This is a genomic window from Pseudoalteromonas sp. BSi20311 (genome assembly GCF_000239875.1).
Lineage (GTDB): Bacteria > Pseudomonadota > Gammaproteobacteria > Enterobacterales > Alteromonadaceae > Pseudoalteromonas.
Genome location: NZ_BADU01000079.1, coordinates 1 through 41,562 on the forward strand (window position 1 = coordinate 1; position 41,562 = coordinate 41,562).

A 41,562-nucleotide genomic window follows, 5' to 3' on the forward strand; every position below is an offset into this window, starting at 1 on the left:
TAGGTACTCTTTTGAAAAGAAAAATATTCATTGAACATGACAGCATTATTAAAAGTATCGGATATTTTTCATAGGTATGTATATCAGCTATATGAAAAATTAGATTAATACTCTCTTAAATAAACTCATTTAATACATTTTGGTAGTGCTTTTAAGTTTGCGGCATTTTCTACAGCGAGCCATTCAGTTGAGTGTTAAAAATTCATCAGACAAAAAACACCGCGCTTGCTACAAGCGCGGTGTTTAATTTTACTAACCTGATACCTGATACCTGATACCTGATACCTGATACCTGATACCTGATACCTGATACCTGATACCTGATACCTGATACTAGCTGTGAATCATAATGCTTTTAACATTCACAAATTCGCGAATCCCAAAGCCACCATGCTCTCGGCCATAACCACTGTCTTTAACACCGCCAAATGGTAGGTTTGGTTGTGCCAAACCATAGCCATTAATATTAATCATGCCGGTATCAAAATACTTTTTGGCCAGTTCAATGGCTTTCTTCTCATCTTTTGAAAATATACCACCGCCTAGTCCATAGCGTGAATCATTAGCAATACGCATAGCGTCGTCGTTATCTTTGGCTTTCATCAAAGATGCGACAGGGCCAAATAGCTCGTCGTCATAAGCAGGCATACCCGGTGTAAGGTTTTCGAGCACAGTTGGTGGATAGTAATAACCCGTTTGTTGCGGTATTTCGCCGCCTACAATTACTTTTGCACCCGCATTGACAGAGTCTTGCACTTGCTGGTGAATTTTGTCGCGTAAACCTTCGCGTGCCATAGGGCCCAGTTCTGTATCTTCATCCATTGGGTTGCCCATTTTTATGGCCTTAAACTGCTGACTTAGTGCTTCCTTAAAGTCATTGTAGAGTGAATCGACCACCACAAAGCGCTTGGCTGCAACACAGGTTTGGCCGTTGTTGATAATGCGTCCTTGTAAACATGCTTTGACTGCAAGGGCTAAGTCCGCGTCATCAAGTACAACAAAAGCATCGTTGCTACCCAGCTCTAGCACGGTTTTTTTAACATGCTTGGCAGCTTGCTCTGCCACTTTTTTACCAGTGCCATCACTTCCAGTAAAGGTTACGCCACTAATAGCTGAGTGTGAAATAAGGGCGCTGGCAGTTTTACCATCAACTAGTAAGTTGCTAAAGCAGTGTTCAGGAAAGCCTGCTTGTAGAAATAGTGTTTCAATTTTCTCAGCCATACCAAATACATTACCAGCATGTTTTAATACCGTGGTATTACCTGCCATAATGTTTGCGGCACTGTATCTAATAACTTGATAAAGTGGGAAGTTCCACGGCTGAATACCCAACAGCACGCCGATAGGGCGATAGCTTATTATTGCACGACCGCCTTGCATGTCGCGCTCCTCGTCACTAAGCATGTCTGCGCCATGTTCCGCGGTATAACGACAAATGTCAGCACAAAGCTGTACTTCTTGGAAACCCTGCTCATAGACTTTACCCATTTCTTCGGTCATCAGTTTTGCTAAGGCTTCTTTTTGACTTTCAAACAAAGAGGCTAATTTATTTAGATATTGTGCGCGCTCGGTAAACGAGGTTAATCGCCATGTTAAGTATGTTTCATGAGATTTTTCGATCACTTGTTCTGCTTGAGCTTGAGAAAGCAGCGTATAGCTATTAATGACTTGCTCGGTTGCGGGATTGATCGTATCAACTGTGTTACTCATTTTACCTCCTAACAAATTATGTAATAGGGTAGCTGCAAAACCAAAGCCAGTTAGTTTTTTGATATTAAAAAAGTTATAACTATTTGTTAGTAATAGTTTTTACATTAAATATGACTAAAATCTAGATGTTGTTTGCTTGCTGTTTTTGCTATGGTTCTGTAAATACTGCAAGTTGTTGAAAAAGTTACAGGGAGAGTTCAGATGAAGCCATCATTGTTTAATACCGCTTTACCGATAATTCAGGCACCTATGGCCGGTGTTCAAAACGAGCAGCTTGCTCTTGCTGTAAGTGAGGCTGGAGGGTTAGGCTCTTTGCCTTGCGCTATGTTATCGCCAGCACAATTAGTTGAGCAGCTAGAAATACTTAGCCACAAAACAACGAAGCCGTTTAATCTTAACTTTTTTTGTCATACAGTTGCTGACTACACATCCGCGCAACAACAGTGCTGGCATGCATTACTTGCCGCTTACTTTACAGAGTATAAAATTGACCCGCAAAGCTTAACTGCAGGGGCTTCTCGTCAACCTATAAATCAATCGATTGTTGATATAATTGCACCTTATAAGCCAGCAGTTGTGAGTTTTCATTTTGGTTTACCTGAGCAAGCTATTGTGGCGCAAATAAAAAGCTGGGGTACTAAAGTAATTTCAACGGCCACTACCTTAGATGAAGCTATTTGGCTTAGTAAAAATGGTGCTGATGCCATAATTGCACAGGGTTTAGAAGCTGGGGGGCACCGAGGCCATTTTTTATCTATGGATTTAAGCTTGCAACAAAATACTGAGCAGTTAGTTAAACATTGTGTTGAGCATATATCACTGCCTATTATTGCTGCTGGTGGCATTGCTTCGGCCGGTGATGTACAGCGATTTAAAGCGTTAGGAGCCAGTGCAGTCCAAGTAGGGAGTGCTTATTTACTATGCAAGGAGGCAACAACATCGGCTTTGCATCAACAGGCTATTTTAGATCAGCAACAAGATGAGACCACACTGACCACATTGTTCTCTGGTAGGGCCGCTCGGGGTATTCAAAATCGAGTAATGCAAGAATTAGGTGCTATGCCAAATGGGGTTCCTGCGTTTCCACACGCCAGCAGTGCAATAACGGCATTAAGAAGTCGCGCTGAAAAAAGTGCTAAAAGTGATTTTTCGCCTTTGTGGTGTGGCCAAAAATATATTCCTAGGGTGGGTGTGTCAGCGGCTGATATTACGCATGCTTTAATGAAAAAATGGTAATTTTTAATGTCTGATAATCCACTTTTATCGCTTGGCGATAGTTATGAAGCGCTAGTAAACAAGTTTAAAGTGCAATTAGCTGGGAAGTATCCTCAGCAACGAATAGCGCCCAATACCGTATTAGTGCAACAAGGCGATGTACAAGGTTATGGGTATTTAATTGTTCAGGGGGTTTTAGGCGCTATTCATGACGATATAGACGGCGTACAAAAGTGTAAAGAGTTTTATTTTAAAGATGAATTTGCATTGCTGTTTGCCAATTGGATGACCTCAACGCCTGCGTTTTATCAATTAAAAGTGATTAACGAAGCAAGTGTAATTAAAGTACCACTAACACTATTTGAGCAAGCACAGTATCAACTGATTAAGCAGCAGCTTATTGCACAGCAACTTATTTTTAAAGAAGCTAAAGAGGCATTTTTATTACTAAATAGCCCCGAGCAGCGTTACTGTTATTTACTCAAACATAAACCCCATTGGTTGGCGCAGCTAAGCTTGAGCCAAGTGGCAATGTATATAGGTATTTCAGCTATTTCGTTATCACGAATTCGTAAGCGACTTAACTTAAGTTAAGTGCTGTTTTTATAAAGCACTATACACTCCCCATTTTTAAGCCTTAATGCCTTGGAGTGTTATGTTTATAATTGCCCAATCGTTGGTTGCAGTTGCCACTTTACTCGACTTAGCTTCATTTCAGTTTAAGTCCCGACGAATTATTTTAAGCTGTTTATTTACCTCAGTGTTATTAACCTCTGTACACTTTTTTATATTGGGTTTTAACAGTGCCGGCTGCTTAATGTTTATTGCCGCGGTGCGTTATTTTTACTGTATTTACTTTAAGCATACTTGGGCTATGTTTGGGTTTATGACAGTAAGCTGCTTAGCCGTTTATTTTACTTGGCAAGATTGGTTTAGCGCCTTTGCATTGGTGGCGACATTAATACAAACCATTGCTTCATTTCAAAATCGAGACTTGCACTTAAGGTTATGTATGGTGGTGGGAACCTCTTTTTGGATAACACATAATATTTTTGCCGGCTCACCAGTGGCAATACTCATGGAAAGCCTGTTTTTAAGTAGTAATTTGCTAGGACTATACCGCTTTTATGTGGTTAAAAAAACGCTGAGCGAACCGCAAACGCAGCCCTAAACACTTAGGTAAAAAATTGTGCCGCAATGGCTTTTAGTAGGTAAGTTTCGCGAATTATCGAAAGCCCTTGCTTGTCACTGTTTGCAAGTGTGCGTTCGTTATGGGCTATCGCCTGGAAAATATCAACCCATTTGGCCTGCATGCCATTTTGTTGTTCATAGTGTTCTAGCTGCGCTTGACCGAGTTGCTCATCAATTTGGCAGAGGTAGCAATATGATTGTATATGAATAATATCAAAGTCATCTTTATACCAAGGACGGTATTCCTCATAAAGCCCAAACTCACTGCAGATTTTTATATTTTGTGCGCCAGTTTCTTCACTCAGTTCTCTGATCAATCCCTGCTCTATGCTTTCATGTGGGTCAATCCCACCGCCAGGTAAACTAAAGTCGTCGTAGCGCTGAGTATACATAAGTAAAATGTGTTGTTGCTTAAATGCAATTGCGCGAGCGGTTGGGCGAGAAAATTGACGACCTTGCTCAATATTGATTGAGGGATGAATGTAGGTTTTTAATAAGCGCATAACAACTCCTGTAATAAAAATAAATTATATCAGTTGGTTGTATTAATTTCTTTAATAGGGATTTAATAAGCCGCATAAAATAGCGCTATTTCAGCGTCTATACAGCTATTTTTAATTAAACTGGCGGATTAAAAAATAAAGTAGCCGCGCTTTGTACCCTAATTATGTATATCTTTCATTTATATAAAAGGGTAAGTAGAATGGTAAAAAAGCATAGGGATTATTCATGTTAAATATACTTTTAGTCGATGACGACGTCGAATTCAGTGATGTTATTTGCCATATTGTTGAGTTTCTTGGCCACAACATTAATACAGCAACTAGTTTAAAAGAAGCGCACCAGTGGTTTGAAAATAATACTTTCGATCATGTGCTGCTTGATTTTATGCTGCCAGATGGCAGTGGCTTGCATTTATTAGATCATTTAAAAATGATTGGCCAATCGCCTAAAGTCACTCTTATTTCGGGGCACCCTTCAGTTAAAGGAATTTTAGCTGACATGTGTGAGCCTAATGTGTCGCATTTATTAAAGCCGCTGCAACGTGAAGATTTAGAATTAGTATTAAACGGCCCGAAAAAAACAGTTAAAAAGGCAAAAAGTGCCGCCATTACTCATCATTTTGATACGCTTATTGGCGAGTCTGCACCCATGCAACAGCTTTATACTATGATAGAGCGCGTAGCTAAAACCAATGCTAATGTCATGCTTATGGGTGAAAGCGGGGTAGGTAAAGAGGTGGTAGCGCAAGCCATTCATAATGCTAGTAAATGCGAAGGTCCACTGGTGGCGAGTAACTGTGGGGCACTCTCTAAAGAACTAATTGGCAGTGAATTATTTGGCCATGAAAAAGGCGCATTTACTGGTGCCATTGCCCGTAAAGACGGCGTGTTTGAACAAGCCGACGGTGGCACGTTATTTCTTGATGAAGTCACCGAAATGCCGATTGATATGCAGCCTAATTTACTGCGTGTACTCGAAACTAAAAAAGTAACCCGAGTTGGTGGAAATCGTGAGTTACCAGTAAATTGCCGTGTTATTTCAGCCACTAACCGCTCACTCACCGATTTAGCGCAGAACAATATATTACGTGAAGATATTTACTTTAGGCTCGCTGTTTTTCCTATTGATATACCGCCACTACGAGATCGAAAAGAAGATATTGCGTTACTTGCTAAATCGTTTTTAGGGCAGTTAAACGATGAAAACGGTACAGCGTTTGCTTGGGCTAATGAGCAGCTTAAAGAGCTTGAAACCTACGACTGGCCGGGCAACGTACGTGAACTTCGCCATGCCATTCACCGCGCTTTTATTATGAGCGACCCGCAAACCAGCACAATTAGTTTACCTGATAACTTAGAGTCGCCTTTTTCAAGGGTTAATACTCAACCTGAGGACAAGCAGGTATCAGCAGGGCAAACTATTGAAGAAGTTGAAAAAGAACTTATTCATGCCACGCTCGATAAAGTACAAGGGAATAAAACATTAGCAGCACAAATGCTGGGTATTAGCACTAAAACCTTATATAACCGTTTAAATGCTTATGGTGGTATTGGCGAGTATAAATAACCAGCATGTAAATTTAATCACAACAAAACGAGGACTTTAATGGCATCACCACAACAGGCAAAACCTTTGAATGAGCTGGTACACGACGCGCGTGCGCCGCTAAATCGTATTTCGATGAATGCCGAGCTGATTAAGCTAGTACTTGAAAACGATATGCCAAAAGATAAAGCGCTCGCCGCACTGGATAAAATAATTGCTAATTGCCAAGCGTGCAGTGACAGTTTACAGCTTATTTCAGAGTCGAAGTAACCCTAAATAATTCAGGATGATAAATGATTAAACGCAAACAGCAAGGCAAAGCAAATGTAGTATGGGCGTTATTTATCTCTATAGTGTTGTGTATTATTGTTGGTAATGCTTTTTTAGCCATTAATACTATTCAAGGGTTATCGCGTACCCAGCAAAGTTTAGACAACACTAATATGTTAAGCACGGCGATAGAGCAGCTACACCTTTCGGTAGTGCAAGCCGAGTCGGGACAGCGAGGGTATCTATTAACCCAAGCCGATGACTATTTAGTGCCGTATTACGATGCCATCGCACAAATAGAGTCTCAAACTAATCATGTGAGCGACTTACACTCAGAAATTGATGGCCAAGCGCAGCGTATTGCACAGTTGTTACTATTGGTTGAAGCTAAAATAGTTGAGCTTAAAAAAACAGTTAAATTAGCATTAAATGATAAAGAGCAGCGCGCCTTACTAATACTTAATTCACATGAAGGACGCGACTTATATAGAGAAATTCGTGAGCGAGTTAATGATATTCAAGAGCGCGAACTACTGTTTAAAGTCAGTCACTTTTCGAAATTAGCGCAAATTAAAAAAGAAGCAAAGATCACTTTTGGTATTACTGCAGTTACCAGCGCATTATTGATTTTGGGTATGTTTTTATTGGCGAGGCTGAATTTAAAAAATGCGGCCGTGTATCGCGCCGAGCTGGAAATGCAAAATGAAACCTTAGCGAGTAAAGTAACTGAACGTACCCAAGAGCTTACCTTGTATTCTGATGAATTAAGTCGCAGTAACCGAGAGTTAGAAGAGTTTGCCTTTGTTGCCAGTCATGACTTGCAAGAGCCGCTAAGGAAAATTCAAGCATTTAGCGACCGGCTTGAGAGCATGTTTAAAGACGAGTTAGGCGAAAAAGGTACAGACTACATTGCCCGCATGAAAAATGCCGCGCAAAGAATGTCTAATTTAATTAATGATTTATTAGAGTTTTCTCGAGTAACCACCCGAGGTAAAGATTTTACCGATACCGATTTAAACAGCATTTTGAATGATATAAAAAGTGATTTAGAAATAGCGATTAATGAGTGTAATGCACAAATTGTCACGGCTAATATGCCCGTTATTCAGGCTGATCCGAGTCAAATGCATCAGCTGTTTTTAAACTTAATTTCAAATGCGGTGAAGTTTAGAGGGCCTAACGTAGACCCTGTTATTAATATTGACTTTGAACGAGTGAGCGAGTTTAGTGAAGATCATAACAGTGAAATAAGTTGGCATGTAATTACAGTCAGGGATAACGGTATCGGTTTCTCAGATGAGTATGCGGATAAAATATTTGTACCATTTCAGCGCTTACATGGTCGCTCACAATACAAAGGGACGGGTATAGGTTTGTCTGTTTGCCGTCGAATTGTAGAGCGTCACGGTGGCTCTATTGCCGCGATAAGTACCCTAGGTGAAGGGGCAACTTTCATCATTAAATTACCCGTGGATGCAGAGTTATTCACATTAAAAGGAGAGGCATAATATGCCATTAACAACCGTAAAACCGATTACCATTTTAATGGCAGATGATGATGAAGATGATCGTTTGTTAACCCAAGACGCGCTTGCAGAAAGTCGCGTTTTAAATGAATTACACTTTGTTGAAGACGGTGTAGAGCTTTTAGAGTACTTAGAGCGCAAAGGCAAGTTTGAAGATAAAAGCATCTCGCCAAGACCAGGCTTAATTTTACTTGATTTAAACATGCCGAGAATGGATGGCCGCGAAGCACTTCAAGCTATTAAAGCGCATCCTAATTTAAAAGGCATCCCAGTGGTAATTTTAACCACCTCTAAGCAAGAAGAAGACATGGTTAAAGGCTATAACCTAGGCGCTGCGTCTTACATAACTAAGCCTGTTACGTTTGATGGCTTAGTTGAGTTGATGAAAACACTGGGTAAATACTGGGTTGAGTTTGTAGAGCTACCAAGCACGTTTAACGATTAAGCATATTATTAAAACAGGAGAGGCTATGTTAGCAAAGGCAACGAAACTGCTATTGGTTGAAGACGATGAAGATGATTATATTTTAACTCGTGACTATTTAGAGCAGCTCAGTTCCCATGTGTTTGACATAGAGTGGATAACTTCTCCTGAGCAGGCGGTGGAAGTGTTGAGTAAAAATCAACATGATATTTGCTTGCTTGATTATCGCTTAGGGGCATCTGATGGCTTAAGTGTGCTAAAACAAGCGCTTAAAAATGGTTTCTGTGGGCCTATTATTATGCTTACTGGGCAATCTAACGATGCCCTCGATTCAGCTGCGCTTGATGCTGGAGCCGTTGATTACTTAGTTAAAAGTGAAATGAGTGGTAGCCGATTTGCCCGCTCTATTCGTTATGCATTAGCACGTCGAGATGTGGAAGATGAGCGAGTGGAGCGTTTAAAAGCGGAGGCTGAAAACCGCTCAAAAGATCGCTTTTTAGCACATTTAAGCCACGAATTGCGCACACCGCTATCTTCTATTTTAGGCTATACCGAGTTGTTGATGCTTAGTGACTTTAACAAGCAGGCTGAAAACGAGCTAGGTGTGATTTATCGTAATGGTAAACACTTATTAAGCTTACTAAATGACGTTTTGGACTTATCTAAAATTGCTGTTGATAAGCTTGAACTCAGTTTGTCAGAGGTTAATCTTGATAGCCTAATGGCCGACGTATTTACGTTAATGCGCGTATCAGCGCTGGATAAAGGTTTATCACTAAAATTTGAATCACTGGAGCCTTTGCCACTAGTCGTTCGTATCGATGCTACTCGGCTTAGACAAATTCTTATTAACCTGATTAATAATGCGATTAAATTTACCGAGCAAGGCGAAATTGTGGTTAACGCATGGACTGATATGGTCGCTGAGCGTGAAATGCTATTTTTTAGTATTAAAGACTCAGGCTTAGGTATTGCTCCAGAAAAACAAGCCCTCATCTTTAAGCCTTTCGAGCAGATAGCCGATGTAGAGTCACGCTCAGTAGGTGGTGCAGGTTTAGGTTTAGCTATTTGTTCTGAACTGCTTAGTCGTATGCAGGGGGATATTTCATTAGACTCTCATGTTGGTGAAGGCTCAACGTTTACCATTTCCTTATACCCTGGTGATATCAGACAGGTAGAGCGCAATTTATTAAAACTTGATTTAACCCCCAATATGCAGCAAAAAGTAGCGCCCTGCCAAGTGAGCGGCAAAGTATTGGTGGTTGATGATTTACGCGATTTACGCGTGCTAGTTGGTCACTTAATTGGTTCGGCAGGCGCTGAGGTAGATTATGCTGATAATGGTAAGCAAGCACTCGACAAAGTAAAGAAACAACTAGCAGACGGGCACACTACTTACGATATTATATTTTTAGATATCCATATGCCGGTAATGGGCGGAAAAGAAGCTGCTATTGAGCTTAGAAAGCTAGGATTTAAAGGTGCAATCATAGCCTTAACCGCAGCAACTATGAAAGGCATTCATAACGAACTCAATGCGTTAGGGTTTGACGATATGATTGCCAAACCTGTGGATTCCCACTTGCTCTATCAATGTTTAGAATTAAGGCTTGGACAAAAAGATCAACCGGTTTCGCCGGTTCAGCCAATACCCAAACCGAGTAACGACAAAAAGTGCTTTCTATTAGTAGAAGACGATGCCGATGCCGCGCAAATTACCCAGTTATTATTAGAAAGCTTGGATGTAGATACCGATATAGCAACAAGTGTCAAAGACTGTAAAGCAATGCTTGAACATAACAGTAATTACGATAAAGTATTGCTCGATATGCATTTGCCAGATGGAACTGGTTTAGAGCTAGCAGGGTTTATTAAACAGCATTACCCTGACATTGAACGCGTCATTATTAGTGGTATGGAGCCTGATGCTGTGCATATCAGGCAACTAGAAATAGAGCAGGTATTGTTAAAACCAATAAATTTAGCATTACTCAACCAGCTTGTTTAACACCCCTATTAGCTTGATGTTAAAGGTTTAACCACAGATTGGCGTATAACTAACTCGGGCTCAAATAACGTTTGAATGGGGTGTACGCTTTTTTGATAAACATGACTCAGTACCCACTGCGCTGCCACTTTACCCATCTCATCGATAGGATAGTTTATAGTGCTCAACGGAGGGTACACGTGACGGGTAAAAAACACGTTATCGTAGCCGATAATAGAAAGCTGCGAAGGCAGTTGTATACCATGCTCTCTAGCACTCACCATGGCACCGGTTGCCATTTCGTCATTGGCACATACTAGGGCGGTAAATGCGGGGTTATTTTTATAAAGTGTAGCGAAGCCTTCGTAGCCACTTTCTTCGACAAAGTCACCTTCAAATAAATTACTTTTATCAAATTCAATGGCGTATTCAGCAAGTGCTTGTTTATGTCCGTTTAAGCGCTCTTGAGCATCTTTTTTCCACAGTGGACCGCTAATATAGGCAATCTCTTTATGGCCCGACTCAAGAATGTATTTAGTGGCTAAATAGCCACCTTTAGTATTATCAAGAATAATACAGCGATCGGCGAGCTCTTCAATGTAGCGGTTAAGCAAAACAAACGGAGTTTTGCCTTTACTTAACTTTATTAAGTATTCATCACTAATAGCTTCAACATGTAAAATAAGTGCGTCGCAATTGCGGCTAATTAAAAATTCGATGCCTTGTTGCTCTCGCTCTGCGTCACTGTGTCCTGCAGTAATAATAACGTGTTTACCTTGGTTTCTTAAGGTGTTCTCTATACCGCTCATCATTGGCCCATAAAATGGACCTTTAAGCTCTGAAACTAACAAGCCCGCGCTATTAGAGCAATTAGAAGCCAGTGATTGCGCAATAGAATTAGGACGGTAGCCTAGCTCTTCCATGGCTAAGGTAACCTTTTTTCTGGTTGCATCACTTACGTTTGCATTGTTGTTCATTACTCTTGAAACAGTGGCAAGTGACACCCCTGCAAGCTTTGACACTTCATAAATGGTGGCCATACTATTCCTTGCTACAAATTGCTTTTTTGTGTTAAATCGGCAGTGATTTTTTTAATGGTTTTATTATCTAGGCTGTATTTACTCATTATTAAAGCCACAAGTACACTGCCAATCGCAGGGTAGAGTGTGAATGAGGTTAAAATACCGTTTTTAGTTGCCTCGCTTAATTCGACATTGGCTTGATATTGATAATAAGCAAGTAACCAACCGGCAATCGCTCCGCCTAATGCAAGCCCCAATTTAATAAAAAATACGATGCTTGCGTAAACTAAACCGGTGAGTCGACGGCCATTCTGCCAGACTCCGTAATCAATAGCATCAGCCATTTTTGCCCATAATAAAGGCGTTGCCATTTGAGTGAAAAAACACCATAAAAAATACACTAAAAAAGCCAGTAAAACGTGTTCATTAGGGACAAAAAAAGCAAGGCAGCTCAATATGGCGGAAATATATTGCAGATAAACATAAGCCGCTTTTTTATCAAAGCGTTTACTTAAAGGTTGTGCGCAAGCGCAGCCTAAAATATTACCAATCATACCTAAGGTTACAAATTCGGTGATTAAATCTTCTTTGCCAAGCACATACTTTACATAGTAAATAGCTAGTGTCGTGCGCAGCACCATACTTGTCAATAATACCAGTGCAGCCATACATAAGATTTTAAACGGCTGATTTTGCCATAAAACGTGGAGTTGTGTTTTTAAAGATAATTTATGCGGCGGATTGATCACCCGCTCTTTGGTGTAACGAAAACAAATTAGAAATAACACCACGCCTAGGCAGCTCATAACCAGCATGGTGAGTTGATAGCCCAATTCGTTATTACCATCGCCAAACCATTTTACTAAAGGCAAGGTACAGCTAGTAACCAATAAACCACCCAGCATGCCAAATACAAATCGGTATGACTGAATGGAAACGCGTTCGTTAGGATTTCGACTTAATACACCGCCAAGTGCCGAATAAGGAATATTAATTGCGGTATAAACCAACATTAGTAGGGTGTAGGTAACGAACGCGTAAATAATTTTGTTGCCGTCATCAAGCGCAGGAGTAGTAAAGGTGATCACGCTGATAACAGCAAAAGGGATAGCAAGCCAAAGTAGGTAGGGTCGGTAGCTGCCGTATTTAGTATGAGTGGCGTCAGTTAGGGCGCCCATTATTGGATCTGTTACTGCATCAATAACTCTGACTACTAAAAAAAGGGTACCAACAACCGCAGGCGAAATACCAAATATATCAGTGTAGAAAAAAGTTAAAAACAGCATCACGGTTTGAAAAATAATATTACTGGCCGTGTCACCTAGGCCATAAGCTATTTTTTCTTTTTTACTCAGCATAAAAGCCACTCGTTATTATTTTTGGCGCTGTTTAAGAAAATCACGATACGCAATTGCGCTTTGTTTTAATGTACGTTGTTGAGTTTGGTAATCAACATAGACTAGCCCAAAGCGCTTTTCATAACCATAGGCCCATTCAAAATTATCCATTAAGCTCCATGCAAAGTAGCCTTGCACATTCACGCCTTGCTCAACTGCATTATGAACGGCATTAATGTGGCTATGGTAGTAATCGATACGTTGTATGTCATCTATTTTACCGTCTATTAATACATCGGCCATCGCTGCGCCGTTCTCTGTTATATATACTTTAGGTAAAGTGTAACGATCATTTAATGAAAGTAGTAATTCACACAATCCCTGTGGGTAAACTTCCCAGCCCATATCGGTGGTGGCAACATTCTTTAGAGGAACTTCGCTAAACCAATGATCTGGCGTATTTTTGTAATGAATACGAGTATAGTAATTAACCCCTAAAAAATCGACTTTTTGACTAATAATTGCCATATCTTCGTCGCCAATATGGGGTTTTACATCACTGGTAAGCTGATTAATTATCTTAGGGTAGCAGCCCTTTAATATAGCCTTAATATACCACTGGTTATGGTAATCATCGGCAAGCTCAGCAGCGCGTTTATCATTTATGGTGAGTGGGTAGGCAGGGCTAAAATTAAGCACTATACCGGCTTCTATCGTAGGGCAATTTTTACGTATCACCTGCATCGCGAGTCCATGGGCAAGCAGAAGGTGGTGCGCCGCTTGGCGTCCTGCTTTTTGACTTTTTATGCCTGGTGCGTGTACTCCTATCTCATAGCCTAAGTAGGCACTACAAAAAGGTTCGTTTAAGGTCGCATAAGAATCAACTAAGCCCTCTAGTTGCTGAGTGACTATATGAGTGTAATGAGCAAATTGGTAAGCTGTATCGCGGTTGAGCCAGCCACCACTGTCTTCTAAATGTTGTGGCAAGTCCCAATGATATAAAGTGACATAGGTTTTAATATTGCGCGCTTTTAGAGCTTGCAGTAGCGATTTGTAAAACGCCATACCTTGAATATTCAAGCTGCCATCTTGGTGTAAAACGCGCGGCCAAGAAATTGAAAGTCGATAAGCGTCTACAGCTAAATCAGCAATCATTTTTACATCTTGTTGCCAATATTCTATGTGTTCACACGCTTGGTTGCCGTTACTATTATCAGCAATGGTATTTGGCTGGTTACAAAAAGTATCCCAAATACAAGGAAGACGCGTATCGTAACCTCCCTCTATTTGAAAGGAGGCCGTGGCAACCCCAAAAATAAAGGGTGATTTTAAAAGGGCTGACGTGCCTGGCAACGAAATGGTTTTAAACACAATGAGATACGTCCTTACATTTGCAGTAATAATAAACTTAAAGTAATTAGCTAAGCAAAAATAATTGCCTAACATTGCGTGTAAGCGCTTACAATAATTTTGTAAATAAATTGATAAATTTTATTTGTATGTTATAAATGTAAGCGCTTACATTTGGTGTTGCAACTATTATCTGCATTTTAAGTTTTACTAAACGCAATAAAATAGAGGTAACAATCTGATAGTTATAAATAATTAGAGATTATACTATGGCACATATCACACAGCCACTATCGGCAACGGAAAACAGCCAAAAACCAGGGTCCACACACACCTTTGCGTTAACATCGCTTACGACCTTGTTTTTTATGTGGGGTTTTCTTACTTGCTTGAACGATATTTTAATTCCGTATTTAAAGGGGATGTTCTCCCTTAACTACACCCAAGCAATGTTGGTGCAATTTTGTTTTTTTGGTGCCTACTTTGTTATGTCAATCCCTGCGGGGAAACTGGTCAGTAAAATAGGTTATCAATTTGGTATTGTTGTCGGTTTAGTTGTCGCAGCAATTGGTTGTGCATTATTTTACCCTGCTGCAGAAGCTCATGTATACGAGCTATTTTTATTAGCTTTGTTTGTTCTTGCTTCAGGGATCACCATTTTACAAGTTTCTGCTAACCCATATGTAAGTGTACTAGGGCCTGCAAAAACAGCCTCTTCGCGCTTAACCATGACCCAAGCCTTTAACTCTTTAGGCACAACGGTTGCGCCTTTATTTGGTAGTTGGTTGATTTTGTCTGAAATTAGCCAAGCAACAGCCGAACAAGTTAAATTTCCTTATTTAATGCTCAGTGCAAGCCTATTAGCATTGGCGATTATTTTTGCCTTTTTAAAGTTACCTAAACTAGGTAAAGCGATTGACAGTGAAGCTGAAAACCAAGGCGACACTGAGTTTGTTGATTTAGGCAGCGTATGGAAATATCGCCACCTTATTTTAGGCGCGATTGGTATTTTTGTTTATGTAGGGGCTGAAGTGGCCATAGGCAGCTTTTTAGTCGGCTTTTTAACCTTAGATCATATTGCAGGCTTACCAGAGCAGCAAGCAGCACATTACATTAGTTATTATTTTGCAGGTGCAATGATAGGGCGCTTTGCTGGCGCCGCGATTATGCAAAAATTAAATGCAGCCAAAGTATTAGCTTGTCACGGTATTTTAGCAGGCTTACTTGTGTTAATTGCTATGACGGGTCAAGGGTCACTGGCTATGTGGGCTATTTTATTAGTTGGATTATGTAACTCTATTATGTTTCCTACTATTTTTAGTTTAGCACTACAGGGGCTTGGTAAATACACGTCACAGGGTTCGGGTATTTTGTGTTTAGCGATTGTTGGCGGTGCGATTATTCCGTTATTACAAGGTATGCTGGCTGATAATATAGGTGTGCAATTAGCCCTTATTCTACCCATTGGCTGCTATTTATATATTACTTATTTCGCGCTGTTTGGTGCAAAAAAAACAACGTCAACTCCTCTTTGAGTTTTAGGTGAATGCTATGATTATTAAACGCACTTTTTCAATTACTGCGCTGATGCTAGCAGCAATAACCAGCAGCGGTTGCTCGCAACCCTCTGATAGTGTCAGTGATACAACAAACCAAAAAGAAATTTGGCCAACAATTACAACGGGGATTAAAAGCGATGCTCAAATGGAGCAAAAAATCGCTGATATGCTCAGTACTATGACGCTAGAGCAGAAAATAGCGCAAATGATCCAACCTGAAATTCGTAACATCACGGTTGAAGATATGCGTAAGTATGGCTTTGGCTCTTACTTAAATGGCGGCGGTTCGTTTCCAAACAATAACAAGCATGCTACGCCTGAAGATTGGGTTGATTTGGCAGAAAAAATGTACCAAGCATCTATTGATGACTCTCTAGATGGCAGTACCATTCCTACAATGTGGGGCACCGATGCGGTACATGGACACAACAATGTTATTGGCGCGACTTTATTCCCGCATAATATTGGTTTAGGTGCAGCAAATAATCCTGCACTTATTGAAAAAATAGCCGCTGCTACCGCACGAGAAGTAATGGTTACCGGTATAGATTGGGTATTTGCACCTACTGTTGCTGTGGTGCGTGATGACCGTTGGGGTCGCACTTACGAAGGGTACTCTGAGGACCCTGAAATTGTGAAAGCGTACTCTGCCTCTATTGTTAAAGGGTTACAAGGCGCTGTAGATGGCGATTTTTTGTCAGACACGCGAGTAGTGAGTACCGTTAAGCACTTTTTAGGTGATGGTGGTACTGTAAACGGCGACGATCAAGGTAATAACATCGCTTCTGAAGAAGAGTTATTTGCGCTTCATGCCCAAGGCTATGTAGGTGGTTTGAGTGCCGGTGCGCAAACGGTTATGGCTTCGTTTAACAGTTGGCATGGCGATAAAATTCACGGCAGTAAATATTTATTAACCGATGTATTGAAAGAAAAAATGGGCTTTGATGGCTTTGTTGTTGGCGATTGGAATGGTCATGGACAAGTTAAAGGCTGCTCAAATAGCAACTGTGCTCAAGCTGCAAACGCAGGTTTAGATGTATACATGGCACCAGATGAGTGGAAACCATTGTTTGGCAATTTAATTAGCCAAGTTAACAGCGGTGAGATCCCACTAAGCAGAATTAACGACGCGGTAACGCGTATCCTACGCGTTAAAATGCGCGCGGGTTTATTCGATAAACCAAGCCCTGCGAAACGTCCTCTTTCTGGTAAAACTGAAATTATTGGTAGTCACGATCACCGTGCTGTGGCCAAACAAGCAGTACGTGAATCTTTAGTGTTACTTAAAAATAAGCAGCAGTTATTACCATTATCGCCCAAGGCAAACGTATTAGTAGCAGGAATAGGTGCTGATAATATCGGCATGCAGTCAGGTGGCTGGAGTGTTACGTGGCAAGGTACAGGCAATACCAACAATGACTTCCCAGGCGGCACTTCAATTTATGCAGGTATTAAAAACACGCTCGAGCAAGCTGGTGGTAGTGTTGCACTAAGTGTTGATGGAGAGTATAAAGCGCGCCCAGATGTAGCCATTGTTGTATTTGGTGAGCAACCTTATGCAGAGGGCAATGGGGATGTTGATAACCTTGAGTACCAGCGCGGTAATAAAAGTGATTTAGCCTTACTGCGAAAGTTTAAAGATGCGGGAATTCCAGTTGTATCATTATTTATAAGCGGTCGCCCAATGTGGGTTAATGCTGAGCTAAATGCCAGTGATGCGTTTGTTGCTATTTGGCTTCCAGGCAGTGAAGGTGATGCAATTAGTGATGTATTGTTTAAAAATGCAGACGGTTCAATTAACCACGACTTTAAAGGAAAGTTATCGTTTTCATGGCCGAATAACCCAATCGACAATGAAAACCGCAACGATGAAGGTTATAGCCCATTACTCCCTTATGGTTTTGGCTTAACCTACGGTGATAGCAATGTAATTAAAGATGACTTGGTAGAGCAAACTCAACAGACTGAACAATTGGACGACTTAGTGTTGTTTGAACGTGCTATAAAAGCACCATGGTCGTTGGTATTAAAAAGTGGCGAGCAACAAAAAACGGTGGCAAGTAGCCGTGAGTCATTAGGTGCTGTGAGCATTCAAACATTTGACAAAGATGTGCAAGAAGATGCGCGAGCTATCCGTTTTAATGGTCAAGCGCTGGCTGGGGTTAATTTAGCCGCGGCATTCCCATCTGACTTACGCTCATACGTTGAGAGTAATGGCCAGCTGCAAATGCAAATTAAAGTAGACAAAGCGGCATCAAGCCCGCTGTGGGTTGCTATGGGTTGTGGTGAAAACTGCCAGGGTAAGTTTGATATTACCGATAACCTTGAGCAATCAGGTCAATGGCAAACATTAAACATCAACTTAAGTTGTTTTGCAGAGCAGGGTGTTGACTTGGCACAAGTATTTTCGCCTTGGCAGTTAAGCACGCAAGGTGATTGGCATGTATCTATAGCTAAACTAGCTATTACAACAAATGCTGCCGAGCAAGGTAGTGTTACTTGTAAGTAGTCAATAATCTATTGATAAGCAGGTACAGAGAGTACCTGCTTATTATTTTAAACATGTAGTACAAAAACCTGCCAAATTAGTCCCTCCTTACTTTTATTCCATTCTATGTGATTGATTATATTCAGCTCCGTAGTTGTCACAAAAATATGATAAAACTGCATTCGCTTTTACGTTAATAATTTGAGAGTATGCCAAAATATTAAATGCGTTATGTAATTAACAGGTGAAAGGATGAATCAAATAAAGCTCGCTTCTCAGCGTTTACAACCTTCAAAAATAGTTTGTGTGGGGCGCAATTACAGTGCACATATTGCTGAGCTAAACAATGAACACCCTGAGCAAATGGTGATTTTTAATAAGCCTAATAGCGCGATCACCGATACCTTACTTACTACTCATAACGGGGATACGTTACATTATGAAACTGAATTATGTTTTGTGATTAAAAATAAGCAGCTTGCAGGAGTAGGGATTGGGCTCGATTTGACTAAGCGAGCTTTGCAAAGCAGTTTAAAAGAAAAGGGCTTGCCGTGGGAGCGAGCTAAAGCATTTGATGGCTCAGTATTATTTAGTGATTTTATTGAGTTAACGCCAGAAATGTCATCATTTATATTTGAATTGCATATTGATGGTAAAGCAGTTCAGCATGGTGATACCCAGCTAATGTTGCACCAACCTGCGCAAATACTGGCTGAAGTAAGTGAGTTTATGGGTTTAGAAGAGGGCGATATTATTATGACCGGCACCCCTGCTGGCGTAGGGATGGTGGGCGCGGGTCGAGAGTTTAAAGTTGCTCTTTATTCTGACTCTGGTCAGCGGTGCTTATTGGAGCATCATTGGTCTGTGAGTCAACGTTAATTATGTATTGATAGTATTGTTTATCAAAATTATCGATATGTTCACTTAACCAATACCGCTGGCTTAGCTGATGCTCAGCTGATTCTAGTATGGTACTTTCTAATGCTGCATTAATCTTCTTAATTGCCTGATTAGCAAAATCATTGGGCGCATTAGTCGCACAGCCTATAGCGCCTTTAACTAACGAATTCGTATTTTGAGCTATAGGTATGCTAACGATTTTTATGGGGTGTTGTTGCTGGTTAAAGTAACTAGCCATAAAAGGGTAATCGAGCGAGTAATCTAAAAAACCATGTCTTAATCTATCGATCACAACGCCACTTTCATTGTCACTACTTAAGCTTAAAGAGACGTTATGGTGGCTCAAAGCGTTTTCAATAATTATATTTATGTGTGGCGAAAACCGTCGCGCTGCGGCTTGTCCATAGGTAAAGTTTTCATCGCTAAGCAAGCTAATTAAATTTATAGGATTACCATGTGTTTTGGTAAGTGTTCGTGCTTTTTGGTTAGTGGTAATAATACTAAACTCTGGGTAGATGGAGGTAGGGCGTGAGTAAGTATAGACTTGGTTGGCGTTTTTTTTGTGAATTACGCATGGGAAGCAGACATTTTTGCCTTCTCTGATATATTTATTAATTCGTTTTTGTGGCACAACTAACCGAGTATGTTTTACATCCTTAATACTGCTAATGAGTTGCTCAGTTAAATTGTCACACAAACCCGTTTGAGCACTTTCTGAGTTTAAGTGAAAAGGCGGAGTGTTGCTCTGTAGCCACAAAATTTCAGTGAGCTGATTTTTAGATTGGCTAATACTGTTATTCGAGAATATTAAAAAAAGCAGGCAGAAATAACGAGCTGTATGCATAAAAAAGGCTGATAATTCTTTATTAAATGGCTGTTTGTTATTATACCTGAATGTCCAAAAAATAAACATAAAGAACAGCAAAGAATCAATTTCATTGAAGCGTAGTTATGCCAATAAGCAATAATACTTAATCATTTTACGGGGCTAAACGTGTCACTACCTGCGTTAAAAATTCTCATTTAGAACAACTAAATAGCAATTTTTTGCCTAGCTATCAACACGTTTTTCCAGCCTCAAAATAGACCACTTAATTAAGCGAATTGGTATTATTCTTTGCTGTTTTTGATTACCTGCGAGGTTACAAACCTCGCGCCGTGATTAAATCGCCCTATGTAGAACAAGTTTCAATATGCAAAGGCCAACAGACCCTAGTAAGGCATTGGGTTATTTCTGAATATGGTATCAATCGCTAATAATACATCGTCGCTAAGGGTTAGCTCAAATGCATCAATGTCTTCTTTTAATTGCGCCATAGTAGTGGCACCAATAATAGATGATGTCACTCCATCTACTTGATTACACCACGCTAGCGCTAATTGTGCCGGTGTTATGTTGTGCTCATAGGCAAGTTCAACATACTCCTTAGTGGCTTGTTGTGATTGTGGTGTATCACGAAAAATACCGTTGCGCTGCATAAATGTCCAACGTGAGCCTTCAGGGCGCGCTCCATTGAGGTACTTACCAGTTAATAGCCCAGCCGCCAGAGGCGACCAAGGTAAGTAAGCAATATCTTCATGCACACATTGCTCTATTAAATAAGGCCAATCTTTCGCATGCGCTAAACTAAACTCATTTTGAATAGACACCATTTTTGGCAAGTTGTGCTCTTTAGCTAAATTTAAAAATTGGCTAATTCCCCATGGTGTATCATCAGAAAGCCCACAATGCTTAATTTTACCTGCTTTAACACACGCATCTAAACCCTCTAAAATATCCAGCATATCTGCGGTGTGTTGTTTTGCATCGACCTCGGTAAACTTGAGCATACCTGGCCATTGCCTTGCAAAATGTGGGGTGCGGCGGTTTGGCCAATGTAATTGGTATAAGTCAATATAGTCGGTTTGTAAGCGCTTTAGAGACTGATCAACGGCATCAATAACAGCTTGGCGAGTAATATCACCGCCATCACGGATCCATGAAAGTCCATTACCGGCAATTTTAGTTGCAATAACAATGTCTTTTCGTTTTTGTGGATTACGAGCGACCCAATCCCCTATAATTTCCTCTGTTTTACCATAGGTATCGGGCGTGGGCGGAACTGCGTACATTTCTGCTGTATCAATAAAGTTAACACCACGTTCAAGGGCATAGGCTATTTGCTCATCAGCATCGCGCTGGGTATTTTGTACTCCCCAGGTCATGCTACCTAAACAGACTCTCGAAACACTAACACCACTACTACCTAATTGACTATATTGCATTACTAATCCTAATTATTCGTTTTCAGAGTTTGCTTTTAAAGCCGATAACAAAGGTTCTGTGATCGTCGCTTTTTGCCCTGTTTTAAAGTCAAACATCACCACTTTCGACATGCCTGTGGTGGTTATCGCATTTTGCGCATGACTAAATACACTGTAATTCATTACAAACCGGTCAGATTTTATATCACTAATAGTAATACCTACGCTTAATGTGTCAGGAAACGTCACAGGGCGTTTGTAGCGAATGTTATTTTCACTGATCACAGGGCCTGTGGCTTTAGCATTGATAGTATCAAATAAATTTAATTTATTTAAAAAATCGATTCTGGCTATTTCAAAATAACGAAGGTAAACACAGTTATTAACATGCTGTAGGGCATCCATATCGCCCCACGCTACAGTAATATCGGTATGAATAGGATGTTGTTGTTTAAACGTTTCCATGTATTAATAGCTCTTAGTTTTAAAGTATTTAGATTAGCAACATGGTCGGATGAGCTCAAGGGAATTATAGCGGGCAAAAAATTCGAGAGTTAAAATTGTACCTCTTTGAATTCATGACTATAGTAACTATTAACACACAAGGAGAGAACTATGCAGAATATAATTAATTGGTTATTGGCATGCACTGTTTTTATAGCTTCGTTCACTTGTTACGCTATGGGTAATGAGGCAGGAGCAATTATTTTGATTTTATTAGGCTTCTGTTTAGAAGTACTATTTTGGATGTATTGTTTTAATAAGCCCAAAAAAAATAGGCGCTCTTTTTAGATAACAACATGCTTGCTAATTAATAGCGATTCCACAATAATGGCTGTATAAATAAACAGTTGTTATTGTGTGATGAAAAAGTTTATTCATATAGACATGGACTGCTTCTATGCAGCCGTTGAAATGCGCGACAACCCTAAGCTTGCAAGCGTACCGCTGGCCATTGGCGGTAATAGTCGCCGAGGAGTGCTCTCTACCGCTAATTATATTGCCAGAGAATATGGTGTGCGTTCTGCTATGTCTAACTATCATGCCAAACAGCTTTGCCCCGATTTAGTTATTGTGCCCGGAAGAATGGCGGTTTATAAACAAGTATCAACTCAAATCCGCGCTATATTTAACCGCTATACTGACCTTGTTGAACCTCTTTCACTTGATGAAGCATACCTAGATGTGACCGACAGTACTGCATTTAAAGGCAGTGCAACGTTAATTGCTGAGCAGATCCGCACCGATATTTTTAATACCACAGGGCTGACCGCCTCTGCGGGGATTGCGCCAATTAAATTTATAGCCAAAATTGCTAGTGATGAAAATAAGCCCAATGGCCAATTTGTGGTATTGCCTGAACAGGTTGACTTGTTTTTAGCCCAATTACCACTAGGTAAAATTCCAGGCGTGGGTAAAGTAACCTTGGAGAAGCTTAATTTAAAAGGATTATACACGGGCCAAGATGTCCGAGAAAAAGGCGCTAATTGGATGCAGCAACATGTGGGGAATTTTGGTGTATCGTTATATCAAAAATGTATGGGGGATCATATAGGGCGGGTTTCAACTGAGCGGGTTCGTAAGTCATTGAGCGTGGAGCATACTTATGAATACAACAAAAACAGCCTTGATGAGTGCCTTGAACAATTACCGCAACTGTTAGATGAGCTCACTGTTAGGCTAAATAAGCAGCAGTTGCAAAATAAAATTAATAAGTTAAGTGTTAAAGTTAAATTTGCTAATTTTGTTGTGACCTCAGCAGATCAAGCGAATCATCAATTAAACACCGCTATTTTTAAAGAGTTACTCGCCAAAGCTTATCAACGTGGATTACAGCAACCCGTGCGCTTATTAGGAATTGGCGTTGGTATTAAAAATCAACCAGAGCATAATTTACAGCTCAGTATTCTTGATGTGTAAAACTTGTAACACCAAGTTGCCAGTAAATATGCAGAATATCGCAGTTCACTGGTTATAAATTGCTAAATAAATAATAATAGGGACTACGTTTTCTAACAGGATCTTTTTTTTATGGCATATCCAAAAGCAGTGCTGGCTCAGCCAGTAAGTGCAAGCCTAGATTGTACATCACACGATGCACTTATTATTATCAGTGATGACTTTTCTCATTTACCAAATACGCCTCTGCGTGATGCAATTTTAAATCAAGCCCAAGTAGACTCACGTATAGGCAATCAAGTTACCTTATTAGTTATTGCCGGTAAACGTGTGGTATTAGCACCAACTGGCCCTTTAAATAGAGACTATGACGATGTACGTCGTTATTTTGATGCGGCTAAATTAGCCATCAATGAAGCAAAAGCGTCGGGCAGTGTAAGCCCCGCGATTTACTTACCCGCTTTAAATATCGATAGTCGTTATCAACACGCTCTAGAAGTGGCCTATTTAGGCGCATGCCAAGCATTATGGCAGCCTTTGGAAGCGCGTGAATTTCATGGTCAAGGTATTGAACCCATTACTCAAATCGGTTTAATTGATGCCAATGAACAAACGATTAAAGCAGTCAATGCGTTAGCCGCTGGTCAATATGCTGCACGTGATTTATGTGGTACCGAGCCTGAGCGTATGGCACCACCACGCTTTGCTGATTACTGTAGTGAGCTATTTAACAATAGCGCAGTGAGCGTTGATGTAATTGGCGATTTAGCTGCCATTGATAAACACTATCCGATGCTAAGCACTGTTGCTCGTGCGTCTTATGCGGTAGAGCGTCATCACCCTCGTGTAGTTAAACTTGAATATGTACCAGAGGGCGAAGTAACGCGCACACTGATGTTTGTTGGTAAAGGCTTAGTCTATGACACTGGCGGTGCAGATTTAAAAGTGGGCGGCTATATGGCGGGCATGAGCCGTGATAAAGGCGGTGCGGCTTCTGTTGCTGGATTTATGAAAGCAGTTGCTGATTACCAGCCTAAAGGCGTCAAAGTGATTGCCTTTTTAGCGGTGGTACGTAACTCAATTGGTTCAGATTGTTTTGTTCCTGATGAAATCATTACCAGCCGTGAAGGTGTACGAGTGCGCATTGGTAACACTGATGCCGAAGGGCGTCTAGCGATGGGGGATTTACTTAGCGAAATGAAAGATTTGGCTAAAAACGAAATAAACCCAACGCTGTTTACTGTGGCTACTTTAACAGGGCATGCTGCACGCGCGATGGGGCCATATGGTGCTTATGTAGAAAATGGGCCAGCATGTAGTGCTAATATTTCACGTCAATTAGCTGATTGTGGTGATTTATGGGCTGACGGTGCAGAAGTATCCCGTTCACGTCGTGAAGATTATGACTTTATAAAGCCACGTACTTTAGCCGATGACGTACTCTCTAGTAATAATGCAGCTTCTGCTGTTACAGCACGCGGACACCAATTTCCTATGGCATTTTTAGCTGTTGTAGGCGGGTTAGATAAGCATGGTAATGAGTCTACTTTACCACTTCCTTATGTGCATATGGATATTGCAGGTAGTGGCGTTGAAGGCGGTGACTGGCAACATGGCAAACCAACGGCAGCATCAGTAAGCAGTTTATTTGCCCACTACTGTTTATAATTCTCTATATAAATATGTCTAAAAAGCCCTGAAAATCAGGGCTTTTTAATTGAGTTAACTAAGCTTAAAGCGCGATACCACGCTTGATAACTCAACACTACTTTGTTTCAGTTTGTCGCTAGCACGGGTTAAATCATTGGTGTTACCCAGTGATTGCTCCGTTGATTGCGAGAGGTCGTTAATTCTTAAGTTCACCTCATCTGCGGCCGATGTTTGCTGCTCTGTTGCTCTTGCAATTTGGCCGTTCATATCGGTGATCACCGATACCAATCTGTCTATTTCATCAAGCGAGGTATTGGCAGCAGAAGCTTGCTCAACGGTTGAGATAGAAATTTCTTGGCTAGATTTTACCGCTTCAACCGCAGCTTTAGCGCCTTCTTGCAGTTTAGCTATCATGGCTTGAATTTCATCGGTACTTTTACCTGTTCGGCTGGCCAGCGTTCTCACTTCATCGGCTACAACGGCAAAGCCTCTACCATGCTCACCTGCTCGCGCTGCTTCAATTGCAGCATTTAACGCCAGTAGATTAGTTTGTTCTGCAATACTGCGAATTACATCAAGTACCGAGCCAATGTTATTACTTTCTTGAGCAAGATCAGCGGTAACTTTACTTACGGTTTCTATGTTAGTAGAAAGGGCTTCAATAGCTGTAATTGTTTTCGACACCACGTTTTTACCACTTGATGCATTACTTGCCGCTTCATTTGCGGCTTGTTCGGCGGCTTCGGCATTACGGCTTACATCATGAATTTGATGGGTCATTTGCTCCATAGCTGCAGCCACTTGAGTTGAGCTGTCGTTTTGTAACTCGATAAATGATTGGCTGGTTTTACTCGAGTCATCGACGGTATGAGCATGGTCGTTTACATCGTTTGCATTTTTGGCGACCAGTACTAAAGACTCTCTAATTTTAGAGACAAATAAGTTAAATGATTGCGAAAGTTGAGATATTTCATCATTACCATTTTCGTTCAGAGTACGGGTTAAATCTCCCTCACCTTGAGAGATGTCTTTCATCATCTGGGCGGCTAAACGGGTAGGGGTTAAAATACTACGACCAATAAAGTAACTAAATAACACCACCACAATAATCATAATAACTACATTAATAATGATAATAGTGCGCTGCTGCGAAAAGGCACTGTCTATAGTATCAAGGTACACGCCTGAGCCGATTATCCATTGCCATTGATCAAAACCTTTCACAAACGCAATTTTGTCTACGGGGTTGTCGTTACCTGGTTTTGGCCATTTATAAGGCACATAACCTTCGCCGGATTTTTTAACAACGCTAACCATCTCAACAAATAGCGGGGTTCCATCAGGGTCTTTGTTATTAGTTAAATCTTTTCCCTCAAGAGCTGGTTTAATTGGGTGCATTACCATGGCAGGCTGATAATCGTTTATCCAAAAATAGTTCGTATCATCGTAGCGCAATGAGCGGATTGAGGCGATTGCTTGAGATTGTGCCTGTTGGCGAGTGAGTGTTTGGTTTTGTTCAAGAGCTGCATAGTGCTTAATAGTGCTATATGCAGTTTCTACCACATTTTTAGTTTTAAGGTATTGCTCTTTTTTGAGCGCTTGGTATTGATTACTCAAACTCGAAATACTCAATACAATTAAACCCAATATTACAATCCCTACTAAAATGGCTAGACGTTGAAATATAGTAAAACGACGGAGGTTTGGCATAAATATGTTCCTGTATCAGAGCATTATTTTTCTTCAATAAGCATAGTTAAAATATAGGCTAAGAGAGCTTTATTTTCATAATATTGTATTTCTTATATTTCGTTTTAGCGGTTAGTTTAAATACAATAACAGTTGGACGCTGAAGCTTAGACTTTTAGTTACCCGTGCTTAAGATGGATTTAATTATTGTGTGTTGACGTTTTAATATATCTTATTAGCATAAAAAAAGGCTGATACTTGTATCAGCCTTTAGTCGAATGATTAACCTAACGTTAGTTAGTTAGTTTGTATTAAAGTTACGGTTAAAGAAGTTAGTAATAGTTTGATGTAAGTGAGTCTGCACTTGTTTACCGCGAAGGCTATGCTTTGAGCCTGGGTAAGTCATCATTTCAAACTGTTGATTGTTATCTTGCAGCTGTTTAAACAATTTAGTTGCATGAGTAAACAACACGTTGTCATCGGCCATACCATGGTAAATCATTAATGGGCCTTTCAGGCCTTCAGCATATGGGAAAACAGCACTGTCGGTATAACCTTGCGCATTCGTATCAGGGTGACCCAAATAGCGCTCGGTGTAGTGAGTGTCGTACAAGGCCCAGTCAGTTACTGGTGCGCCTGAAACACCAGCACTAAAGTAGTCGCCTGCTTTAAACATGGTCATTAGCGCCATATAACCACCATAGCTGTGGCCGTATATACCAATGCGTGCAGGGTCTACGTAGTCAAGGGTACGTAAAAACTCAACGCCTTTAATCTGATCAGCTACTTCAACAACACCTAACTTTTTATATATTGCATCTTCAAACTTTTTACCACGATTGTAAGAGCCACGGTTATCTAGTTGAAAAATAACATAACCTTGTTGCGCCATATATTGAAAATATAAGTTTTTACTACGCCAGCTATTAGTGACTCGTTGAGCATGAGGGCCGCCGTACACGTTAACAATAACCGGATGCTTTTTACCTTTAGCCATGTTTGCTGGTTTAAATAAACGGTAATGCATAACTTGGCCGTCTTCAGCGGTAATGGTGCCGTACTCAGGCTGTGCTAAATCAGTCAAAAAGGGAGTGAGTGGATGTGAGTCATCTAGTTTGTTTTCTTCAAGCCACGTAATAAATTCACCATTAATTTTGCGTAGTGCTGCTGAATTTGGTTTGTTGACCGATGAGCTGGTATCAATGAAGGTTTTATTATCTTTTGCCAGTACGACATTGTGATATTGGCCTTTTTCAGTAATACGTTTAATTGCTCCTTTTTTAAATAAAGGCGCGCTGTATAAATGGCTCTCTAGCGCAGTATCTTTGCGTGCTGCAAAGTAAACCATACCATTTTTTTCATCTACCCCTTTTAAGCTATCAACAACCCAGTCACCAGCGGTTATTTGACGAATAAGTTGGCCATTATTTCGATACAAATAAAGGTGCTTAAAGCCATCACGCTCTGAAGCCCACACAAAATGCTTTTTGTCTTTTAAGAACTCAAGGTCAAAATGTAGGTTTATCCAGGTATCGCTTTTTTCAGTTAATGCGACGGTTTGCTGTTTTGTTTTACTGTTGTAAAAGCGTAACTCTAAATTGTGCTGAGAGCGATTTTGCCACTGGTAAGACAGGGTGTTACTGTCGTTTAGCCATTTAGCACGTGCGATATAAATGTCTTTATCTTTACCTAAATCAATCCAGTCAACAGCTTGGTCATTAAGTTTCACAACACCAAGTTGAATTTCAACATTGTTGGTGCCAGTAAATGGGTAGCGCTGATTAAATAGCTTTACTTCATCTGCATAAATTTCGTTACGAATCGCTTCCTGAACAGGGCTTTCATCAACGCGAGTAAAGGCGATTTTAGATTCATCATTTGCCCACCAATAACCGGTCATGCGACTCATTTCTTCTTGCGCCACAAATTCGGCCATGCCATTTTTAATAACGCCACCGCCATCTTTACTTAACTGAATTTCTTTGCCAGATGCCAGTTCTAGTGCATAGAGGTTTTGCTCGCGAATAAACGATACAAAATTCCCTTTTGGAGAAAAGCGCGCATCGGTTTCAAATGCTTCAGTGTTAGTTAGTTTTTTACTATTTTTTGTGTTTAAGTCGAAATAATAAAGGTCGCCATTTAGAGGAAATAGCAGTGCTTTACCATCTTTTGACCATTTATATTCAAGAATACCTTTACCAAAAATACGTTGGCGTTCACGACGTGCTTTTTCTTCATCTGATAGGTTTTCTGGGCCTGAAAATAACTGCGCTGAATCAACAAGTAATCGATTGGTATTGTCTTTTAAATTATATTCCCATAAATCGTAGCGGTTATAGTCATCTGTTTTACCTTGTAAGTAGGTGACACGGCTGCCGTCGGGAGAAAATTTAAGTTGTACTGGAGACTTTCCCGCTAAGCTAGGATCATCAAATATACGCTCAAGCGTTAGCGGCTTTGCTTGGACGCTTAATGCGCCCGCCATCAGGGGGATTGCCAGTGAGAGGTGTTTTAGTTTTTTTAACACAGGATTGCCTTTACTTACATAAAATTATCCCCGATGGTAAAGCACAAGCGTGTGCAACTGCAACTAAATGCTATAAAGTGTGTAGTAAAATAACTAAGGATATCAACATGAGTGAAACCCCTTTTATCTTAGCCCCAGAGCTACAAAAAGATTGTATTGAGCTGGCTGATTGGCCATTGTGTAAAGTATTGTTATTGAATGACAGTCAATATCCATGGTTTGTATTAGTCCCAAGGGTTGCAGGCTTAAAAGAGATTGTTGATTTAACCGAGCAGCAACAAATTACTTATTTACAAGAGTCGGCTAAGCTCAGTCATCTATTAATTGAGGTGTTTAATCCTGATAAGTTAAATGTTGCCGCGCTAGGTAATATGGTGCCGCAATTACACATTCATCATATAGCGCGCTTCAAAACAGATATTGCATGGCCTGCGCCTGTATGGGGCAAGTTTCCGAGTATCCCTTATACTAATGAGCAGATAGAGCAATTAAAAACGTATTTTTAAAATTAGAATGAGTTACTTTGAGGGGATAGTATGAAATTAATAAAACAACTTTGTGCCAGTATATTTATGGCAGCTATTGCTGTTTCAACCGTAATAGCGAGTGAGCAGCCAGTCGCTATAGATGTGGTAAATAACGCCAACATTAAAAACTTTGCAGCGCATAACAACGTGGTTTTTTCAGCAGCGCAACCGACTGATGAGCAGTTTAAGCAACTATCGCAAGCTAAGGTGAAGCACGTTATTAATTTACGTGCAGCAGATGAGCAAGACTGGGATGAAGGGGCATTAGTAAACTCTTTAGGAATGAATTACCACGCAATTGAGATCGCAGGTGCACAAGATGTTAACATCGATAATGCAAAACGATTAGCTAGCCTTTTAGAAGAACTTAAAGGTGAATCAGTGGTTGTTCATTGTGCGAGCAGTAATCGTGTTGGTGCGCTAATGGCTATTTCAGCCCATCAACAAGGCGCTGATATTGAGTCTGCAATTGAAACAGGCAAGCAGTGGGGAATGGCAAGCCTAGAGCCGGTTGTTCGCAAAGTGATGAGTGATAAATAATCAGACAATAAAAAAGCGTTACAGTGTAACGCTTTTTTTATGTGAACTAATTTAGCTCATATTAATTAAGGCCAAGCACATCTTTGCCTTGTTTGAAGGTCACATCTACAGGGATGTTCGCTTTGCTTAACTTTTCTAAATCTTTAGCAAGCTCCGCTTTAATATCGCCATGAGTGGCAATAAGTTGATCTACTTTTTCGTAATCACCATCACCTTGCAGGGTTAAAATAAGGCGTGATAACTTTGCCATAGCATCGCCCATTTTATCCATGTTGATGCTGTAAAGTCCGTCTTCACTTTTAGAGAAAGCACCTTCTTGAGCAAAAAAGTTAAAGCGGATCATATTTGCTTTACCATGCGCACTTGAAGCACCAAAGCGCACTGAGCGGAAAATACCCGCCATAAAAGTGGTGTAGTAATCTTCTAATGTACCTTCGGTGATTTCACCTTTTTTAAGTAACTGTTCAACCATGTATAAACCAAGAATATCGGCTTTGCCTTCTTCTAAAGCGCTAGCGTGCTCTTGAAGTGATTGGCGAACAGTACCTTTACCCGTTAGGGTGTTTTTAATCCCTAAACCGTGAGCCACTTCATGGAACATGGTGTTAGCAAAGAATGCATCAAAGGTAATGTGTTTGCGTTGCTCAGGTACAATTAACTGCTCTGAGATAGGCACTAAAATTTTATCAAACTTCGCACGCATTGCGTTTTTAAGCTGTAAACGACGTGTGCCTTTTTCTAGTTGTACCTGTTCATCATTGGGTAAGTTAATCGCAATGGTTTTACTGCCTGCATTTGAATGCCCAGCATAGTACACAACATCGTAGGCATTTAGATCAGCATCTGAGCCAGGTACTTCTTGCTTATACTTGCTATCTACAGGTAAACCTTTTTGTAGTTCAGGTAAAAACGCTGCAAATTTAGCTAGGCGCTCGCTCCATTTTAAATCTTTAATAAGAACATATGATTCATAAGCTGCGCGGTAACCAAATAATTGATCTTCGTAGTTTTCAATCGGGCCAATAACCACATCGATAGGGTTATTTTTCATATCCATCCACGCAAAGTCAGAGGCTTGAAAATCATCATTTTGGATTGCGTCAGCTCGTAAGTTTAGGTAGTTGGCGAATTCTTTGTCGTCGGCTAGTTTGCTAGCCTCTCGAAGTAACTCAGCAGCTTGAGCAAGCTCTACTGCATACTCTTCTGAATAAGGTGTGCTGTATAAATTACCTAATTCATCACGCTTAATCAGTGAGTAAAGGCCTGTTTTATCTTTTACATCAGCGTTATTAAGCTCTTCTTTGGTGATGTCTGCTGGGTAAAAGCCTGCACCAAGCGGCTTTTCTTTATTGCCTGATAAGAATACTTCATCGCCGTTTAAGCGATCCCATGGGCCGTAGTTAATATCGGCAAACTGACGTACTTTTTCATCATCTAATTGTGCTAAAAAGTCTTGTTTATTTTTACCAAATGCTTGCTTCCAGAATAAATCATCCATAATTTTTGAAGCATCAATAAGCTTAGCAACCATGGCTTTTTGATTGTCAGATAAGTGCGATAAATCACTTTGTAAACTAAAGTCGGTGTAAATGTCTAAGCGTTGACGGTCAATATTAACAAGTGTTGGGCCTGAAGGCGCTGTTGAAGCCGCTGGCGTAGAGTTTTGTGCTGTGTTGCTTGAAGAAGGTGCTTGCTCTGAGCAGGCACTAAGAAAAACAGCGCCAGAGAGCAATATCGCTTGGCTAATTTTATTTAAGTTCATTATTTTGCCTATTTAAAAGTCAATTTTATAGCTGGTGTACTGTAAGTTAAGGTACTGAAAGCGTGTTAATCTGCCTTAGCATGTTCGCATTAAAGCAAAACACACTAGTAAATAGCAAGTATTAGACGTTAGAGCGCATAAATCAGGGGAGGAGGTGTAAATAATTGAATAATTATCTACACGTTTCTTTACTTTGGGTATATGTTTAGTACTACATTAGCATTGAAATAATTAATAATATAAGACCTGCCGTAAAGCGTAGTAGGTCATAAAGCAAAGGGATATTTTATGTCTACAGAAAATGCCTTACTCACTATTTTGGTTGACAGAATTAACAACGACACACTGGTGTTACCTACATTACCTGAAGTGGCGATTAAGGTTCGTCAAGCCGCTGACAACCCAGATGTAAACTTGATGCAAATGTCAGATGCAATAGCGCATGACCCTGCATTGTCTGCACGTATGATTAAAGTAGCAAATAGTGCCATTATGGGTCGTGCTGTAAAGGTGTCTAATTTACATCAAGCAGTGACACGTATAGGGCTCAGACAAATAAAAAATATAGCCACGGCAATGGCAATGGAGCAGCTGTTTGTATCCAACAATGAGCTAATAAAGGGCTATATGGGCAAAGCGTGGCATAAAACGCTGCATGTTGCTTCGCATTCTATTTCACTGATGGAATTTTACTTAAAAAGAAATACCCATACCTCGCTTAACCGTGATGCCATTACTTTAGCTTCATTGGTTTATAATATTGGGGTATTACCAATTTTGACTGAGGCTGAGCGACACCCTGAAGTATTTGCTAATCCGAGCTTTTTAGCCCATGCAATTCAACGCTTAAGCGGTAAAATTGGCGGCTCAATTATGAAAGCATGGGAATTCCCAGATGTGTTTGTAGAAGTTGCACAACATTGGGCCGATGTTAACTATCGCTCGACTGAGGTTAGCTATATCGATTTTATTCGTATCGGCGCAATCCTTGAAGGCACCTTACAGGTATCAGATAAATCTGCGGCGCTACAAACCTACATTGATAAAGGCATTATTCCTTCTTTAGAGATGTTAGAGAGTGAAGAGTATCTGCATTTGGTTGAAGACGTAAAAGAAATGTTCAGCTAAAATTTTGAATAATAAAAAGCACGATTAGTATCGTGCTTTTTATATGTGATGCTATTTAATAAAGCTTTTACGCTAAATCGTCGGCATCACCTAAGCCTTGAGTAAGCTCTTCAAGAAGCTGCTTTATTTCCTCAGATGCAAGAATGAAATCTGCGTCTAGCTTAACCGCCATATCTTCTTTTGGAATATCTGCATTTTCTTCTTTAAGTGTTTCACTGTAGCTTAAACGTTTAATTGAACCATCGTTTTGTAGCATAAACTTAACGCGCTCTTGCCAATCAAGGGCAAGCTTAGTCACGCGTTTACCACTTTCAAGGTGCGATTTCACTTCGTCACACGATAAGTCATGGCCTTTAAGCTTAACTTGGGCACCACTGTCATCCGCTTCTTCAAGTTCAGCATCTGAGCCAATCGCAAAGCCCTCAGGTGTACTAAAGTTAGTAAGCCAGTCAGTTAAAAATACATCTAAATCATAGTTAGCAAACGCAGGAACAACCGGTAACGTGCCTAACGATTTACGTAATAACGCCAAAAGTTCTTCAGCTTTATTAAAGCTTGCACTATTAACTACAACCCAACCATTTTCTTGGTCTATGAACGCAAACTGTAGGCTCGACTTTTTAAATGCTTGTGGCAGTAGCGTGTGTAAGATGTTTTCTTTTAATTCATCTTTTTCTTTTTTCTTTACAGGGCGATTTTCTTCGGCTTCAATCTGATCTACTTTTTCAGCGACAAGCTCATTTATTACAGACGCGGGTAACACTTTCTCTTCACGCTTGGCACACACTAAAATACTTTTTTGTGAAAAGTGAGACAGCGTTTCACCATGCTTACCAAATGCTTTTGTCCAGCCAAATGTTGCCAACTCTTGGCCAGTGCAGGGACGAAATAGATCTTGTTCTAACGCCTTATCAAAGTCTTCTTGAGTGTACGAAACGTCTTGTTTAAAGCGATAGCATATAAGGTTACTAAACCACATAGGGAAATGATCCATTTAAAAAATTTGTGCAATCATAGCAATAAAAGCCGCTTCTAGAAACGGCTGATTTTACTTAGTCGAGTTTAAAAAGTGGCAGGGGGGATGACATGTTTTTAGGGAACGAAATTCGGTAATGTAATCCTTGGTTAGGTTCGCTACTGACTTCAATTTTGCCATTGAGTGTTTGTTTTACAAGGTTAAAAATAATGTGAGCACCTAAGCCACTGCCACCTTCATCACGTTTTGTGGTAAAGAATGGGTCAAATAAACGCTTAAGTTGAGCTGGTTTCAAACCGATACCATTATCTTGGTAATTAATAACTAAGTCGTTTTCATCGGTGTTTACATCTATGGTAATTTGGCCGCTGTTTATATTTTCAAAGCCATGCACTAATGAATTCATAATTAAGTTAGTAAATATTTGGCTGATCACCCCTGCTGGTAAATTAATAATTAAATCATCCGGGCAATGTAGGCGAATGCTATGGGATGTTTTTTTAATCTGTGGATGTAAAGAACGTATAACTTCATTGATGTAATCCTTAAAGTTAATGGTTCTTAACGCCTCACTGGCTTGATCTACTGCAATTTGTTTAAAGCTGGTGATCAAGTCTGATGCACGCTCTAAATTGTGAGAGAGTAGTTGAGCGCTTTGTGCTGCATCATTAATAAACCCTTCCAATGCAGAGGAAGACAGTGATTTATTCTTAAATGCGGTTTCTATTTCAGTTAAGCGCTCTTGCAAAAATGAAGTAGCAGTTACGCCAATACCAATAGGGGTATTAATTTCATGAGTGATACCTGCTACTAAACCGCCTAATACCGCCATTTTTTCTGAGCCAACCAGTTGCTCTTGCGCAAAGCTTAGTTCATCGAGCGAGTTCTGTAGCTGAGTTTGCTTACTTAGCAGTTCTTGCTCAGTTTGTTTTCGTAAGTCAACTTCTTCAGTTAATACCGCTTTTTGGCGCTCGAGTTCATATTTTTGTTGCTGTAAATCGATCATTGCTTGGCTTAAGTTTGATGTTTTACGCGCAACATCTTGTTCAAGCTGCAAATTTTGTTGATCTAGTTTTTGATTACTTTCGATTAGGTCATGCTGAGTTTGTTTTAACTCTTTTTTATACTCAACAACTTTAGAAATCAGATTGTTAAAAGAGCGCTCCATTACCTTTAGCTCGTTATTTTCATCGGTAACGACTTTAACGTGCTGGCCATCGAGCTCTTCTAATTCAAGGTATTCAATTTGCTCAGTGAGTTGTGTGAGCGGCTCGGTTAGTAGCTTTCTAAATGCGATCAAAAATAAGATGATTAAAAAGGTGGTTTTAATCATGGCGTTGCCAATTAAAAAGTAAATAGAGAGCATAATGCGGCTGAAAATTACGTCCCGGCTAGAAAATAAAGTCACATCGCCCACTTGGGTGGCACGGCCTGAAAACTCAAAAATAAGCGGAAATGTATAGCCAAATAAACCAGCCTTGGTGTCTTCTACAATCACATCTTCTTGAACAAGCTGCTGGCTGTATAGGTTGTGAATGTTTAACGCTCGGCCTAGTTGCGAAATAATAGCGCCATTATCATCACGAATAATAACCCCTTCAACCATAGGAATATCAAGCAACCCCTCTGCAGTTGTGGTGGTTTGCTTTATATTTAGCTCCCAAATTGCTCGGGTTAGACTTCTACCAAATGTTTTTTGTAGTGTGCCGAGCTCATCGCGTATGTAATCTTTGGTATTAACATACTCTGCGAAGATTTGTCCGCAGGTCACCACAAAAGTCAGTATAAAATAAACTGATAAAACCCGTGTGAGTAACTTTGTTGAAAGACTTTTTTGCGGCATGAGGGACTTGTATTTCCTTTAATTATTCAGCTATTGGTGTACGCTTATAAACATTAGTTAATAAATCATTAAAAATAAACATATATTTTATTATATTGTTATTTTGCGCTCTTAAATAAGCATTACCCTGTAAACTTAACAATTGTACTCCTATCCAAGTGTAGTGTGTTTAGCTAGTTTGTTTGTAAATTAGGAGGGGGATTTTGCTAATTTGTATTGTGCACTCATGCATTTTATTGATAACGTTAATAAAAGCTATAGTAAATAACCTGCTCGCTACTTATATTGGTTATATTTTTGACTTTTTACTGACTGAGCAAGTAAATTAATTTTAAAGTGGGTTTAGGTGTTTTATATGAGTTTAATTAAATAGTCATTATGGTGCGTTTTTCTATTTTAGTCTGTGATGACTCAACCGTTGCCCGTAAGCAAGTGATCCGTTGTTTAAACGAGTGCATTGATGCCGATATTCAACAGGCTACAAACGGTAAAGAGGCCTTGGAGCAATTGCATCATGGGCAGTTTGATCTTGTGTGTCTTGATTTAACCATGCCTGAGGTTGATGGCATTGCAGTGCTTGAGCAAGTTAAAGCAAATAAAATAGAATCTTATGTATTGGTAATTTCTGCTGACATTCAACAAAAAATGCGAGAGCGAGTAGCGCAACTTGGCGCAATCGATTTTATTCATAAACCGATTAATAAAACACAACTTAACGAAGTTTTGCATAAGTTTGGCATTTATTAATAAAATTCATGATGAAAAAGACTGTTTTATCTTCTAATTTAGGGTTGACAGAATAGCCTTTGTTAAGGCAGTCTTAAGCTTATGAAAACATTTAGTCTTGTAACGACCATTATTATTACAACCACCATTCTTACTGGATAGTGGCATAGGTCGGTGCAACAAATTTAAAGGCCTGTGTTCACTTAGAACACAGGCCTTTTTTCGTTTTATGGAATGAGGAAACATAAAAAATGCGCGTTTTAAAATTTGGCGGCTCATCGCTCGCTGACTTTGCCTGCTTAGAGCAAGTCGCTGTTCTAGCTAAGGCACAATTAAAGGATGAAATGTTACTGGTGCTTTCAGCGCCTGGTGGCATGACAGATTCACTTGTTGCTCTAGCTAGTGCTGCAGAGCAGGGGCAGGATTTCAATCTGTTATGGGATGCACTTGTTACCCGCTGCAATGCCTTAAAAACGGCAGTAGAAGAAAAGCAAGGAGCAGTTCAAAACTGGCCTGACTTTGACGAATTGAAAAATAAGCTGGATGGAGTTGCACTAATTAAGTGTTGCCCAGATAAGATCAGGGCTTTTATTATTAGCTTTGGTGAGCGTGTTAGCGTATCGCTAATGCAAAGCCTATTAGCCGATCAGAACGCGCATTATCTACAAGCAACAGATTGTATTGTTTCAACCGGCGGATACATAGATGCTGAAGCGGATTTAGCCGCCAGTAAAGTACGCTTTCAAGCGGTACTAAAAGAATCGCCTGCGACGGTTTATATTATGCCAGGCTTTACTGCCAGTAATGATAAAGGGGAACTCACAACGCTTGGTCGCAATGGCTCTGACTATTCAGCGGCAATTGCTGCAGCGTGTTTAGAGGCGCAAGTGTGCCAAATATGGACTGACGTTGATGGGGTATACAGTGCCGATCCGCGTTATATCAAAAAAGCCACTAAGGTTGATTTTCTATCTTACAAAGAGGCAATGGAGCTTTCTTACTTTGGCGCTAAAGTGTTGCACCCTAAAACTATCCTACCGTGTGCAAAAGCTGGAGTGCCATGCGAAATTAAAAACACTCATAACCCAGATGCACAAGGCTCACTAATTAGTAACGATACGGTATCTGATGAACCAGTAAAAGCACTCTCAAGCCTACAAAACTTAGCTATGCTGACCGTTTCGGGCCCTGGTATGAAGGGCAAGGTGGGCATGGCATCGAAAGTATTTAATGCATTAGCGCATGATAACGTGTCAATCGTACTGATCACTCAATCATCATGTGAATTTAGCATTAGCTTTTGTGTGCATGAAAGCGATTTAAATCTAGCGTTAAGTGCGTTGCAAGTAGCCTTTGACTTAGAGTCAAAAGCTGGGCTCATTGAGCCTGTAAATGTGCAACGTAATTTAGCAATAGTAACGCTAGTGGGCGATAACATGCGCGCTCACAAAGGCTTAGCGGCTAAGTTTTTTGCATCGCTAGCTCAAGCACAAGTAAACATTGTTGCCATAGCGCAAGACTCAACTGAAAGCGCAATTTCTGCTGTTATTGACGGTGAGTTATGTAATGACGCGGTTAAAATTTGTCATGAAAACTTTTTCACTCATGTTCCTTCAATTGATGTGTTTTTATTGGGCTGTGGCTTAGTAGGTCAAGAGCTAATTAACCAACTTGAGCGTCAACAAGCATGGCTTGAAAAGCGTAATATTAAATTAAATCTATATGGTGTGGCTAACTCTCGCCAATTACACCTTGATGGTGAAGGCATTGCGTTTGATGATTGGCAGCAAAAGTTAGCGCAATCAGAGCAAGCATTCGATTTAAAATTAGTTGAACAGTTTGTTAAGCAAAATCACCTGGTTAACCCTGTGCTAGTTGATTGTACTTCATCAGATGCCTTGGCTGCCCAATACGTCGACTTTTTAAATGCTGGGTTCCATGTTGTGGCTGCTAATAAAAAAGCGACGACTAGTTCATATACTTATTACCAAGACTTAATTGCAGCAACGCATAAAAATAACCGTAAATTTTTATACGAAACTAACGTAGGTGCGGGTTTGCCTGTAATTGATAACTTGCAATCACTCTTTGGTGCTGGCGATGAATTACTTGAATTTAGTGGTATTTTATCTGGCTCACTTTCGTACATGTTTGGTGCCCTTGAAGATGGTTTATCACTCTCTGAAGCAACAATTAAAGCGAAAGAAAGTGGCTTTACTGAACCCGATCCTCGCGATGACTTATCGGGAACAGACGTAGCACGTAAACTACTTATCATTGCCCGCGAAGCAGGTATGAAATTGGAGCTTAGCGACATAGAAGTGGAGTCTGTACTACCACAAGGCTTCGCTCAAGGTGACAATGTTGATGAGTTTATGGCAAAGCTACCAAGTCTGGATGCTGACTTTAAGGACCGTATTCAAAGTGCAGCGAGTGAAGGTAAAGTACTTCGCTATGTAGGCACAATTAAAAATGGACACTGTAAAGTAGGTATTGAAGCGGTAGATTCATCACACGCATTAAGTGTAATTCGTGATGGTGAAAATGCGCTGGCTATTTTAAGCCAATACTATCAGCCACGTCCGTTTGTTATCCGTGGTTATGGCGCAGGCTCTGCAGTAACTGCTGCGGGTGTATTTGCCGATATTCTTAAAACACTATCACGCTAGGGGGCGGTTATGATTGAAGTTTATGCGCCAGCCTCCATTGGTAATTTTACGGTTGGTTTTGACTCCCTCGGTGCGGCGTTAGCCCCGATTGATGGCAGCTTACTGGGGGATGTGGTTACTATATGTGAAGCGCCTCGTGATGAGTTTATTTGTAGTGGCGAATACGCCCATAAACTCCCAAGCGATGCGAATGAAAACTTAGCGTATCAATGTTTAGTGCATTTTCGTACACATGTAGCACCGAATATGCCAGCCGTAAAATTAGAGTTGAAGAAAAACCTGCCTATAGGGTCTGGGTTAGGCTCAAGTGCTTGCTCTGTTGTTGCGGCATTTGCAGCGCTGGATAAGTTTGCTCAAACTAATTTAAGCCAAGTTGAGTTAATAGAGCTAATGGCCGATTTTGAAGGCTTGGTAAGCGGTGGACGTCATTATGACAATATCACTCCTTGTTATCTTGGTGGCTTACAATTAACGGGCGACTTAATTCCAAATAAATCAATAGCGTTACCTGTTGATGAAAACTGGTATTACGTTGCCGCATTTCCTGGCTTTTCGCTCAATACCGCAAAGGCACGCTCTGTTTTACCAAAAGAGCTAAGTATGCATGCGGGGGTTGAGTTTGCGCAGCGATTATCGGCTTTTAGCAGTTTATTACTGACTTCACGTTTTGATGAGGCGCTTTGTATTATGCAAGACAATATTGCTGAACCACATCGTGCGCCACTAATAAATGGTTTTGATCAAGCCAAACTTAGTTTGCCAGAACTCGGTGCTGAAGTGGTGAGTATTTCAGGCGCAGGGCCGACCTTGTTTAGTGTATGTAAAACGCTTGAAGCGGCAGAGCAATGCGCGCAGTGGCTAGAGGAAAATTACATCAACGAGCAAGGTTTTTGCCATATTTGTAAATTAGATAACGACGGCACGCGTCAATTAAATGTTTTATAGGATCAAGAGTCATGCAATTACATAATTTAAAAGAATATTCACAAAAAGTGTCGTTTGTTGAAGCTGTAAAAACAGGACTGGGGCGTAATCAAGGGGTGTTTTTTCCTGAGTCGTTAGCGCCATTAAGTGATGTTGATGCATTACTCGATATGGACTTTGTTACTCGCAGCGGCAAAATTTTATCGCACCTTATTGGTGATGAGCTACCAAGTGATACTGTTGCCCAGATGGTTAAGAATGCGTTTAACTTTCCGGTTAAGCTGGTGGAAGTTGAAGATAATACCTATTGCTTAGAGTTATTTCACGGGCCAACACTGGCATTTAAAGATTTTGGTGGCCGTTTTATGGCCGAGTGCTTGGCGCAATTTAATCAAGGTGAAAAAGTCACTATTTTAACTGCAACATCGGGTGATACCGGGGCTGCCGTAGCGCATGCTTTTTATAACAAACCAAATATTGATGTCGTTATTTTATACCCTAAAGGTAAAATTTCATTAGCGCAGCAAAAGTTATTTACAACGCTTGGTGACAACATTCACTGTTATGCGATTGAGGGTAGTTTTGATGATTGCCAAGAGTTGGTTAAAAAATCATTTTTAGATGAAGAGCTAAAATCGAAGTTAGGTTTAAACTCAGCAAATTCAATTAATATTAGCCGTTTAGTCGCGCAGGTGTGTTATTACTTTGAAGCCATTGCACAGCTGCCAAAAGAAAAGCGTGCTACAGCGCATATTTCAGTACCGAGTGGTAACTTTGGTAATGTGTGTGCGGCTATGATTGGCGCTGTTATTGGTATGCCAGTTGGTAAACTAAGTGCGACTACAAACCAAAACGACACAGTACCGCGCTTTATGCTTGATAAAAATTGGACGCCTAATGCGACAATTGAATCGCTTTCAAATGCAATGGATGTGAGTAAACCTAATAACTGGCCACGTGTGCAATCAATGTTAGATAATAACTGGTTTAGTTATGATAACTTTTATTCGGTGAGTGTTGATGAGCAGCAAACACAAGCAGTGATGAAAAAAATTCAACAGCTTGGCTATATTGCAGAGCCTCACACCGCAATTGCTTACCAAGGTCTTGTAGAAAATAAGGCAGCAGATGCTGTGGGGATTTTTTTAGCGACTGCGCATCCGGCCAAATTTAAAGACAGTGTTGAGGATATCCTTAATGTTGAATTAGATATGCCAAAGCCGTTAGCTGATGCATTAGCAAAACCGTGTTTAGCCACTGATATGCACAACGATTATGATATTTTGCGTACAGAGTTGTTTAAAAAGCTTGCCTAAAAAAGGCAGATAATAAAAGCGGCTTAGGCCGCTTTTTTGTTTATTTATGCATCGCTTTAAACATAGCGCATAAGCTATATAAATGTAGTAAATAAAATTCATTTAAAATTGTTA

The 41,562-nt window shown here is 40.3% G+C and carries 33 protein-coding genes; 20 read left to right on the forward strand and 13 right to left on the reverse strand.

Annotated features, from left to right (window positions below; genetic code table 11):
• Positions 1 to 333: 333 nt before the first annotated feature.
• Positions 334 to 1,710: an NAD-dependent succinate-semialdehyde dehydrogenase gene (locus tag P20311_RS08985; protein WP_008111956.1), complete on the reverse strand. Its 1,377-nt coding sequence runs from the start codon at positions 1,708 to 1,710 to the stop codon at positions 334 to 336.
• Between the two features lie 201 nt (positions 1,711 to 1,911).
• On the opposite strand from P20311_RS08985, the gene P20311_RS08990 reads away from it, so the two are divergent.
• The 3 genes from P20311_RS08990 (at position 1,912) to P20311_RS09000 (ending at position 4,096) form a co-directional block, all read left to right on the forward strand.
• Complete coding sequence (locus tag P20311_RS08990; protein WP_008111959.1) at positions 1,912 to 2,946, forward strand: nitronate monooxygenase family protein; 1,035 nt, start codon at positions 1,912 to 1,914, stop codon at positions 2,944 to 2,946.
• Between the two features lie 6 nt (positions 2,947 to 2,952).
• A complete protein-coding gene (locus tag P20311_RS08995; protein ID WP_008111961.1) occupies positions 2,953 to 3,519 on the forward strand; it encodes a Crp/Fnr family transcriptional regulator in 567 nt (188 codons plus the stop codon).
• 61 nt (positions 3,520 to 3,580) lie between these two features.
• Positions 3,581 to 4,096 (forward strand): YgjV family protein, encoded by a 516-nt coding sequence (locus P20311_RS09000; protein WP_008111963.1) that lies wholly within the window; start codon positions 3,581 to 3,583, stop codon positions 4,094 to 4,096.
• A 4-nt stretch (positions 4,097 to 4,100) separates the two neighbouring features.
• Here the strand turns inward: P20311_RS09000 and P20311_RS09005 are convergent, their stop codons facing one another.
• On the reverse strand, positions 4,101 to 4,619 hold the full coding sequence (locus P20311_RS09005; protein ID WP_008111964.1) for an NUDIX hydrolase: 519 nt from the start codon (positions 4,617 to 4,619) through the stop codon (positions 4,101 to 4,103).
• Positions 4,620 to 4,845: 226 nt separating this feature from the next.
• On the opposite strand from P20311_RS09005, the gene P20311_RS09010 reads away from it, so the two are divergent.
• The 5 genes from P20311_RS09010 to P20311_RS09030 are packed head-to-tail and all read left to right on the forward strand — an operon-like array spanning position 4,846 to position 10,393.
• Positions 4,846 to 6,186 carry a sigma-54 dependent transcriptional regulator gene (locus P20311_RS09010; RefSeq protein ID WP_008111967.1) on the forward strand — a complete coding sequence of 447 codons (1,341 nt, stop codon included), beginning with the start codon at positions 4,846 to 4,848 and terminating at the stop codon, positions 6,184 to 6,186.
• Between the two features lie 39 nt (positions 6,187 to 6,225).
• A complete protein-coding gene (locus tag P20311_RS09015) occupies positions 6,226 to 6,435 on the forward strand; it encodes a hypothetical protein (RefSeq protein WP_008111968.1) in 210 nt (69 codons plus the stop codon).
• A gap of 23 nt (positions 6,436 to 6,458) precedes the next feature.
• Positions 6,459 to 7,943 carry an ATP-binding protein gene (locus tag P20311_RS09020; protein WP_008111970.1) on the forward strand — a complete coding sequence of 495 codons (1,485 nt, stop codon included), beginning with the start codon at positions 6,459 to 6,461 and terminating at the stop codon, positions 7,941 to 7,943.
• Position 7,944: 1 nt separating this feature from the next.
• Positions 7,945 to 8,406: a response regulator gene (locus P20311_RS09025; protein WP_008111973.1), complete on the forward strand. Its 462-nt coding sequence runs from the start codon at positions 7,945 to 7,947 to the stop codon at positions 8,404 to 8,406.
• A gap of 25 nt (positions 8,407 to 8,431) precedes the next feature.
• Positions 8,432 to 10,393 (forward strand): response regulator, encoded by a 1,962-nt coding sequence (locus P20311_RS09030; protein WP_008111974.1) that lies wholly within the window; start codon positions 8,432 to 8,434, stop codon positions 10,391 to 10,393.
• An 8-nt stretch (positions 10,394 to 10,401) separates the two neighbouring features.
• Here P20311_RS09030 and P20311_RS09035 read toward each other — a convergent pair whose 3' ends face one another.
• The 3 genes from P20311_RS09035 to P20311_RS09045 are packed head-to-tail and all read right to left on the reverse strand — an operon-like array spanning position 10,402 to position 14,102.
• Complete coding sequence (locus P20311_RS09035) at positions 10,402 to 11,412, reverse strand: LacI family DNA-binding transcriptional regulator (protein WP_008111976.1); 1,011 nt, start codon at positions 11,410 to 11,412, stop codon at positions 10,402 to 10,404.
• 11 nt (positions 11,413 to 11,423) lie between these two features.
• Positions 11,424 to 12,752, reverse strand: a complete 1,329-nt coding sequence (locus P20311_RS09040) for a glycoside-pentoside-hexuronide (GPH):cation symporter (protein ID WP_008111977.1) — start codon at positions 12,750 to 12,752, stop codon at positions 11,424 to 11,426.
• Positions 12,753 to 12,767: 15 nt separating this feature from the next.
• Positions 12,768 to 14,102: a GH1 family beta-glucosidase gene (locus P20311_RS09045; protein ID WP_008111978.1), complete on the reverse strand. Its 1,335-nt coding sequence runs from the start codon at positions 14,100 to 14,102 to the stop codon at positions 12,768 to 12,770.
• Positions 14,103 to 14,350: 248 nt separating this feature from the next.
• Between P20311_RS09045 and P20311_RS09050 the strand changes: the two genes are divergently transcribed.
• From P20311_RS09050 to P20311_RS09060, 3 genes are all read left to right on the forward strand, one after another.
• Complete coding sequence (locus P20311_RS09050) at positions 14,351 to 15,616, forward strand: sugar MFS transporter (protein WP_008111979.1); 1,266 nt, start codon at positions 14,351 to 14,353, stop codon at positions 15,614 to 15,616.
• Positions 15,617 to 15,632: 16 nt separating this feature from the next.
• Positions 15,633 to 18,149, forward strand: a complete 2,517-nt coding sequence (locus tag P20311_RS09055) for an exo 1,3/1,4-beta-D-glucan glucohydrolase (RefSeq protein WP_008111980.1) — start codon at positions 15,633 to 15,635, stop codon at positions 18,147 to 18,149.
• Between the two features lie 231 nt (positions 18,150 to 18,380).
• Positions 18,381 to 19,007, forward strand: a complete 627-nt coding sequence (locus P20311_RS09060; protein ID WP_008111981.1) for a fumarylacetoacetate hydrolase family protein — start codon at positions 18,381 to 18,383, stop codon at positions 19,005 to 19,007.
• Here P20311_RS09060 and P20311_RS09065 read toward each other — a convergent pair.
• The 3 genes from P20311_RS09065 to P20311_RS09075 all read right to left on the reverse strand — a co-directional run bounded on the left by P20311_RS09065 (position 18,934) and on the right by P20311_RS09075 (position 21,737).
• A complete protein-coding gene (locus P20311_RS09065; RefSeq protein WP_036985030.1) occupies positions 18,934 to 19,872 on the reverse strand; it encodes an ABC transporter substrate-binding protein in 939 nt (312 codons plus the stop codon). The two genes, P20311_RS09060 and P20311_RS09065, sit on opposite strands and share 74 nt — an antisense overlap.
• 368 nt (positions 19,873 to 20,240) lie before the next feature.
• The gene (locus P20311_RS09070; RefSeq protein ID WP_008111982.1) at positions 20,241 to 21,293 is read right to left on the reverse strand and encodes an aldo/keto reductase; all 1,053 of its coding nucleotides are present in this window, start codon (positions 21,291 to 21,293) and stop codon (positions 20,241 to 20,243) included.
• A gap of 12 nt (positions 21,294 to 21,305) precedes the next feature.
• Positions 21,306 to 21,737 carry a thioesterase family protein gene (locus P20311_RS09075; protein ID WP_008111983.1) on the reverse strand — a complete coding sequence of 144 codons (432 nt, stop codon included), beginning with the start codon at positions 21,735 to 21,737 and terminating at the stop codon, positions 21,306 to 21,308.
• A 399-nt stretch (positions 21,738 to 22,136) separates the two neighbouring features.
• Here P20311_RS09075 and dinB point away from each other — a divergent pair, with 399 nt between their 5' ends.
• Positions 22,137 to 23,192: a DNA polymerase IV gene (gene dinB, locus P20311_RS09080; RefSeq protein ID WP_008111984.1), complete on the forward strand. Its 1,056-nt coding sequence runs from the start codon at positions 22,137 to 22,139 to the stop codon at positions 23,190 to 23,192.
• A gap of 111 nt (positions 23,193 to 23,303) precedes the next feature.
• Positions 23,304 to 24,839, forward strand: coding sequence for a leucyl aminopeptidase family protein (locus P20311_RS09085; RefSeq protein ID WP_008111985.1), 1,536 nt, complete (start codon positions 23,304 to 23,306; stop codon positions 24,837 to 24,839).
• A gap of 54 nt (positions 24,840 to 24,893) precedes the next feature.
• Here the strand turns inward: P20311_RS09085 and P20311_RS09090 are convergent, their stop codons facing one another.
• Together P20311_RS09090 and P20311_RS09095 are read right to left on the reverse strand one after the other, a co-directional pair.
• Positions 24,894 to 26,531: a methyl-accepting chemotaxis protein gene (locus tag P20311_RS09090; protein ID WP_008111986.1), complete on the reverse strand. Its 1,638-nt coding sequence runs from the start codon at positions 26,529 to 26,531 to the stop codon at positions 24,894 to 24,896.
• Positions 26,532 to 26,811: 280 nt separating this feature from the next.
• Positions 26,812 to 29,037 (reverse strand): S9 family peptidase, encoded by a 2,226-nt coding sequence (locus P20311_RS09095; RefSeq protein ID WP_008111987.1) that lies wholly within the window; start codon positions 29,035 to 29,037, stop codon positions 26,812 to 26,814.
• A 107-nt stretch (positions 29,038 to 29,144) separates the two neighbouring features.
• On the opposite strand from P20311_RS09095, the gene P20311_RS09100 reads away from it, so the two are divergent.
• Both P20311_RS09100 and P20311_RS09105 read left to right on the forward strand, forming a co-directional pair.
• Positions 29,145 to 29,543, forward strand: coding sequence for an HIT domain-containing protein (locus tag P20311_RS09100; protein WP_008111988.1), 399 nt, complete (start codon positions 29,145 to 29,147; stop codon positions 29,541 to 29,543).
• 30 nt (positions 29,544 to 29,573) lie between these two features.
• Positions 29,574 to 30,104, forward strand: a complete 531-nt coding sequence (locus tag P20311_RS09105) for a hypothetical protein (protein WP_008111989.1) — start codon at positions 29,574 to 29,576, stop codon at positions 30,102 to 30,104.
• 61 nt (positions 30,105 to 30,165) lie between these two features.
• Here P20311_RS09105 and P20311_RS09110 read toward each other — a convergent pair whose 3' ends face one another.
• Positions 30,166 to 31,866 (reverse strand): NUDIX hydrolase, encoded by a 1,701-nt coding sequence (locus P20311_RS09110; protein ID WP_008111990.1) that lies wholly within the window; start codon positions 31,864 to 31,866, stop codon positions 30,166 to 30,168.
• Between the two features lie 288 nt (positions 31,867 to 32,154).
• On the opposite strand from P20311_RS09110, the gene P20311_RS09115 reads away from it, so the two are divergent.
• Entirely contained in the window at positions 32,155 to 32,994 is an 840-nt protein-coding gene (locus tag P20311_RS09115; protein WP_008111992.1) for an HDOD domain-containing protein, read from the forward strand.
• A gap of 67 nt (positions 32,995 to 33,061) precedes the next feature.
• On the opposite strand, the gene rdgC is transcribed toward P20311_RS09115, so the two are convergent.
• Positions 33,062 to 33,973, reverse strand: coding sequence for a recombination-associated protein RdgC (rdgC, locus tag P20311_RS09120; RefSeq protein WP_008111993.1), 912 nt, complete (start codon positions 33,971 to 33,973; stop codon positions 33,062 to 33,064).
• A 73-nt stretch (positions 33,974 to 34,046) separates the two neighbouring features.
• Positions 34,047 to 35,813 carry a sensor histidine kinase gene (locus P20311_RS09125; protein WP_008111996.1) on the reverse strand — a complete coding sequence of 589 codons (1,767 nt, stop codon included), beginning with the start codon at positions 35,811 to 35,813 and terminating at the stop codon, positions 34,047 to 34,049.
• Between the two features lie 378 nt (positions 35,814 to 36,191).
• On the opposite strand from P20311_RS09125, the gene P20311_RS09130 reads away from it, so the two are divergent.
• The 4 genes from P20311_RS09130 to thrC all read left to right on the forward strand — a co-directional run bounded on the left by P20311_RS09130 (position 36,192) and on the right by thrC (position 41,448).
• A complete protein-coding gene (locus P20311_RS09130; RefSeq protein WP_008112003.1) occupies positions 36,192 to 36,560 on the forward strand; it encodes a response regulator in 369 nt (122 codons plus the stop codon).
• A 230-nt stretch (positions 36,561 to 36,790) separates the two neighbouring features.
• Positions 36,791 to 39,208 (forward strand): bifunctional aspartate kinase/homoserine dehydrogenase I, encoded by a 2,418-nt coding sequence (gene thrA, locus P20311_RS09135; RefSeq protein ID WP_008112005.1) that lies wholly within the window; start codon positions 36,791 to 36,793, stop codon positions 39,206 to 39,208.
• A 9-nt stretch (positions 39,209 to 39,217) separates the two neighbouring features.
• Entirely contained in the window at positions 39,218 to 40,153 is a 936-nt protein-coding gene (thrB, locus tag P20311_RS09140) for a homoserine kinase (protein ID WP_008112008.1), read from the forward strand.
• A gap of 11 nt (positions 40,154 to 40,164) precedes the next feature.
• The gene (thrC, locus tag P20311_RS09145; protein ID WP_008112009.1) at positions 40,165 to 41,448 is read left to right on the forward strand and encodes a threonine synthase; all 1,284 of its coding nucleotides are present in this window, start codon (positions 40,165 to 40,167) and stop codon (positions 41,446 to 41,448) included.
• The last annotated feature ends 114 nt before the right edge of the window (positions 41,449 to 41,562 follow it).

What these genes read in the sequence shown, in the direction of transcription:
- P20311_RS08985 (WP_008111956.1), bottom strand. Translation starts at nt 1,710, where the DNA reads ATGAGTAACACAGTTGATACGATCAATCCCGCAACCGAGCAAGTCATT.
- P20311_RS08990 (WP_008111959.1), top strand. Translation starts at nt 1,912, where the DNA reads ATGAAGCCATCATTGTTTAATACCGCTTTACCGATAATTCAGGCACCT.
- P20311_RS08995 (WP_008111961.1), top strand. Translation starts at nt 2,953, where the DNA reads ATGTCTGATAATCCACTTTTATCGCTTGGCGATAGTTATGAAGCGCTA.
- P20311_RS09000 (WP_008111963.1), top strand. Translation starts at nt 3,581, where the DNA reads ATGTTTATAATTGCCCAATCGTTGGTTGCAGTTGCCACTTTACTCGAC.
- P20311_RS09005 (WP_008111964.1), bottom strand. Translation starts at nt 4,619, where the DNA reads ATGCGCTTATTAAAAACCTACATTCATCCCTCAATCAATATTGAGCAA.
- P20311_RS09010 (WP_008111967.1), top strand. Translation starts at nt 4,846, where the DNA reads ATGTTAAATATACTTTTAGTCGATGACGACGTCGAATTCAGTGATGTT.
- P20311_RS09015 (WP_008111968.1), top strand. Translation starts at nt 6,226, where the DNA reads ATGGCATCACCACAACAGGCAAAACCTTTGAATGAGCTGGTACACGAC.
- P20311_RS09020 (WP_008111970.1), top strand. Translation starts at nt 6,459, where the DNA reads ATGATTAAACGCAAACAGCAAGGCAAAGCAAATGTAGTATGGGCGTTA.
- P20311_RS09025 (WP_008111973.1), top strand. Translation starts at nt 7,945, where the DNA reads ATGCCATTAACAACCGTAAAACCGATTACCATTTTAATGGCAGATGAT.
- P20311_RS09030 (WP_008111974.1), top strand. Translation starts at nt 8,432, where the DNA reads ATGTTAGCAAAGGCAACGAAACTGCTATTGGTTGAAGACGATGAAGAT.
- P20311_RS09035 (WP_008111976.1), bottom strand. Translation starts at nt 11,412, where the DNA reads ATGGCCACCATTTATGAAGTGTCAAAGCTTGCAGGGGTGTCACTTGCC.
- P20311_RS09040 (WP_008111977.1), bottom strand. Translation starts at nt 12,752, where the DNA reads ATGCTGAGTAAAAAAGAAAAAATAGCTTATGGCCTAGGTGACACGGCC.
- P20311_RS09050 (WP_008111979.1), top strand. Translation starts at nt 14,351, where the DNA reads ATGGCACATATCACACAGCCACTATCGGCAACGGAAAACAGCCAAAAA.
- P20311_RS09055 (WP_008111980.1), top strand. Translation starts at nt 15,633, where the DNA reads ATGATTATTAAACGCACTTTTTCAATTACTGCGCTGATGCTAGCAGCA.
- P20311_RS09060 (WP_008111981.1), top strand. Translation starts at nt 18,381, where the DNA reads ATGAATCAAATAAAGCTCGCTTCTCAGCGTTTACAACCTTCAAAAATA.
- P20311_RS09065 (WP_036985030.1), bottom strand. Translation starts at nt 19,872, where the DNA reads ATGCATACAGCTCGTTATTTCTGCCTGCTTTTTTTAATATTCTCGAAT.
- P20311_RS09070 (WP_008111982.1), bottom strand. Translation starts at nt 21,293, where the DNA reads ATGCAATATAGTCAATTAGGTAGTAGTGGTGTTAGTGTTTCGAGAGTC.
- P20311_RS09075 (WP_008111983.1), bottom strand. Translation starts at nt 21,737, where the DNA reads ATGGAAACGTTTAAACAACAACATCCTATTCATACCGATATTACTGTA.
- dinB (WP_008111984.1), top strand. Translation starts at nt 22,137, where the DNA reads ATGAAAAAGTTTATTCATATAGACATGGACTGCTTCTATGCAGCCGTT.
- P20311_RS09085 (WP_008111985.1), top strand. Translation starts at nt 23,304, where the DNA reads ATGGCATATCCAAAAGCAGTGCTGGCTCAGCCAGTAAGTGCAAGCCTA.
- P20311_RS09090 (WP_008111986.1), bottom strand. Translation starts at nt 26,531, where the DNA reads ATGCCAAACCTCCGTCGTTTTACTATATTTCAACGTCTAGCCATTTTA.
- P20311_RS09100 (WP_008111988.1), top strand. Translation starts at nt 29,145, where the DNA reads ATGAGTGAAACCCCTTTTATCTTAGCCCCAGAGCTACAAAAAGATTGT.
- P20311_RS09105 (WP_008111989.1), top strand. Translation starts at nt 29,574, where the DNA reads ATGAAATTAATAAAACAACTTTGTGCCAGTATATTTATGGCAGCTATT.
- P20311_RS09110 (WP_008111990.1), bottom strand. Translation starts at nt 31,866, where the DNA reads ATGAACTTAAATAAAATTAGCCAAGCGATATTGCTCTCTGGCGCTGTT.
- P20311_RS09115 (WP_008111992.1), top strand. Translation starts at nt 32,155, where the DNA reads ATGTCTACAGAAAATGCCTTACTCACTATTTTGGTTGACAGAATTAAC.
- rdgC (WP_008111993.1), bottom strand. Translation starts at nt 33,973, where the DNA reads ATGTGGTTTAGTAACCTTATATGCTATCGCTTTAAACAAGACGTTTCG.
- P20311_RS09125 (WP_008111996.1), bottom strand. Translation starts at nt 35,813, where the DNA reads ATGCCGCAAAAAAGTCTTTCAACAAAGTTACTCACACGGGTTTTATCA.
- P20311_RS09130 (WP_008112003.1), top strand. Translation starts at nt 36,192, where the DNA reads ATGGTGCGTTTTTCTATTTTAGTCTGTGATGACTCAACCGTTGCCCGT.
- thrA (WP_008112005.1), top strand. Translation starts at nt 36,791, where the DNA reads ATGCGCGTTTTAAAATTTGGCGGCTCATCGCTCGCTGACTTTGCCTGC.
- thrB (WP_008112008.1), top strand. Translation starts at nt 39,218, where the DNA reads ATGATTGAAGTTTATGCGCCAGCCTCCATTGGTAATTTTACGGTTGGT.
- thrC (WP_008112009.1), top strand. Translation starts at nt 40,165, where the DNA reads ATGCAATTACATAATTTAAAAGAATATTCACAAAAAGTGTCGTTTGTT.